At 67.7% G+C, this 56,397-nt stretch carries 53 protein-coding genes, 1 tRNA gene and 1 pseudogene (2 of these 55 running past the window's edge); 30 read left to right on the forward strand and 25 right to left on the reverse strand.

The genetic code is table 11. From position 1 onward, the window contains the following. Positions 1–487: the 3' end of an Obg family GTPase CgtA gene (gene cgtA, locus J2W68_RS15670; RefSeq protein WP_310237669.1), read on the forward strand. 554 nt of this gene lie to the left of the window's left edge; the window shows 487 of its 1,041 coding nt (coding positions 555–1,041); its start codon lies beyond the left edge, outside the window; the stop codon is at positions 485–487. Positions 488–1,065: 578 nt separating this feature from the next. Here cgtA and rpsT read toward each other — a convergent pair. Beyond that, positions 1,066–1,338: a 30S ribosomal protein S20 gene (rpsT, locus tag J2W68_RS15675; RefSeq protein ID WP_310237671.1), complete on the reverse strand. Its 273-nt coding sequence runs from the start codon at positions 1,336–1,338 to the stop codon at positions 1,066–1,068. A gap of 178 nt (positions 1,339–1,516) precedes the next feature. On the opposite strand from rpsT, the gene murJ reads away from it, so the two are divergent. From murJ to radA, 7 genes are all read left to right on the forward strand, one after another. After that, on the forward strand, positions 1,517–3,061 hold the full coding sequence (murJ, locus tag J2W68_RS15680) for a murein biosynthesis integral membrane protein MurJ (RefSeq protein WP_310237808.1): 1,545 nt from the start codon (positions 1,517–1,519) through the stop codon (positions 3,059–3,061). Positions 3,062–3,170: 109 nt separating this feature from the next. Further along, positions 3,171–4,142: a bifunctional riboflavin kinase/FAD synthetase gene (locus J2W68_RS15685; RefSeq protein ID WP_310237673.1), complete on the forward strand. Its 972-nt coding sequence runs from the start codon at positions 3,171–3,173 to the stop codon at positions 4,140–4,142. Between the two features lie 65 nt (positions 4,143–4,207). After that, a complete protein-coding gene (gene ileS, locus J2W68_RS15690) occupies positions 4,208–7,024 on the forward strand; it encodes an isoleucine--tRNA ligase (RefSeq protein ID WP_310237810.1) in 2,817 nt (938 codons plus the stop codon). Beyond that, entirely contained in the window at positions 7,024–7,512 is a 489-nt protein-coding gene (gene lspA, locus J2W68_RS15695; RefSeq protein ID WP_310237675.1) for a signal peptidase II, read from the forward strand. Before ileS ends, lspA begins: the two co-directional genes overlap by 1 nt. Before the next feature lie 314 nt (positions 7,513–7,826). After that, the gene (ispH, locus tag J2W68_RS15700; RefSeq protein WP_310237678.1) at positions 7,827–8,777 is read left to right on the forward strand and encodes a 4-hydroxy-3-methylbut-2-enyl diphosphate reductase; all 951 of its coding nucleotides are present in this window, start codon (positions 7,827–7,829) and stop codon (positions 8,775–8,777) included. Between the two features lie 36 nt (positions 8,778–8,813). Beyond that, a tRNA-Thr gene (locus tag J2W68_RS15705) sits at positions 8,814–8,889 on the forward strand. Positions 8,890–9,056: 167 nt separating this feature from the next. Continuing rightward, a complete protein-coding gene (radA, locus tag J2W68_RS15710) occupies positions 9,057–10,445 on the forward strand; it encodes a DNA repair protein RadA (RefSeq protein ID WP_232136102.1) in 1,389 nt (462 codons plus the stop codon). Between the two features lie 13 nt (positions 10,446–10,458). On the opposite strand, the gene J2W68_RS15715 is transcribed toward radA, so the two are convergent. Further along, positions 10,459–10,644 carry a hypothetical protein gene (locus tag J2W68_RS15715; protein WP_310237682.1) on the reverse strand — a complete coding sequence of 62 codons (186 nt, stop codon included), beginning with the start codon at positions 10,642–10,644 and terminating at the stop codon, positions 10,459–10,461. A gap of 111 nt (positions 10,645–10,755) precedes the next feature. Here J2W68_RS15715 and J2W68_RS15720 point away from each other — a divergent pair, with 111 nt between their 5' ends. Then, the gene (locus J2W68_RS15720; protein WP_310237685.1) at positions 10,756–11,040 is read left to right on the forward strand and encodes a hypothetical protein; all 285 of its coding nucleotides are present in this window, start codon (positions 10,756–10,758) and stop codon (positions 11,038–11,040) included. A gap of 267 nt (positions 11,041–11,307) precedes the next feature. Here the strand turns inward: J2W68_RS15720 and J2W68_RS15725 are convergent, their stop codons facing one another. From J2W68_RS15725 to J2W68_RS15750, 6 genes are all read right to left on the reverse strand, one after another. After that, positions 11,308–12,882: a DHA2 family efflux MFS transporter permease subunit gene (locus J2W68_RS15725; RefSeq protein ID WP_310237687.1), complete on the reverse strand. Its 1,575-nt coding sequence runs from the start codon at positions 12,880–12,882 to the stop codon at positions 11,308–11,310. Between the two features lie 80 nt (positions 12,883–12,962). After that, positions 12,963–14,159, reverse strand: a complete 1,197-nt coding sequence (locus J2W68_RS15730; RefSeq protein WP_310237690.1) for an efflux RND transporter periplasmic adaptor subunit — start codon at positions 14,157–14,159, stop codon at positions 12,963–12,965. Further along, positions 14,156–15,658 carry an efflux transporter outer membrane subunit gene (locus J2W68_RS15735; protein WP_310237692.1) on the reverse strand — a complete coding sequence of 501 codons (1,503 nt, stop codon included), beginning with the start codon at positions 15,656–15,658 and terminating at the stop codon, positions 14,156–14,158. The genes J2W68_RS15730 and J2W68_RS15735 overlap by 4 nt, the downstream gene beginning before the upstream one ends. Positions 15,659–15,660: 2 nt before the next feature. Then, the gene (locus J2W68_RS15740) at positions 15,661–16,119 is read right to left on the reverse strand and encodes a MarR family winged helix-turn-helix transcriptional regulator (protein ID WP_310154395.1); all 459 of its coding nucleotides are present in this window, start codon (positions 16,117–16,119) and stop codon (positions 15,661–15,663) included. A 107-nt stretch (positions 16,120–16,226) separates the two neighbouring features. Beyond that, the gene (locus J2W68_RS15745; protein ID WP_310237695.1) at positions 16,227–16,952 is read right to left on the reverse strand and encodes a hypothetical protein; all 726 of its coding nucleotides are present in this window, start codon (positions 16,950–16,952) and stop codon (positions 16,227–16,229) included. Positions 16,953–16,985: 33 nt separating this feature from the next. Continuing rightward, positions 16,986–17,774, reverse strand: a complete 789-nt coding sequence (locus tag J2W68_RS15750; RefSeq protein WP_310237698.1) for a cytochrome C assembly family protein — start codon at positions 17,772–17,774, stop codon at positions 16,986–16,988. Positions 17,775–17,900: 126 nt separating this feature from the next. Here J2W68_RS15750 and ffh point away from each other — a divergent pair, with 126 nt between their 5' ends. The 7 genes from ffh (at position 17,901) to rplS (ending at position 23,582) form a co-directional block, all read left to right on the forward strand. Further along, positions 17,901–19,277: a signal recognition particle protein gene (ffh, locus tag J2W68_RS15755; RefSeq protein ID WP_310237701.1), complete on the forward strand. Its 1,377-nt coding sequence runs from the start codon at positions 17,901–17,903 to the stop codon at positions 19,275–19,277. A 4-nt stretch (positions 19,278–19,281) separates the two neighbouring features. Continuing rightward, positions 19,282–20,352 (forward strand): NAD(P)H-dependent flavin oxidoreductase, encoded by a 1,071-nt coding sequence (locus J2W68_RS15760; protein WP_310237706.1) that lies wholly within the window; start codon positions 19,282–19,284, stop codon positions 20,350–20,352. After that, the gene (locus J2W68_RS15765) at positions 20,349–21,170 is read left to right on the forward strand and encodes an aminotransferase class IV (RefSeq protein WP_310237709.1); all 822 of its coding nucleotides are present in this window, start codon (positions 20,349–20,351) and stop codon (positions 21,168–21,170) included. Before J2W68_RS15760 ends, J2W68_RS15765 begins: the two co-directional genes overlap by 4 nt. Positions 21,171–21,263: 93 nt before the next feature. Further along, the gene (gene rpsP, locus J2W68_RS15770) at positions 21,264–21,536 is read left to right on the forward strand and encodes a 30S ribosomal protein S16 (RefSeq protein WP_159679338.1); all 273 of its coding nucleotides are present in this window, start codon (positions 21,264–21,266) and stop codon (positions 21,534–21,536) included. A gap of 38 nt (positions 21,537–21,574) precedes the next feature. Continuing rightward, positions 21,575–22,102: a ribosome maturation factor RimM gene (gene rimM, locus J2W68_RS15775; RefSeq protein WP_310237713.1), complete on the forward strand. Its 528-nt coding sequence runs from the start codon at positions 21,575–21,577 to the stop codon at positions 22,100–22,102. A gap of 120 nt (positions 22,103–22,222) precedes the next feature. Then, positions 22,223–22,990, forward strand: coding sequence for a tRNA (guanosine(37)-N1)-methyltransferase TrmD (trmD, locus tag J2W68_RS15780; RefSeq protein WP_310237814.1), 768 nt, complete (start codon positions 22,223–22,225; stop codon positions 22,988–22,990). Positions 22,991–23,138: 148 nt separating this feature from the next. Continuing rightward, on the forward strand, positions 23,139–23,582 hold the full coding sequence (gene rplS, locus J2W68_RS15785) for a 50S ribosomal protein L19 (protein WP_232136089.1): 444 nt from the start codon (positions 23,139–23,141) through the stop codon (positions 23,580–23,582). Between the two features lie 345 nt (positions 23,583–23,927). Here the strand turns inward: rplS and J2W68_RS15790 are convergent, their stop codons facing one another. Beyond that, positions 23,928–24,260 carry a PepSY domain-containing protein gene (locus tag J2W68_RS15790; protein WP_310237716.1) on the reverse strand — a complete coding sequence of 111 codons (333 nt, stop codon included), beginning with the start codon at positions 24,258–24,260 and terminating at the stop codon, positions 23,928–23,930. Positions 24,261–24,388: 128 nt separating this feature from the next. Here J2W68_RS15790 and J2W68_RS15795 point away from each other — a divergent pair, with 128 nt between their 5' ends. From J2W68_RS15795 to J2W68_RS15810, 4 genes are read left to right on the forward strand one after another with little or no spacing between them, the layout of a single operon-like run. Continuing rightward, a complete protein-coding gene (locus tag J2W68_RS15795) occupies positions 24,389–24,709 on the forward strand; it encodes a PepSY domain-containing protein (RefSeq protein ID WP_310237718.1) in 321 nt (106 codons plus the stop codon). Then, complete coding sequence (locus J2W68_RS15800; RefSeq protein ID WP_310237721.1) at positions 24,709–25,371, forward strand: response regulator transcription factor; 663 nt, start codon at positions 24,709–24,711, stop codon at positions 25,369–25,371. Before J2W68_RS15795 ends, J2W68_RS15800 begins: the two co-directional genes overlap by 1 nt. Continuing rightward, a complete protein-coding gene (locus J2W68_RS15805) occupies positions 25,368–26,708 on the forward strand; it encodes a sensor histidine kinase (protein ID WP_310237726.1) in 1,341 nt (446 codons plus the stop codon). The genes J2W68_RS15800 and J2W68_RS15805 overlap by 4 nt, the downstream gene beginning before the upstream one ends. Continuing rightward, positions 26,705–27,118, forward strand: a complete 414-nt coding sequence (locus J2W68_RS15810; RefSeq protein ID WP_310237729.1) for an RNA-binding S4 domain-containing protein — start codon at positions 26,705–26,707, stop codon at positions 27,116–27,118. The genes J2W68_RS15805 and J2W68_RS15810 overlap by 4 nt, the downstream gene beginning before the upstream one ends. 322 nt (positions 27,119–27,440) lie before the next feature. Here J2W68_RS15810 and J2W68_RS15815 read toward each other — a convergent pair whose 3' ends face one another. The 3 genes from J2W68_RS15815 to mutS form a co-directional block, all read right to left on the reverse strand. Next, positions 27,441–28,388 (reverse strand): SDR family NAD(P)-dependent oxidoreductase, encoded by a 948-nt coding sequence (locus J2W68_RS15815; protein ID WP_310237731.1) that lies wholly within the window; start codon positions 28,386–28,388, stop codon positions 27,441–27,443. 151 nt (positions 28,389–28,539) lie between these two features. Continuing rightward, positions 28,540–30,786, reverse strand: coding sequence for a catalase/peroxidase HPI (katG, locus tag J2W68_RS15820; protein WP_310237734.1), 2,247 nt, complete (start codon positions 30,784–30,786; stop codon positions 28,540–28,542). 405 nt (positions 30,787–31,191) lie between these two features. Then, positions 31,192–33,792 (reverse strand): DNA mismatch repair protein MutS, encoded by a 2,601-nt coding sequence (gene mutS / locus J2W68_RS15825; protein WP_310237738.1) that lies wholly within the window; start codon positions 33,790–33,792, stop codon positions 31,192–31,194. A 268-nt stretch (positions 33,793–34,060) separates the two neighbouring features. Between mutS and J2W68_RS15830 the strand changes: the two genes are divergently transcribed. The 3 genes from J2W68_RS15830 (at position 34,061) to J2W68_RS15840 (ending at position 38,953) form a co-directional block, all read left to right on the forward strand. Next, a complete protein-coding gene (locus tag J2W68_RS15830) occupies positions 34,061–36,616 on the forward strand; it encodes a TonB-dependent receptor (protein ID WP_310237741.1) in 2,556 nt (851 codons plus the stop codon). 142 nt (positions 36,617–36,758) lie between these two features. Further along, a complete protein-coding gene (locus tag J2W68_RS15835) occupies positions 36,759–37,265 on the forward strand; it encodes a CinA family protein (protein ID WP_310237744.1) in 507 nt (168 codons plus the stop codon). Then, positions 37,265–38,953 (forward strand): ABC1 kinase family protein, encoded by a 1,689-nt coding sequence (locus J2W68_RS15840; protein WP_310237747.1) that lies wholly within the window; start codon positions 37,265–37,267, stop codon positions 38,951–38,953. The genes J2W68_RS15835 and J2W68_RS15840 overlap by 1 nt, the downstream gene beginning before the upstream one ends. Before the next feature lie 34 nt (positions 38,954–38,987). Here J2W68_RS15840 and J2W68_RS15845 read toward each other — a convergent pair whose 3' ends face one another. Both J2W68_RS15845 and J2W68_RS15850 read right to left on the reverse strand, forming a co-directional pair. Beyond that, complete coding sequence (locus J2W68_RS15845) at positions 38,988–40,217, reverse strand: endonuclease/exonuclease/phosphatase family protein (RefSeq protein WP_310237750.1); 1,230 nt, start codon at positions 40,215–40,217, stop codon at positions 38,988–38,990. Beyond that, the gene (locus tag J2W68_RS15850; RefSeq protein ID WP_310237753.1) at positions 40,214–40,966 is read right to left on the reverse strand and encodes an arginyltransferase; all 753 of its coding nucleotides are present in this window, start codon (positions 40,964–40,966) and stop codon (positions 40,214–40,216) included. Before J2W68_RS15850 ends, J2W68_RS15845 begins: the two co-directional genes overlap by 4 nt. A gap of 148 nt (positions 40,967–41,114) precedes the next feature. On the opposite strand from J2W68_RS15850, the gene J2W68_RS15855 reads away from it, so the two are divergent. Continuing rightward, entirely contained in the window at positions 41,115–41,801 is a 687-nt protein-coding gene (locus tag J2W68_RS15855; protein WP_310237756.1) for an EF-hand domain-containing protein, read from the forward strand. Between the two features lie 188 nt (positions 41,802–41,989). Here the strand turns inward: J2W68_RS15855 and J2W68_RS15860 are convergent, their stop codons facing one another. The 4 genes from J2W68_RS15860 to J2W68_RS15875 all read right to left on the reverse strand — a co-directional run bounded on the left by J2W68_RS15860 (position 41,990) and on the right by J2W68_RS15875 (position 45,636). After that, on the reverse strand, positions 41,990–43,171 hold the full coding sequence (locus J2W68_RS15860) for an RNA polymerase sigma factor (protein ID WP_310237759.1): 1,182 nt from the start codon (positions 43,169–43,171) through the stop codon (positions 41,990–41,992). A gap of 97 nt (positions 43,172–43,268) precedes the next feature. Next, on the reverse strand, positions 43,269–44,087 hold the full coding sequence (locus J2W68_RS15865; protein ID WP_310237761.1) for a hypothetical protein: 819 nt from the start codon (positions 44,085–44,087) through the stop codon (positions 43,269–43,271). Next, positions 44,087–44,974 (reverse strand): acyl-CoA thioesterase II, encoded by an 888-nt coding sequence (gene tesB / locus J2W68_RS15870; RefSeq protein ID WP_310237763.1) that lies wholly within the window; start codon positions 44,972–44,974, stop codon positions 44,087–44,089. Before tesB ends, J2W68_RS15865 begins: the two co-directional genes overlap by 1 nt. 89 nt (positions 44,975–45,063) lie before the next feature. Continuing rightward, positions 45,064–45,636, reverse strand: a complete 573-nt coding sequence (locus tag J2W68_RS15875) for an N-acetylmuramoyl-L-alanine amidase (RefSeq protein WP_310237768.1) — start codon at positions 45,634–45,636, stop codon at positions 45,064–45,066. A gap of 23 nt (positions 45,637–45,659) precedes the next feature. On the opposite strand from J2W68_RS15875, the gene J2W68_RS15880 reads away from it, so the two are divergent. From J2W68_RS15880 to J2W68_RS15895, 4 genes are all read left to right on the forward strand, one after another. Further along, positions 45,660–46,160: an MOSC domain-containing protein gene (locus J2W68_RS15880; protein WP_310237770.1), complete on the forward strand. Its 501-nt coding sequence runs from the start codon at positions 45,660–45,662 to the stop codon at positions 46,158–46,160. After that, a complete protein-coding gene (locus J2W68_RS15885; RefSeq protein WP_310237773.1) occupies positions 46,157–46,687 on the forward strand; it encodes a hypothetical protein in 531 nt (176 codons plus the stop codon). The genes J2W68_RS15880 and J2W68_RS15885 overlap by 4 nt, the downstream gene beginning before the upstream one ends. A 207-nt stretch (positions 46,688–46,894) precedes the next feature. Then, positions 46,895–49,102: a bifunctional 23S rRNA (guanine(2069)-N(7))-methyltransferase RlmK/23S rRNA (guanine(2445)-N(2))-methyltransferase RlmL gene (rlmKL, locus tag J2W68_RS15890; protein WP_310237776.1), complete on the forward strand. Its 2,208-nt coding sequence runs from the start codon at positions 46,895–46,897 to the stop codon at positions 49,100–49,102. Between the two features lie 257 nt (positions 49,103–49,359). Continuing rightward, on the forward strand, positions 49,360–50,214 hold the full coding sequence (locus J2W68_RS15895; RefSeq protein ID WP_310237779.1) for a pirin family protein: 855 nt from the start codon (positions 49,360–49,362) through the stop codon (positions 50,212–50,214). Positions 50,215–50,503: 289 nt separating this feature from the next. Here J2W68_RS15895 and J2W68_RS15900 read toward each other — a convergent pair whose 3' ends face one another. The 6 genes and pseudogenes from J2W68_RS15900 to J2W68_RS15925 all read right to left on the reverse strand — a co-directional run bounded on the left by J2W68_RS15900 (position 50,504) and on the right by J2W68_RS15925 (position 54,626). Next, positions 50,504–50,956: a hypothetical protein gene (locus tag J2W68_RS15900; RefSeq protein ID WP_310237782.1), complete on the reverse strand. Its 453-nt coding sequence runs from the start codon at positions 50,954–50,956 to the stop codon at positions 50,504–50,506. 78 nt (positions 50,957–51,034) lie between these two features. Then, complete coding sequence (locus tag J2W68_RS15905; protein WP_310237785.1) at positions 51,035–51,895, reverse strand: pirin family protein; 861 nt, start codon at positions 51,893–51,895, stop codon at positions 51,035–51,037. Between the two features lie 279 nt (positions 51,896–52,174). Beyond that, positions 52,175–52,681, reverse strand: coding sequence for a DNA-deoxyinosine glycosylase (locus J2W68_RS15910; protein WP_310237788.1), 507 nt, complete (start codon positions 52,679–52,681; stop codon positions 52,175–52,177). Between the two features lie 700 nt (positions 52,682–53,381). Then, the gene (locus tag J2W68_RS15915) at positions 53,382–53,792 is read right to left on the reverse strand and encodes a hypothetical protein (RefSeq protein WP_310237790.1); all 411 of its coding nucleotides are present in this window, start codon (positions 53,790–53,792) and stop codon (positions 53,382–53,384) included. A gap of 113 nt (positions 53,793–53,905) precedes the next feature. After that, positions 53,906–54,124: pseudogene (locus J2W68_RS15920) on the reverse strand (IS5/IS1182 family transposase); the annotation flags it as partial. Positions 54,125–54,203: 79 nt separating this feature from the next. Continuing rightward, complete coding sequence (locus J2W68_RS15925) at positions 54,204–54,626, reverse strand: hypothetical protein (RefSeq protein ID WP_310237791.1); 423 nt, start codon at positions 54,624–54,626, stop codon at positions 54,204–54,206. Between J2W68_RS15925 and J2W68_RS15930 the strand changes: the two genes are divergently transcribed. Further along, positions 54,607–55,730 (forward strand): IS3 family transposase gene (locus J2W68_RS15930; protein ID WP_430539753.1). Its coding sequence is split into 2 segments (ribosomal slippage): positions 54,607–54,859 and positions 54,859–55,730, totalling 1,125 coding nucleotides; the frame shifts between segments, so codons are not numbered across the junction. The two genes, J2W68_RS15925 and J2W68_RS15930, sit on opposite strands and share 20 nt — an antisense overlap. Positions 55,731–55,743: 13 nt before the next feature. On the opposite strand, the gene J2W68_RS18035 is transcribed toward J2W68_RS15930, so the two are convergent. Then, entirely contained in the window at positions 55,744–56,082 is a 339-nt protein-coding gene (locus J2W68_RS18035) for a type II toxin-antitoxin system PemK/MazF family toxin (RefSeq protein WP_430539754.1), read from the reverse strand. Between the two features lie 132 nt (positions 56,083–56,214). Here J2W68_RS18035 and J2W68_RS15935 point away from each other — a divergent pair, with 132 nt between their 5' ends. Next, positions 56,215–56,397, forward strand: partial view of an IS110 family transposase gene (locus J2W68_RS15935; protein ID WP_430539756.1) — the beginning only. Its footprint extends 747 nt past the window's final position; the window shows 183 of its 930 coding nt (coding positions 1–183); it begins with the start codon at positions 56,215–56,217; its stop codon lies beyond the right edge, outside the window.

Genomic DNA, 56,397 nt, shown 5'->3' on the forward strand with positions numbered 1-56,397 from the left:
GGTCGCCGACTATCCGTTCACCACGCTGTATCCGAATCTCGGCGTCGTCAGCGTCGAGCCGGCGCGCAGCTTCGTGATCGCCGACATTCCGGGCCTGATCGAAGGCGCGGCCGACGGCGCCGGGCTGGGCGCGCTGTTCCTGCGCCACATCCAGCGTACGCGCCTGCTGTTGCACCTCGTGGAGATCGCCCCGCTCGATGGCACCGATGCCGTGGACCAGGTCCGCGCGATCGAGCGCGAGCTTGAGAAGTTCGATGCCGCCCTGCTCGACAAGCCGCGCTGGCTGCTGATCAACAAGGCCGACACGCTGATGCCGGAAGAGGCCGAAGACGAGGCTGCCCGCATCATCGACACCCTTGGCTGGACCGCGCCATGGTTCCTGATCTCGGGCCTCGCCCATGACGGCACCCGTGAGGTGATGCTGAAGGTGCAGTCCACCCTCGACGACATGGATCGCGAAGAGCGCGAGGCGGCGGACGCCGTCTGATGCGAGTGGGCGGCGGATATCCGCTGCCCCTTGGACACGGTCGACTGCCGCATCGGCCTGGTGGGGCGCCGGCGTGCATCGCAGACGCCCGCACTCAGATAACGCCCGCGAGAGCATGTTCGATTTTCCGGCGTTTTTGATGCCCGGCAATTCGGCTGCTCGCGATCGACAGGCTTCAGTGGTGCTCGCACATCCGGGGCAATGCCTGGTCCAGCGTTCTGTGCGCGACAGATGCGCACTCTGCAATGCGGCAACACGTATCGCACATATCCGCTGACGCGGCAGGCGAGGGCGCGTGCAAGCGGTGGGGGATCGCAAGCGTATCCGAGCGATCGGCGCAGAGAAGCCGCGCACCAATAGTTCGCGCACGACATAGATCCCGTCGCCCCTGGCGCACGCCGGGGCCTAGCGGCTTTCCTTGGATTGCTTTTGGGCGACACAGCGCACACCGGCCCGCAACACGCGAGACGGCTCCCGCGTTCCAAGCAACGCTGGATCGCCCAGGCACCCGGCCAACAAAAAACCCGGCCGAAGGCCGGGTTTTTCTCGCATCGACCGCCGAAGCGGCCGGTCAGGAATCAGGCAGCAGCCTTGATTGCCTTGATGCGTGCGGTCAGGCGGCTCTTGTGACGGGCTGCCTTGTTGCGGTGAATCAGACCGCGCGAGCTGAAACGGTCGAGGATCGGCTGGGCGACATTGAATGCCTCCTGCGCGCCGGTGGCGTCGTTGGCCTCGAGCGCCTTGAGGACTTTCTTGACAGCAGAGCGGAGCTGCGAGCGCTGTGCGGAGTTGCGCGCATTGCGCACAACGGTCTGCTTGGCGCGCTTCTTGGCGGACTTGATGTTTGCCACGATGGATTCCTGGAAGCTGGACGTGTGAAAATCCGGCGTCGCCGGATCAATGGAAATTTGAGCAGGAAATTATGGGTGTTTCAGATACTTGCGTCAACCGACCCGGCCTGAACGGCGCTTTCTGGTGACGGCCCCCGATCCGGCGGCCGCCAGCCCGGCCCCGAAGAAGCGCGGCGGGCTGCTGCGTTCGAGCGCGGTGTTCAGCGCGATGACCCTGCTGTCGAGGATTGCCGGCTTCGCCCGGGACATGCTGCAGGCCACGTTGTTCGGCACGGGCGGTGCGATGAGTGCGTTCATTGTCGCCTATCGCATCCCGAATTTCCTGCGGCGCGTGTTCGCCGAAGGCTCGATGGCGATGGCCTTCGTACCAGTGCTCAACGAGATCAAGGAACGCGGGGATCGCGCCGCACTGAAATCCTTCATCGATCACATGACCGGTGCGCTGTGTGCGGTCGTGCTGGTGGTCTGCGCGCTGGGCATGCTGCTGGCGCCGGTGATCGCACGTCTGTTTGCGCCGGGCTGGGCGGACCAGCCGGAACTGCTGGGGCAGACCGCGCAGATGCTGCGCATCACGTTCCCGTACCTGTTCTTCATCTCGTTGATGTCGCTGTCGGCCTCGATCCTCAACAGCCACGGCAGGTTCGCGCTTCCCGCCTTTACTCCGGTTCTCCACAACCTGACGATGATCGCGGCGATGCTGTGGCTGGCGCCGCGCTTCGAATTGCCGCCGCAGGGTCTGGCCTGGGGTGTGCTGATTGCCGGGTTCCTGCAGCTCGCGCTGCTGTGGCCGGCGCTCGGTCGCCTGGGATTGCGCCCGCGTTTCCGGCCTGGGTTCGCGCATCCGGAGGTGCGCAAGGTGGGCCGGCTGATGCTGCCGACGCTGTTTTCGTCCTCGGTTGCCCAGGTCAATCTGCTCGTCGGCACCGCGTTCGCATCGCTGCTGGCTGCGGGCAGCGTGGACTGGCTGTACTACTCCGACCGCCTGATCGAGTTTCCGCTGGGCCTGTTCGGCGTGGCGCTGGGCACGGTGATCCTGCCGCATCTGTCGCGGCGACATGCGGCCGAGGACGCGACGGGCTACAACCAGTCGCTGGACTGGGGGCTGCGCATGGCGTTGCTGGCCGGCGTGCCCGCGGGCCTGGGTCTGCTGCTGCTGGCCGAGCCGATCACCGCCACGGTCTACAACTACGGCGCATTCGGCGCCGATGACACGCGCATGGCAGCGATCAGCCTCACCGCGATGAGCCTCGGCGTGCCGGCCTTCATGCTCAGCAAGGTGTTGGCACCTGCGTTCTACGCGCGACAGGACACCAAGAGCCCGATGCGCGCCGCGATCTGGACGGTCGTGGCGAATGTGCTGCTGACCATCGCGTTGACCACGCCGTTGTGGCTCTACGACATCCCCGGCGCGCACGGCGGTATCGCCCTGGCCACGGCGCTGGCGGGTGTGGTCAATGCGGCGCTGCTGTGGCGGTATCTCCGCCAGCGCGGGATCTTCAGTCCCGAGCCCGGATGGGCGACCTACGGATTGCGCCTGGCCTGCGCCTGCGCGGCGATGGCGATCGTGGTGCTGGGTCTGCGGTTCTGGATCGGTGCGTGGACCGACATCCAGGGTGCGCTGCATCGCATCGGCTGGCTGGTGCTGGTGATCGGTGCGGGCGGAGTGACCTATGCAATGGCGATGATCGCGCTGGGCCTGCGGCCACGGCACCTGAGGTACTGAGCGAAGCCGGCGCGCGGCGCCGGGCCCGGGCCAGACCGGGTGGCGGCTATACTTGTCGGTCACTTTTTTCCGCGGGCGTGCACTGGTGCGCCCGCCGCAACGGACCCACATGAGCAGGCTGTTCCGCGACATCGCCGGCGGGCCCCTCTGTGCCGACGGCAGCGTGGTCTGCATCGGCGCGTTCGACGGGCTGCATCTGGGGCACCAGGCATTGGTGCGGCATGCGGTTGCGCGTGCGCATGTGCTGGGCGTCGACGCCGCCGCGCTGAGTTTCGAACCGCTGCCGCGCGAGTTCTTCGCCGCCGCCTCGCCGCCACCGCGTCTGGGGCCGGTGCGCGCGAAGTTCGAGGGCCTGCGTGGCCTTGGTGCCGACGTGGTCGGCCTGCTGCGCTTCGACGCGCGCATGGCGGCGATGTCGCCGGAGGCTTTCGTCGACGCGGTGCTGGTGCAGCGCTTGCGCGCGCGCGAAGTCTGGGTCGGCCCGGGGTTCCGCTTCGGCCACAAGCGCGCGGGTGATCTGGCGACGCTGCAGGCGCTGGGCCGCGAAGCAGGCTTCATTGCCGGCGAGATCGAGCCGCTGGTTGTCGATGGCGAGCGGGTGTCCAGCACCCATATCCGCACCGCGCTGGTCGCCGGTGATTTCGAACACGCCGCGCGCCTGCTCGGACGGCCGTACGCGGTGTCCGGTCGCGTGGTGCGCGGCAAGCAGCTCGGTCGCACGCTGGGCTATCCGACCGCGAACCTGCGCTTCGGCGGCAAGGTGCCGGCGCTGCGCGGCATCTACGCCACGCGCGTGCACGGCATCGGTGATGCCCCGAGGCCGTCGGTGTCGAGCTTCGGCACGCGGCCGACGGTCGGCGGCGTCGAGCCGCTGCTCGAAGCGCATCTGTTCGATTTCGACGGCGATCTCTACGGACGCCGCATCGAGGTCGAGTTCGTCGCGCGCCTGCGCGACGAGGAAAAGTTCGACGACCTGCCGAGTCTGGTCGCGCAGATGGATCTCGACGCCGCACAGGCCCGGGCCGTCCTCGCCGCGCCGCATTCCCTACGATTTGAAACGCAACGACAGGACTACGCGTGAGCGCAGACGCCAGCAATTCCAATCCCTACAAGTCGACGATCCACCTGCCGGCGACCGACTTCCCGATGCGCGGTGATCTGCCCAAGCGCGAGCCGGCGATGCTGGCGCGCTGGGAAGAAGAGGGCCTGTACGCGCAACTGCGTGCGCATGCGCGCGGACGGCCGCAGTTCGTGCTGCACGACGGCCCGCCGTATGCGAACGGCTCGATCCATCTGGGCCATGCGGTCAACAAGATCCTCAAGGACATCATCGTCAAGTCCAAGGGCATGGCGGGTTTCGATGCGCCCTACATCCCGGGCTGGGATTGCCACGGCCTGCCGATCGAGATCGCGATCGAGAAGAAGTGGGGCAAGGTCGGCGTCAAGCTCGATGCGGTCGAATTCCGGCAGAAATGCCGCGAATACGCCAACGAGCAGATCGACATCCAGCGCCGCGACTTCAAGCGCCTCGGCGTGCTCGGCGATTGGGACAACCCGTATCGCACGCTCGATTTCCGTTTCGAGGCAGACGAGATCCGCGCGCTGGCCAAGGTCGTCGACAACGGCCATCTGACCCGCGGCGTGAAGCCCGTGCACTGGTGTTTCGACTGCGGCTCGGCGTTGGCCGAAGCGGAAATCGAATACGCCGACAAGGTCTCGCCCGCGGTCGACGTCGCGTATCTCGCGCGTGATTCGGCCGCATTCGCGCATGCGTTCGGCGCGACGCTGCCGAGCGATGTCGACGTCGCGCTGCCGATCTGGACGACCACGCCGTGGACGTTGCCGGCGTCGCTGGCGATCTCGCTGGGCGCCGATCTCGAATACGCGCTGGTCGAAGGCCCGGTGGCGCAGGACGGCCGTCGTCGCTGGCTGGTGCTGGCCGATGCATTGGCCGAGCGCGCGCTGCATCGCTATGGCGTCGATGGCGATGTGGTCGTGCACGGTCGCGTGGCTGGCAGCGCGCTGGAGCATCTGCTGCTCACGCATCCGTTCTATGCCGAGCGCGACATCCCGGTGATCCTCGGCGACCACGTGTCGGCCGAAGATGGCACCGGCGCGGTGCACACCGCGCCCGGCCACGGCCAGGAAGACTACGTCGTCGGCAAGGCCTACGGCCTGCTCGATCGCTATACCGCGGCCCAGCTCAACCCGGTCGATGGTCGCGGCGTCTATCTGCCGTCGACCCCGCCGATCGGCGACACCGTGCTCGCCGGCCTGCACATCTGGAAGGCCAACGACGTCCTCGTCGACGCGCTGCGCGCGCAGGGCAGCCTGCTCGCGTTCGCCAAGCTCGAGCACAGCTATCCGCATTGCTGGCGCCACAAGACGCCGATCGCGTTCCGCGCCACGCCGCAGTGGTTCATCTCGATGTCGCAGGCCAATCTGCGGAGCGACGCGCTGGCCGCGATCAAGGACGTCACCTGGTATCCCGAGTGGGGCCAGGCGCGCATCGCCGGCATGGTCGAGGGGCGCCCGGACTGGACGATCTCGCGCCAGCGCACCTGGGGCGTGCCGATCGCGCTGTTCGTGCATCGCGAAACCGGCGAGCCGCATCCGCGCAGCACCGAGCTGATGCGCCTGGTTGCCGATCGTGTCGAACAGCACGGCGTGGACATCTGGTACACGCTCGACGCAAGCGAGTTGCTCGGCGACGAGGCCGCGGATTACGACAAGATCACCGACATCCTCGATGTCTGGTTCGATTCGGGCGTGACCCACGAGTGCGTGTTGCTGGCGCGTGGCTACCGGAAGCCGGCCGACCTCTACCTCGAAGGCTCGGACCAGCATCGCGGCTGGTTCCAGTCCTCGCTGCTGACCGGCGTGGCGATCGACAAGGCCGCGCCGTACCGGCAGTGCCTGACGCACGGTTTCACCGTCGACGAGCACGGCCGCAAGATGTCGAAGTCGCTCGGCAACGGCATCGAGCCGCAGGACATCATGAAGACGCTGGGCGCCGACATCCTGCGCCTGTGGATCGCCTCGGCCGACTACAGCAACGAGATGTCGCTGTCGCAGGAGATCCTCAAGCGCACCGCCGACGCCTACCGCCGCATCCGCAATACCGCGCGCTTCCTGCTCGGCAACCTGGCCGGCTTCGAGCCCGCGCGTGATCTCGTCGCGCCGCAGGACATGGTCGCGCTGGACCAGTGGATCGTGCATCGCGCGGCCCAGCTGCAGGCGCGCATCGAAGACGCCTATGCGCGCTACGATTTCGCCGAGATCGTGCAGGCGCTGTCGAACTTCTGCAGCGTCGATCTGGGTTCGCTGTACCTCGACGTCACCAAGGACCGGCTCTACACGATGCCCGAGCATTCGGTGGGCCGTCGCAGCGCGCAGACCGCGATGTATCACATCGCCGAAGCGTTCACGCGCTGGATCGCGCCGGTGCTGAGCTTCACCGCAGAAGAGTTGTGGAGTCATCTGCCGGCACCGGCGGAAGGCACCCGCGAAGCCAACGTGCAGTTCGCGACCTGGTACACCGGCTTGCGCGAACTCGAGAGCGATGCCGGCTGGTCGGCGCAGGATTTCGACCGCGTGCTGGAACTGCGCGAGCGCGTGTCCAAGGTGCTCGAGCCGATGCGCGCCAGTGGTGAGATCGGTGCGGCGCTGGATGCCGAGATCGAACTGCGTTGCGGCGTTTCCGACGCGAACTGGCTGTCGCCGGTGGTCGACGAACTGCGCTTTCTGCTGATCAGCGGCGACGTGACGATCGTCGATGACCCGGCCGCGACTGCGATCGGGGTCACCGCGCGCGTGACCGGCAAGCCCAAGTGCGTGCGCTGCTGGCAGCGCCGCAGCGATGTCGGCACGCATGCTGATCACGCGGAGTTGTGCGGCCGCTGCGTGACCAACATCGCGACCGATGGTCGCAACGGGCAGGGCGAGTTGCGGAGGTGGTTCTGATGACCCGGGTGACGCCCAACGCGCTGCCGTGGCTGGTGCTCTCGGCAGTGGTGATAGTGCTCGACCAGTTGACCAAGTACTGGGTGCTGACCGCGCTGCCCGAATACACCGCGATCCCGGTCATCGAGGGCTTCTGGAACTGGTACCGCACCTACAACACCGGCGCGGCGTTCAGTTTCCTTGCCGATGCGGGTGGCTGGCAGAAGTGGTTCTTCACCATCCTCGCGATCGTGATCTGCGGCACGCTCGGGTGGTGGCTGGCCAAGACCCCGCGCCGCGACTGGCGCACCGCGCTGCCGTTCGCGCTGGTGATCGGCGGCGCACTGGGCAACGTCATCGACCGCCAGATCCATGGCCACGTCGTCGATTTCATCCAGTGGCACTGGCAGGACTACTACTGGCCGGCGTTCAACCTTGCGGACGCGGCGATCGTCGGTGGCGCGATCGGGATCGCGCTGTTCGGGTTCTTTCCGGCGAAGAAGAAGTAAGGCGGCGCATGCTTCGCTCCTTCCCCCGCGTGCGGGAGAAGGTCGGGATGGGGGCGAACGATCCGATTTCGGATTGTCGCCGTAGGCGATGGCGAAGCGTTCAACGTTCTTCGCCTGATAAGGCGATCTCCTGTCCCAACGCTCTGCCCCCACCCAGCCCTCCCCGCGCGAGGGGAAGGGCTTTAAGCCGGTAGCCGATCGAGATATGAACCGTGCTGGCCGCCGGGCGGGGGGCTTGTGCGCGCAACCGCCGGACACGCCGTCCTGCCTCCATTCCGTTTCGCAACCGCGGCCTCCGGTAAACTGCGCATCTCATGGATATCGTCCTCGCCAATCCCCGTGGCTTCTGCGCCGGCGTCGACCGCGCGATCGAGATCGTCAAGCGTGCGATCGAGACGCTCGGCGCCCCGATCTATGTGCGCCATGAAGTCGTGCACAACCGCTTCGTCGTCGAAGATCTCAAACGCCGCGGCGCGATCTTCGTCGAGGAACTCGACGAGGTGCCGGATGGCGTGACCGTGATCTTCAGCGCGCACGGCGTCTCGCAGGCCGTCCGTGAGGAAGCCGCGCGTCGTGGACTCAAGGTGTTCGACGCAACCTGTCCGCTGGTGACCAAGGTCCATCTCGAAGTCGCGCGCCACTGCCGCGCCGGCCGCGACGTGGTGCTGATCGGCCACGAGGGCCATCCCGAAGTCGAAGGCACGATGGGCCAGTGGCGCGCCGAGGCGGGCACCGGTTCGATCTATCTCGTCGAGGACGAGGCCGACGTCGCCGAGCTGGTGGTCAACCAGCCCGAAAACCTGGCCTACACCACCCAGACCACCCTGTCGGTCGACGATACCCGCGGCGTCATCGCAGCGCTGCGCGAGAAGTTCCCGGTGCTGCAGGGGCCGAAGAACGACGACATCTGCTATGCCACGCAGAATCGCCAGGACGCCGTGCGCGACCTTGCGCGCGAATGCGATCTGGTGCTCGTCGTCGGCTCGCCGAACAGTTCGAATTCCAATCGTCTGCGCGAGCTGGCCGAGCGCGACGGCGTGGAGGCCTATCTGATCGACGGCGCCGAGGAGATCGAGCCGCGCTGGCTCGAAGGCCGCCGTCATATCGGTGTGACCGCCGGTGCATCGGCCCCGGACATCCTCGTGCAAGGCGTGCTCGACCGCCTGCGCGAACTCGGCGCCGACGGCATGCGCGAGCTCTCGGGCGAACCGGAGAACATGGTCTTCGCCCTGCCCAAGGAACTGCGCCTGCGGCTGGTCGATTGACCGCAGGCCCCGCGCTCCCTAGAATTCGCGTCCCAAGCCGGAATAGCTCAGTTGGTAGAGCGGCGCATTCGTAATGCGTAGGTCGTAGGTTCGATTCCTATTTCCGGCACCAGGTTCAAGAGAAAGGCGACCTCCGGGTCGCCTTTTTCATGCGCGGGCCTCGTGGTCCGGAGAAGTCTCCGAATCACGTCGGACACAGCCGCGACAGCCACGCAGGGTCTCCAATGCTGCGACGGTGCTCCGCTATGCTGCGGCGACTTCCGTTTCCGCAGGCACGCCGTGGCCAAGACCGCTTCCAAAGCCCGCACCGCCTTCGTCTGCAACGAGTGCGGCGCCGATTTCAACAAGTGGCAGGGGCAGTGCAGCGCCTGTGGCGCCTGGGATTCGATCTCCGAGATCGTGCTCGAAAGCGCGGCCGCGGCGAGTTCGCCCGCGTCGCGCCGTAGCGGCTGGGCCGGCAAGATCGATGCGCCCAAGGTCATGGCGCTCAAGGACGTGCAGCAGGGCGAGGACGTGCGCGTGTCCACCGGCATCGGCGAGTTCGATCGCGTGCTCGGCGGTGGTCTGGTCGAAGGCGCCGTCGTACTGGTCGGCGGCGATCCGGGCATCGGCAAGTCGACACTGCTGCTGCAGGCGCTGGCGCAGATGGCCGGCACGCTGCCCGGCCTGTATGTCACAGGCGAAGAATCATTGGCTCAGGTTGCGGGGCGCGCGGTGCGGCTCGGGCTGTCGCTCGACGGCCTGCACGCGCTGGCCGAGACCGGCATCGAGCGCATCCTGCAGCATGCCTCCGAGCTGCGTCCGAAGCTGATCATCGCCGACTCGATCCAGACCCTGTGGACCGAGTCGCTGACCGCCGCGCCCGGCTCGGTGAGCCAGGTGCGCGAATCCGCCGCGCGCCTCGTGCGCTATGCCAAGGAAACCGGCACCGCGGTGTTCCTTGTCGGCCACGTGACCAAGGAAGGCGGAATCGCCGGGCCGCGCGTGCTCGAGCACATGGTCGATGCGGTGCTGTATTTCGAAGGCGACAGCGGCAGCCGCTTCCGGGTCATGCGCGCGTTCAAGAACCGCTTCGGCGCGGTCAACGAACTTGGCGTGTTCGCGATGGGCGACAAGGGTCTCAAGGAAGTGCCAAACCCGTCGGCGATCTTCCTGTCGGGCGGCAGCACGCCGCAGCCTGGCAGCTGCGTGATGGTGACGCGCGAAGGCACGCGGCCGTTGCTGGTGGAAGTGCAGGCGCTGGTCGATGCCTCGCCGCTGTCGAATCCGCGCCGCGTCGCGGTGGGCATGGAAGGCAACCGGCTGGCGATGCTGCTGGCGGTGCTGCATCGCCACGGCGGCATCATGACCGGCGACCAGGACGTGTTCGTCAACGTCGTCGGCGGTATCCGCGTGCAGGAAACCGCCGCCGATCTGCCGGTGCTGCTGTCCGTGCTGTCGTCGCTGCGCGATGCGCCGCTGCCGGACAAGACCATCGCGTTCGGCGAAGTGGGCTTGAGCGGCGAGATCCGGCCGGTGCCCAATGGCGAGGAGCGTCTGCGCGAAGCGGCGACGCATGGTTTCAAGCGCGCGATCGTGGCGAAAGCGAATGCGCCCAAGACCGGCAGCTTCAAGGGTATGGAAGTCATCGGCGTCGAGCGCCTGGCCGAGGCGCTGGAACACATCTGACGCGGCGCGCCCGCTACCATCGGGCGATGGCCCGCACGTCCATCACGACGACCGCCGCGCGCGTCGTCTCCATCGTCCTGCATCCTATCCTTGTGCTGGCAGCGCTCGCGCTGCTGGCTGCGTGGCGCGTCGATCCGGCATCGCTGTCGCGCACCGCGCTCGGGATCGGCGTCGCCATCGCAATCGTGTCGGTCTTCATCTGGCAGCGCCGCCGTGGCGGGCACTGGCAGACCGTCGATGCGTCAAGGCGACAGGAGCGACCAATCCTCTACGCAATGGCGTTGCTGGTCGCGGTGCGTATTGGCTGTGGATGGGCGGCCGCGCGTCGGCGACCTCGAGCGGCGTGCTCGCCGCGGTCGCAATGCTGTGCGTCGCCGGCATCGCCAACCTCTGGATCAAGCTGTCGCTGCACATGGCGAGCCTGGCGTTTGCGGGCTTGGCCGCTTGGCCGTTGTGGCCGGCAGCGTCCATCATCGCATTGGCCACGTTGCCGCTGCTGGGCTGGGCACGGCTGAGGATGGCGCGGCACACGCTGCCGGAAGTACTTGGCGGTGCCACATTGGGACTGGTGACGGGCGCGACACTGCTCGTGTAGGAGCGCGCTGGCGCGCGAGGGCTTTCAGCGGAAATGGCGATCGCGCGAGCGCGGCCCTATAGGGCTTGAGTCTCGGTTCAACGCTGCCGTTGGCTTGGGCGCGGCGGCGAATGGCGCGGCGTACCGTGGCCAAAGTCGTCGGCGGTACTACTGCAGTGGGACTGGTAACGGGCGGGCACTGCTTTTGTAGGAGCGCGCTCGCGCGCGAGGGGGTTCACGCAAATGGCCATCGCGCGCGAGCGCGCTCCTACAGGGGCGAGACACGGCTCAATGGCCGCCGCTTGCACCGCCACCAAGCTTCGCCGCGAACGGCGGTTTCGCCATCCAGACGAAGGCGATCACCACCAGGAACAGGATCCCCAGCAGGTGGAAGATCTCGTTGAAGCCGATCTGTGTGGCCTGCTGGGCGATCATTTGCTCGAGCAGCATCGCGCCGCGTTGCAGGTCGCCACCACCGAGCGCGGTGACCGTCTGCTGCATCGTGGGGTCGTGCGCGGGGATATGTTCGGTCAACTGTGCATGGTGGAGCGTGCTGCGCTGGTTCCAGGCCCAGGTGGTCAGTGACGCGGCGAAACTGCCCCCCAGCGTGCGGCAGAACGTCGCCAGGCCCGAGCCCGCGGCGATCTCGTGCGGCTCCAGGTCCGACAGCAGGATGGTGAGCACCGGCATGAAGAACAGCGCGACGCCCAGACCCATCCACAGCTGCACCATCGCCACGTGCTGGAAATCGACGTCGAGATTGAAGCCCGAGCGCAGGAAGCTGGTGAATGCCATGACCATGAAGGCGAAACTGGCGAGGATGCGCAGGTCGAAGCGCGTCGCGTATTTGCCGACCAGCGGGGTCAGCAGCACCGGCAGGATGCCGATCGGTGCGGTCGCGAAGCCCGCCCAGATCGGGGTGTAGCCGAGGTTGCGCTGCAGCCACAGCGGGATCAGCAGGCCGACGGCGAAGAACGCCGAATAGCCGAGCACCATCGCGATCGTGCCGAACGCGAAGTTGCGATGCCGGAACAGGCGCAGATTGACGATCGGATCCTTCTCGGTGAGCTCCCAGATCAGGAACACCGCCAGGCCGATCACCGCGGTGATGCCGAGCCAGACGATCTTCGTCGACTCGAACCAGTCTTCCTCGTTGCCGAGATCGAGCAGCGTCTGCAGCGCGCCGACGCCGATGATCAAGGTGATCAGTCCGACGTAGTCCATCTTCGGCGTTTCGAGTTTTTCCGGCCGGCCGCGCAGCTGATTCGCGACGACGAGGCTGGCGAAGATGCCGATCGGCACGTTGATGAAGAAAATCCATTCCCAGCTGTAGTTGTCGGTGATCCAGCCGCCGAGGATCGGCCCGCAGATCGGCGCGACCACGGTCACCATCGCCAGCAAGGCGATGGCCTGTCCGCGTTTGGCGGGTGGGTAGATCGAGATCAGCAGCGCCTGGGTGACCGGATACATCGGGCCGGCGACGAAGCCCTGGATCGCGCGCGCGGCGACCAGAAACCCCATGCTCGATGCGAGGCCGCACAGCAGCGAGGCGACGACGAACGCGAACGTCGCCCAGACGAACAGCTTGCGCTCGCCGAAGCGCCGGGTCATGTAGCCGGTCAACGGCAGCGCGATCGCGTTGCTGACCGCGAACGAGGTGATCACCCACGTCGCCTGGTTGGAACTCGCGCCGAGATTGCCGGCGATCGTCGGCAGCGACACGTTGGCGATCGTGATGTCGAGCACCTGCATGAACGACGCCAGCGCGAGGCCGATCGTCGTCAGCGCGAGGTTCGGCGGACGGAACGCAGGTTGCGCGGCCGGGGCGAAAGCACCCCGTGCGTCGGCAGTGGTCGTGGACATGGGGGAATCCGGTGCCGTTGGGAAAGGCGCGGCGCTTGCACGCCGGCGTGCTGCGCGCGCGTCAGTGCGCCGTGCGGGGATCAGCGGCGCGCGAGCGCGCCTTGCGGCAGGTTCTGCGCGATCGTGCGTTCGATCAGCGCGTCGGCTTGCGCCAGCTGTTCGGCGTAGGCATCGGTCGAGAGCAGCGGCGTGTTGCGCGGCGCGTCGACCGAGGCGAGCACGGCGCCGTCCTGATTGCGGATGGCGACATCGACGTGCATCGACAGGCCGAGCCGCAAGGGATGGTCGACGACCTGCTTCGGATCGAGTTCGATCCGCACCGGCACGCGCTGCACGATCTTGATCCAGTTGCCGCTGGCGTTCTGCGCCGGCAGCAGCGAGAACGCACTGCCGGTGCCCATGCCGAGACTCGCGACGCGGCCGTCATAACGCACGTCGCTGCCGTAGAGATCGGCGTGCACTTCCACCGGCTGGCCGATACGCATTTTGGTCAGCTGGGTTTCCTTGAAGTTCGCTTCGATCCACACCTGTTCCAGCGGCACGATCGTCATCAGCGTATTGCCCGGCGCCACGCGCTGGCCGAGCTGCACCTCGCGCTTGGCGACATGGCCCGACACCGGCGCGACGATGGCCATGCGCTGCAGGTTGAGCCACGCCTGGCGCAGCTGGCCGGCCGCGGCCTGCACCTGCGGCTGGCTGGCGATTTCGGTCGCATCGACCAGCGCGCGGCTGCGCGACAGCTGGCCCTGCGAGCCCGACAGCGCCGCTTCCGCGCCGGCAAGGATGTCGCGCGCATGTGCGAGTTCCTCGCGCGAGACCGCGCCGCTGGCGACCAGGCCTTCGCGACGCTTCACGTCCTCGCGCGCCTGGCGCACGGCGACCTGGCGCGCGACCAGATCGGCCTGGCCGGATTCGACGCTGCTGTAGAGCCCGCGCACCTGGCGCACGGTTCCGGCGAGGTTGGCGACGGCCTGGTCATAGGCGACCTGCGCGTCGTTGGGATCCAGATGCACCAGTGCCTGGCCGGCTTCGACGCGCATACCTTCATCGGCATCGATCGAAACCACCGTGCCCATCGTCTGCGGCACGATGCTGACGACATTGCCCTGCACGTAGGCATCGTCGGTGTCCTGGTGCCAGCGCGCGACCAGCAGATACCACGCGGCCCAGCCGATGCCGGCGACGATGGCGACGGTGGCGAGGATCACGAGCGCGCGACGGCGCTTGCCGTTCGTCTGCGGCGCGGTCGCGATGGCGGAATTGGATTCGGAAGTCATGGCGTGATCGTCCCGGCGTGGGTCTGCATGGAAGAGGTGGGGGCGGTGGGCACGAGACCGCCGCCGAGCGCGCGGTCGAGATCGACCGCGGCGCCGAGTCGCTGCGCGCGCAGCGCGGCGAGCTGTTGTTCGAGCTGAAACAGTGGGCGTTGCGCAGCGAGCACATCGAGCTGGTTGCCGAGGCCCGCCTGGTAGCGCCTGTCGGCGAGTGCGAAGGCCTGGCGTGCGGATTCGGTGGCGTCACTGACGGTCGCGATCTGCGCATCGAGGGCGCGCGCCGACTGCAGCGCATCGGTCACTTCGCGCAGGCTCGTCACCAGTGTCTGGTTGTAGCTCGCGACGGCGAGGTCGTAATCGGCATCGCGTTGCGACAGGCCCGCGCGCAGGCGGCCACCATCGAAGATCGGCAGGCTGATCGCCGGACCTCCGAGGCCGAGCGCGGCGTCGCTGCCGAACAGGTCCGACAGATTGCCGGCAGCAAGACCGACCAGCGCACTGAGGTTGACGCTGGGCTTGAACGCGGCCTGCGCCGCATCCACGCCGCGCGCCGCAGCTTCGACCCGCCAGCGCGCGGCGACGACATCGGCGCGATGGCCCAGCAGTTCGCTCGGCAGCACCGCCGGCACGTTCGGCGCGGCGGCCTGCAGCACCTGCGGACGCGCGATGTCGAGACCGCGGTCCGGCCCCTTGCCCAGCAGTGCGGCCAGCGCATTGCGCAGCGCGTCGATCTGCTGCTGCGCGGCTTGTTCTTGCTGGCGCGCGATGCCGATCGAGGTGTCGGCGTTGCGCAGCTGCAACTGGTTGTCGAGACCAGCTTCGACGCGCTGCGCGGCGAGATCGCGCAGGCGGTTCGCGCGCGTCTGTTCGCGCGCGGCGACGTCCTGCGTGTCGAAGGACTGCGCCAGCGCGATATAGGTGCGCGCGACGTTCGCCGACAGGGTGAGTCGCGCGGCCTGCGCATCCACTTCAGCAGCGCGCGCCTGGCCGGCGGCGGCTTCGAACGTGGCACGCTGGCCGCCCCACAGATCGGGGGCCCACGCGAAGTTCAACATCAGCACGTTGCTGGCCTTGAAGTCGCCGCCCAGCGGTTCGGGCGCGATGGTCGCGGGCAACTGCAGGCCACTGACGCGCGCGCTGGCGCCGAGCGTCGGCTTGCGCTGCGCATCGGCGAGCCCGGCCTGCGCACGCGCGCTGCGGGCGCGGGCATCGGCCGCGGCCAGAGAAGGGCTGTCGCGCAGGGCTTCATCGATCAGCGCATCAAGCTGCGGATCGGCAAATGCGGTCCACCAGTCGGCCTGCGGAAAGTCGGCCGCGCTCAGCGAAGTGCCGCCGAGGCTGCGCGCGCTGGCGAGCGTATCGGCGTCGGTGGCGGTCAGTTGCGGTGCGAGTCCGTGGCTGCTGGCGCAGCCGGCAAGCAGCAGTGCGGCGGCAAGCCCGGCGAGGAGCGGAAACGGCGCGGCCTGCGCCCGTCTCGGGGCGCGCGTGGTGGAAGGAGACATGGTTACTGTCCGGGGAAGGAGAGGTTGTCGCGAACCTGTTCGAGGACGCGGATGAACTGCAGGCGCTGCGCCTCGTCCATGCCCGACATCGCGCGCTCGCGCACGCGGTTGCCGCACTGGTCGATATCGCGCCAGATCGACTGGCCCTGTGCGCTGAGCTGGATGCGCACCACGCGCCGGTCGCCGGGATCGGCATGCCGCTCGACCAGGCCGCGCTCGATCAGCTTGTCGATCAGCCGCGTCATCGCGCCGGGATTGAGCTCGGCCGCGCGCGCCAGCTCGGTCGCACCGGTGGTACCGAGGGCGAGCTTCTTCAGCGTGATGTACTGGCTGAAGCTCAGGTCGTGGCCGGCGTTCGACAGTTCATCGGCCATCCGCGCCCACATGGCATCGCGGACCTGCCGGAACAGCAGGCCCAGCGAAGAACCGCTGGCGGAAGCGCAGGGGCGGGTGGTGTCCATGGCGGCGCATATTCCTCGCCTCTGCAATTGTTGTCAAGGCAAGTATCAGGGTGTCGGCTCGAGTCTGGATGGGCGGTTTTTCATCCATTCAGATCATGAATTCCTGCTCAGTGACCGGGCAGCAGATCGTATGGCTGCCGCAGCTTGCGCTCGGGTTTTCCCGGGTCCGCGCCGATCCGGTACAGCCACGCGGCTTCCTCGCCGGCAGCGCGCAGGCGGGTCGCGGCCAGGCCTTCGGCGACTTCGGTCTCCACTGCGATCACCCGGCCGTCGGGGCCGAACGTCAGCACCCAGACGAAGCGTCCGCTGTAGTCCGCCGGCGCGATGTCGGCCAGATAGGGCGTGCGGCCGTTGACAAAGCTGCGGTCGCCGCGATGGAAGGCCGCGGTGGCGAGACTGGCGGCGACTTCGATCGTCTCCTGCGCGGCGATCCGCCCATCGAAACGCAGGACCACGCGCCGCATGCCCGGTGCCACCTTGAGCGCGGCCAGATCGATGTTGCGGCAACGCACGACATGCAACGGCGCACCGGTCTCGGTGCCGACCCACAACGGATGACGGCCATGCGCATCGTCGATCTCCAGTCGAACCTCGACCGCGCGCTGCGGAAACGCGGCGGATTTCCAGCAGGCGAGATGCGGGGCTTCAGGGCGCGTCAGCAGTCCCAGTGCGACCGGCCTCGCCTCGGAGTCGCGAGCAGGCGCTTCCCACAGGAATTCGATATGGCCGTGGATCGGTGAAGACCTAGCCTCGTCCTCGGCGGGGTGCGCCGGCAGCGAGGCTGACAGCCCGAACAGCGATGCGAGCGCAGCCGCAAACGTCCCTGTGTGCATGCGGATCCTCCTGACCCTGAAACAACGCGGCCTTCAGACGGTCCGCCGCAACACCAGTTCCAGCACGAACTTGCTGCCGAAGAAGGCCAGCACCAGCAGCGCCATGGCGGCCAGCGTCCAGCCCACAGCGCGGGCGCCGCGCCAGCCGTGGCGCCAGCGGCCGAACAGCAGGGCGCCGAAGGCCAGCCAAGACAGCACGCTGAGCACGGTCTTGTGCATCAGGTGCTGGGCGAAGAAATCGTCGACGAATACAACGCCGGTGACCAGCGTCGCGGTGAGCAGGGCGAAGCCGACCCAGATCGTGCGGAACAGCAGCGATTCGAGTTCGGTCAGCGGTGGCAGCGCGCGCAGCCAGCGGTGGAATTCGCGCCGACGCAGCGCGCGCTCCTGCGCCCACAGCAACATCGCGAGCAAGGCGGCGACTGCGAGCGCGGCGTAGGCGAGAAGCGCGAACCAGGCGTGCATCTGCAGGCGCCAGTCGAGCGTGTCCGATGACGGGTGCGCGGCCTGGCCGTAGCCGAGCAGGGTGAGCGCGGCGATCGGAAACACGATCACGCCCAGTGCCGCCATGCGCCCGCGCGCGTCGTAGAGCACCGTCAGTGCCGCCATGCCGAGGCCGACGAGGGAAAGCGCAGCGAAGAAATGCAGCTCCGCGCCGACATCGCGCCACACCAGCAGATGCGCCGTGACGTGCAGGGCAATGGCACCGAGCGCCGGTGCGGCCCACCACAGCTTGGCGGGCGCCGGCTCGCGCCCGACGCCGCGCACGAGCGCTGCGGCCGCCAGCAGATAGAGCAGGACTGCGATGAGAACGATTGTCATCGCGCGAGTGTCGCACGCCCGGCGCGTTCCGGGCAGCGTCGCGCGTTGCCGGGGGAGTCGAGAGCACAGGCCGCTCGGGGCCGCGGGCTATAATCGGCGGCCGTATTCCGCCGCATCGAGTTCCGTATGTTCGAGTCCCTGACCCAGCGCCTGTCCGGCACCATGGAGCGCCTGCGCGGCCGCGGTCGTCTGACCGAGGAGAACATCCGCGAGGCCACCCGCGAAGTGCGCATCGCGCTGCTCGAAGCCGACGTCGCGCTGCCGGTGGTACAGGCCTTGATCGAGCGCATCAAGGTGCGCGCGGTCGGCCAGGAAGTGCTGAAGTCGCTGACCCCCGGTCAGGCGCTGATCAAGGTCGTCCGCGACGAGCTGACCGCGGTGATGGGCGCGCAGGCGACCGAGCTCAACCTCAACGTGCCGGCGCCGGCGGTCATCCTGATGGCCGGCCTGCAGGGCGCGGGCAAGACCACGACGGTCGGCAAGCTGGCCAAGCTGCTCAAGGAAAAGCGCAAGAAGAAAGTTATGGTGGTCTCGGCCGACGTCTACCGCCCGGCGGCGATCGAGCAGCTCAGGACGCTGGCCGAGCAGGTCGACGTGCAGTTCTTCCCGTCCGACTCCTCGCAGCAGCCGGTCGACATCGTGCGCGCGGCGATCGCCGCGGCGAAGAAATCCTTCATCGACGTGTTGCTGGTCGACACCGCCGGCCGCCTCGCGATCGACGAAGCGATGATGGACGAGATCAAGGCGCTGCATGCCGCGGTCAATCCGGTGGAAACCCTGTTCGTCGTCGACTCGATGACCGGCCAGGATGCCGCCAATACCGCCAAGGCCTTTGGCGAAGCGCTGCCGCTGACCGGCGTGGTGCTGACCAAGACCGATGGCGACGCCCGTGGTGGCGCGGCGCTGTCGGTGCGCTACATCACCGGCAAGCCGATCAAGTTCGTCGGTACCGGCGAGAAGGTCGACGGGCTCGACGTGTTCCATCCCGAGCGTGTCGCCAGCCGCATCCTCGACATGGGCGACGTGCTGTCGCTAGTCGAGCAGGTCGAAGGCCAGGTCGACAAGGACAAGGCGCAGAAGCTCGCCGAGAAGGTCGCCAAGGGCAAGAAGTTCGATCTCAACGACATGCGCGACCAGCTCGAGCAGATGCAGAACATGGGCGGCATCGGCAGCCTGATGGACAAGCTGCCGGGCCTGGGCCAGGTGCCCGAGCATCTCAAGCAGCAGGTCAGCCAGGGCAAGGAAGTGCCGCGGATGATCGCGATCATCAACTCGATGACCAAGAAGGAACGGCGTAACCCGAACCTGCTCAACGGCTCGCGCCGCTCGCGCATCGCCGCAGGCGCCGGGACCACGCCGGCCGAGGTCAACAAGCTGATGAAGCAGTACATGCAGATGGAAAAGATGATGGGCAAGATGGCCCGCGGCGGCATGAAGGGCATGATGCGCGGCCTGCAGGGCATGATGGGCGGCATGGGCGGCGGCCGCATGCCGTTCCGTTGATGGCATGAGCTCCGCAGCCCGCCAGCGCAGCGACGCCTTCTGTTCGCGCTTCGGGCTGCGTCTGCCGGTGCTGTTGTCGCCGATGGCCGGCGCCTGCCCGGTCCCGCTGTCACGCGCGGTGATCGGAGCCGGTGGCATGGGCGCCATGGGCGCGGTGCTGTCCCAGCCCGATGACATCGGCGCGTGGATGCACGATCTGCGCGCGGCGGGTGGCGGACCCGCCCAGATCAATCTCTGGATTCCCGATCCCACGCCGGTGCGCGATACCGCGGCCGAAGCCGCGACACGCGCGTTTCTCGCGCACTGGGGGCCGGCCGTGCCTGCGGAGGCAGGTGATGCGACGCCAGCCGATTTCGATGCGCAGTGCGATGCGCTCCTCGCCGCGAAGCCAGCGGTGGCCTCGTCGATCATGGGCGTGTTTCCGGCGTCGTTCGTCGCCCGGTTGAAAGATGCAGGCATCGCCTGGTTCGCGTGTGCGACGACGCTCGAAGAAGCGCTCGCCGCCGAAGCCGCCGGCGCCGACGCGGTGGTTGCGCAGGGTTTTGAAGCCGGCGGACATCGCGGTGCATTCGATGCGGCGAAGGCCGACACACAGCTGGTCGGCCTGTTTTCGCTGGTACCGCGACTGGCCGACGCACTGCGCGTGCCGGTGATCGCCGCGGGCGGCATCGCCGATGGCCGCGGCATCGCCGCCGCGCTGACGCTCGGCGCGAGCGCAGTGCAGATCGGCACCGCCTTCCTGCGCACGCCGGAGGCCGGCATTGCACCGGCCTGGGCCGAGGCGCTGGCTTCGGCGGCACCCGAACAGACTTGGCCGACACGCGCCTTCAGCGGTCGGCTCGGTCGCGCGCTGGCGACGTCTTACGTGCGTGCGGCGGCAGCCACAGACGCACCGCCGCCGCAGCCCTATCCCGTGCAGCGCGCATTGACGGCGCCGATGCGCGCGACCGCAGTGCGTGACGGCCGGATCGATGCGATGCAGGCCTGGGCCGGCCAATCCGCTGCGTCTGCGCAGGTGCGTCCTGCGGCTGAGCTGGTCGCAGATTGGTGGCGCACGGCTGACGCGCTGCTGTGAATCGCATCGTGTCGGTCACCAGTTTCTGGATCGAAGGCCGGCCTGCCGATGCGGCCACGCTGTCTGCGTTGCAGACCAACTACGGCCATCTGTCGACGATGCAGGTGCGCGGCGGCGCGGTGCAGGGATTCGGGCGTCATCTGGCGCGCCTGCAATCGGCCAACACCGAACTCTTCGGCGGCGCGCTGCCGGCCGCACGCATCCGAAGCGAGCTCGCATCGGCGCTACGGGCCGCGGAGATCGACGACGCCACGCTGCGGGTTTCGGTCGGCGCACTGGATGTTGCCGCGGTGGAGCGGGGCGATGCCGCCGAGGTGGTGCTGCTGGTCGCGCTGTCCCCGCCGCGCACCGCGGCCAGGGCGCCGCAGCGTCTACAGAGCAGCCGGCACCGGCGACCACTGGCGCATCTCAAGCACCTCGCCACGCTGCCACTGCTGCATGCCCGCCGCACCGCGCGCACAGCGGGTTTCGACGATGCGCTACTGGTCGATGACGCGGGCTACGTGCTCGAAGGTGCCTTGTGGAACATCGGCTTCGTGGATGCCGAAGGTGGCGTCATCTGGCCGGATGGCGATGCGCTGCGGGGCGTGACCGAAGGTCTGCTGCGGACCGGGCTGGAGGCCGCAGGCATGTCCCAGCGGATCGAGCGGATTCGACTCGTGGACTGCGCAGGTGTCGGCGCGGCGTTCGCCTGCAACAGCAGCGGCCTGTGGCCACTGGGCTCGATCGACGGGCGGCCATTCACAGGTGAACCGCGCGTGCCGGGGGCGCTTGAAGCCATTCTGGCGGCCGTGCCGTGGGACCCGCTGTGGCCCTGAGCGGCCCCGGCTTGCCGAGCAGGCGGGGGTTTCCGCTATAATCGCCGGCTTACCTCGCCACCCTGGCGACTGGGCAACACAGGAAGCAAAGCAATGGTCAAGATCCGTCTGACGCGCGGCGGCGCCAAGAAGCGTCCGTTCTACCACATCATCGTGACCGACTCGCGCAGTGCGCGCGACGGCCGCAACATCGAGCGCGTGGGTTACTACAACCCGGTCGCCACCGGTGGCGAGCAGCGCATCGTCCTCGACACCGCGCGCGTCGACCATTGGGTGTCCAAGGGTGCGCAGATGACCGACAAGGTCCGCGCGCTGTACAAGGATGCCGGCAAGGTCGCTGCTGCGACCGCGACCGCCGCTGCCTGATTGACGGGCCGCGCCCTCCGGGCGCGGCCGCTTTCGACATGAACGACCCGACGCGCCAGCCTCCCCGCCGGATGATTCAGGTGGGCAAGGTCCATGGCGCGTTCGGCGTGCGTGGCGAAGTGAAACTCGAATCCTTCACCGTGCCGCGCAGCGCGATCTTCCGCTACCAGCCCTGGGTGCTGCGCGACGCGCGCGGCATCGAGCGCGAATGCGAAGGCGCGAAGGGCCGCGAAACGCCCAAGGGCGTCGTCGCGACGCTGCCGGGTGTCGAGGATCGCGATGGCGCGGAAGCGACACGCGGGCTCGAAGTCTTCGTGCCGCGCGAAGCGCTGCCGCCGCCGAAACCCGGCGAGTACTACTGGGTCGACCTTGAAGGCCTGCGCGTGCGCAACGTCGAAGGCGTCGATTTTGGCGTCGTCTCGCACCTGTTCTCGACCGGCGCCAACGACGTGCTCGTCGCGCAGGGCGACCGCGAGCGCATGATTCCCTTCGTACTGCCGGACTACATCGTGTCGATCGATTTCGATACGTCGCTGGTGACGGTGGACTGGGATCCGGAGTTCTGAAAAGCCGGTATTCGGGAATTGGGATGACCGGACGTTCGTCCGTTGAAAACCGGGATTTGGAGAGCAGTCATGACAGCCGACACGGCCCCTAATCCCGAATCCCCAGTCCACAATCCCGTCATCCGCATCGACGTCGTCAGCCTGTTTCCCGACTTCATCGACCAGGCCGCAGCCGTCGGTGTCGTCGGCCGTGCGCGCGAGCGCGGGCTGCTGACGATGCAGGGCTGGAATCCGCGCGATTACGCGGAAGGCAACTATCGCCGTGTGGACGACCGCCCCTTCGGCGGCGGTCCGGGCATGGTGATGCTGATCGAGCCCCTGCGTGCCGCGCTGGCCGCTGCCCGCGCAGCGGACCCGGGGCCGGCGCGCGTGATCTACATGAGCCCGCAGGGACGACCGCTGACCCAGGCCAAGGTGCGCGAGCTCGCGGCCCTGCCACGCCTGCTGCTGCTGTGTGGCCGCTACGAGGGCGTCGACGAACGCCTGCTGGAGGCAGAGATCGACGAAGAACTGTCGATCGGTGACTACGTGCTGTCGGGGGGTGAACTGGCCGCGGCGGTTGTGGTGGACGCCGTCGCGCGGTTGCAGGACGGCGCGCTGGGCGATGCGGAGTCCGCGGTGCAGGACAGCTTCGAAGGCGATGGCCTGCTCGACTGCCCGCACTACACCCGCCCGGTCACGCATGCGCTGGGACAGGTGCCGGACGTGCTGCTGTCGGGCAACCATGCCGAGATCGCCAAGTGGCGACGCCAGCAGTCGCTGGTCCGCACGCTGGAACGGCGTCCGGACCTGATCGACGAGGCCGCGCTGGGCAAGGCCGATCGGCGCCTGCTGGCGGCCTGGCGTGCGGCGCAGGGCGCGGATGTGTCCGGTGGCTCTGACGGCTGATCACGTCCGCCCCGGTGCTGGCATTCGTCCCGCGACTCCGTCTATAATGCGCGGCTAACCCGTTTCACCAGAGCCCAAGAGCTCGCCGAAAAGCCAGAGCGTGCGTCCACGTGCACCACGCCAATAACGACACCAACAGGCCAAGACCATGACCAACAAGCCCTCCCTGCACACCCTGCTGCAGAACTTCGAAAGCGCCCAGACCACCCGCGAACTCCCCGAGTTTGGCCCGGGCGACACCGTTGTCGTCAACGTGAAGGTCAAGGAAGGCAACCGCGAGCGTCTGCAGGCGTACGAAGGTGTGGTTATCGGCAAGAAGAACGCCGGCCTGAATTCCGCGTTCACCGTCCGCAAGATCTCGCACGGCTTCGGCGTCGAGCGCGTGTTCCAGACCCACAGCTCGATCATCGACTCGCTGGAAGTGAAGCGCCGTGGCGCCGTGCGCGCCGGCAAGCTGTACTACCTGCGTGGCCTGGAAGGCAAGAAGGCGCGCATCAAGGAAGACCTGTCCGCTTCGGCGAAGGCAAAGAACGAGAAGGCGCGCGCCGACAAGGCCGCAGCCGCTGCAGCACCGGCTGCCGCCGCCGAGTAATCGGAACGCTCCGAGTCGCACGACGGCCGCCGCAGGGCGGCCGTTTGCGTTTGGGGGCTTGCCAGCTTTCTGCTCTCGCTCGCTTGAGTCGGAGCGCGAGCAAACCGACACCTCTCCCTCCGGGAGAGAGCCAGCCCCGGACCTGATCCGGGGTCGACGCGCCGCGCGCGTCGGGTGAGGGTCGAGGCTTCACCGCGTGTGACCCAAAAGATTTTGCATCCTGATCGGGAGGATCGTGATCTGATCCGTGGGCACTCGCAGACACAAAAGTTCATGCAAACGCATTGAAAAAAGGGCGCTGGATAAACTCCAGCGCCCTCGTTCAGACACTCTGTCGTCGATCGATCAGTCGTAATCGACCTCGAGCAGGCGGCCATTGCGCGCCGAATATTCCAGCTCGACGATGCGGCCATCGTCCTGGCGGATGTCGATGTCGTACTCGCCATCGTCGTAGGACACGTCGATGACGCGGCCCGGATGACGACGCTGCGCATCGGCAAGGATGCTGTCGAGCGAGGCGCTGTTGGCGCGGAAGCTTGGGTCGGCTTTGGCGGCGGCCGCGGCGTGCACGCGGTCATCGTCGCCGCGGCGGTCGTCGCGTTCCTGGGCGAACGCGAGCGGTGCAGCGACGGCGAACGCGGCGGCGGTGATCAGGCTGGCAATGGCGGTACGGGTCATGGCGATTCCTCGGTATGGATGGGGAGCACCGGTCTGCAACCGGTTGACGCCAGTCTCCCGATCGCACTTAACGCGGCCTTGATCGAGCCGTTCACGGTTTCGTTAATCCGCGTCGCCACACTTGCGCCATGCGTACTCTCCTTGCTCCGCTCGCACTCGCCACTCTCCTGTTCGCTGCGCCGCTTGCGGTGCCGCTGCACGCCGATGCGCAGGATCCGCAGGGCACCGCTGACTACGCCCGCGACGGCGTGCGCAGCGGCGAGTTCGTGCGGCTCGAACACCTGCTCGCCGATGCCGAACGCCGCTATCCGGGGCGCGTCATCGAGGTGGAACTCGACCAGGACGATGACGAGTACGAGATCGAGATCCTGATGCGAGACGGGCGTGTGGTGGAGCTGAAGTACGATGCGCGCTCCGGGCGCCTGCTCAAGGTCGAGATCGACGACTGATGCGCATCCTGCTGGCCGAAGACGACGTCGAGCTCGCGGCGCGCGTCGCCGCGGCGCTCGGCGCCGCGGGTTTCGCGGTCGATCGTGCGGAGGACGGCGCGGACGCCGAGTTCCGCGGCCAGACCGAAGCCTACGACGCGGTCGTGCTCGATCTCGGCCTGCCGACTCTCGACGGCGTCTCGGTGCTGCATCGCTGGCGCGAGGCGGGCCTGACCTCGCCGGTGCTGATGCTCACCGCGCGCAGCCGCTGGCACGACAAGCTGGCCGGTTTCAACGCAGGCGCCGACGATTACCTGACCAAGCCGTTCCAGATCGAGGAGCTGGTGCTGCGACTGCAGGCCTTGATCCGCCGCAGCGCCGGTCACGCGTCGCCGCGTCTGCGTTGCGGACCGCTCGAGTTCGATGCGAATGCGGGCCGCTTCGTGCTCGACGGCGATCCGCTCGCGTTGACCGCGCAGGAACACCGCATCCTCGCGTATCTGATCCATCACGCCGGTCGTGTGGTCAGCCGCGGCGAACTCGGCGAGCACGTCTACGACAACGGCTTCGATCCCGATTCCAATGCGCTCGACGTGTTGATCGGGCGCATCCGCCGCAAGCTGGGCGTCGCGCTGATACACACCGTGCGCGGGCAGGGCTTCCGGCTGTCGGAGACGCCATGAGCGCACGTCGCGTGCTCTCGTTGCGCTGGCGATTGTGGCTGGCAGGCGCGCTGGGTGTTGCGATCTCGGCGGTGATCGCAGGTGGCCTGCTTGGCGCGATGTTCGAACGCTCCGGACAACGCGCGCTCGACAGTCGTCTCGACGACGATTTCGCGACGCTCGCCGGTCTGCTCGAAGCGCGTGCGGATGGCGGCTGGCAATTGCGCAGGCAGCCCGCCGACGAACGCTGGGCGCGGGTGTTTTCCGGCTGGTACTGGCGCATCGGCGATGGTGAGACGGCGGTGCGCTCGCGCTCGCTGTGGGATGACGAACTCGTTGCGCACGATGTGCCCGGCAATGCGGCGGTGTGGTCGGTCGTCGAAGGCCCGCGCGGCCAGCAGCTGCGCATGCGTGCGCAGTTGCTGCGGCTGCCGGGTGTCGCCGAACCCATTCCGGTGCACGTGGCCGGGGACCGCGGCGATGTCATCGCCGAGACGCGCGGCTTCCGGCAGGCGGCGATGCTGGCCTTCGCCGGCGCGGCGGCCGCGCTGCTGGCGCTGCTGGCCTGGCAGATCGAGTGGGGCCTGCGTCCACTGCGGCGCATGCGCGGCATCCTGCAGCGGGTGCGCAACGGCGACGACGTGCGTTTCGGTGCCGAGCGCTGGCCGGCCGAGGCGGCGCCGCTGGCGGAGCAGATCGACGATCTGCTCGACGAACATGCACGCCGCGTCGCCCGCGCGCGTCATGCCGCCGAGGATCTCGCCCATGCACTGAAGACGCCGCTCGCCGTGCTGTCGGCGGAAGCGCAGCGTCCAGGGGACGACATCGCCGGTGTCGTGTCCACCCAGGTGCAGCGTATGCGCGGTGAGGTGGAGCGCAGACTCGCGGGCGGCTTCGCGGTGGATGCGCGCCAGCGCACGCCGATCGCCCCGGTGGCCGATGCGCTGTGCGGGCTGTTCGCGCAGACCGCCGGCGATCGCGTGACGCTGCACTGCGAGGTCGCGCCGGATCTGGTGTTCGCCGGGGCGCGCGAGGATCTGGAAGAGATGCTCGGCAACCTCGTCGACAACGCGGTGAAGTGGGCGCGCGCGCAGGTGCGCATCCACGCGAGCGTCTATGGCGGACGCGTGCGGATCGCGGTCGACGACGACGGCCCCGGCATGCAGGCGGAGGCGATGGCGCAGGCACTGCAGCGCGGCGTGCGCCTCGACAGCCGGATGCCGGGGCATGGCCTGGGACTGTCGATCGTCGACGGGGTCGCGGTGTCCTATGACGGCACACTGGTGCTCGAGAACCTGCAGGGCGGATTCCGCGCGCTGCTTGATTTGCCGGCCGGCGCACCGATATCGGGCGCATGAGCGAAGCCCAGGTTCCCAACGCCGCCGACAGCGTCCGACTCGACCTCTGGCTCTGGGCGGCGCGTTTCTTCAAGACCCGCGCGCTGGCCAAACAGGCGATCGAGACCGGCAAGGTCGATGTCGGTGGGCAGCGCGCGAAGCCCGCGCGCGCGGTCCGCATCGGCGATGCGCTGCGGGTGGCTCGCGGCGAGGAAGTGTTCGACATCGCGGTTGCGGGACTGTCGGACACGCGTGGCCCGGCGAGCGTCGCGCAGACGCTGTACAGCGAAACCGACGCCTCGCGTGAAGCGCGCATGGCGCGGCTGGCCGAGGCGCGCGCCGCGCGAGCGGGGTACCAGGCGCCTGAGCACAAGCCCGACAAGCGCGCGCGGAAACTGATCCGCGCGCTCGGCGACATCGACGCGCTCTGAGCCGCGCCTGTTCAAGTCGCGGCCGGTGCGTTGCGGCATGCTGGCGCCACGACCCAGGGATTGGCAGGTGCACGATGCGGCTTCGGCGGGCGATGGTATTGGCGGGCGTAATCGGGATTTCGGGATGTGCCAGCCAGGACGAGATGCGGGCGGACGCCGGATCGCGCTATCCCGCTTGGTGCGCCGACGCCGCGCGGCAGTTGCGCGAGGCGCAGTTGCCGGGGTCTCCCGCACCGAGCGCTGAATCGCTGCCCCGGGAATGCCGGGAGGCCGCGCCTGGGATCAGGATCGGCGGCAGACCGTAGCCCGTGAAGCCACGTCGTCAGCCCGGCATCCAGTCGCCGACGAGGGCTTCGGAGACGGTCCACAGTCGCGCCGCCATCGCCGCATCACGCTGCATGTCGCTCTGCGGTGCCGGCGCGAAATCGCGGTAGAACGCGCCGGTGATGCCGGATGCTGCGGACGAGGCGGCCAGCCAGCACGGCGTGGCTGCGCCCTGTTGCACGCTGCGCGCGTCATCGCGGTAGCGGTTGCCGACATTGCGCAGGATGTTGCTGCGCGTGTGGCCGGGCGAAACGCAGTTGGATGTCGCGCGGGTGTCCGCCAGGTACCGCGACAGTTCCAGTGAGAACAGGCCATTCGCGAGCTTGGAATGCGCGTAGCGCGCATCCCAGCTCGCGCCGGAAAGGTCGTCGAACTGGATGCCGCCCGGCGGTGCGTTGCGTTCGTCGCCACTGCCCAGCACGACGACCCGGCCCTGCGGCGCGGCGACCACGCGATCGAGCAGACGCCGCACCAGCAGGTAATGGCCGAGATGGTTGACGACGAAGGTCTTCTCGATGCCACGCACCTGCTCGAGATCGTCGAGCACGACGCCGGCATTGCAGACCAGTGCGTCGATCGGCACGTCGAGCGCGCGGATCGTGTCGCTCGCCGCGGCGACCGAATCGAAGTCGGCGAGATCGAGCACCACGGGCGTCGCACGCCCGTCGACCGCGGCGCAGGCGGCGTCACCGCTCGCCCGCGACCGCGCGGTGCCGATCACGTGCGCGCCGCGCAGCGCGAGCACGCGCATGGTTTCCTGGCCGATGCCGGACGTGCAGCCGGTGACGACGATGGTCCGGCCGCGCAGATCGAGGCCCGCGGTCGCGTCCTCGGCGGTGGACGTCGCGTCGAGATCCTGGGTGCGTGCGAAGCCGGGCAGGGCCGTCGCCAGTGTGGCCAGCGCACCGGCCTGCAGCAGGCGGCGCCTGCGGTGATCGAAATGCATCGGTGTTCGGGTCCGTGACGGCTCGGGTTGTCGAGTGTAGGACGACCGCGCGACGACCTCACGACGGTGCGATACCCGCAAACGCGAACGCCGATGCATCAAGCATCGGCGTCCGGTCACGCCGTCGCCCGAGGGCGACGTCCTGCTGCGATCAACGCAGGTCGTAACGGTCCAGGTCCATGACCTTCGTCCATGCCGCGACGAAATCGCGCACGAACTTCTCCTGCGCGTCATCGCTGGCATAGACCTCGGCCAGTGCACGCAGGACCGCGTTCGAACCGAAGACGAGATCGACGCGCGTGCCACTCCATCGCTTGGTGCCGGTGCCGCGTATCCGACCCTCGAACGTGGTCCGGCCCGACGGCGCCCACTCGGTGCCCATATCGAGCAGATTGCGGAAGAAATCGTTGGACAGCACGCCCGGGCGATCGGTCAGCACGCCGTGCTGCCCCCCGTCGTGGTTCGCGCCGAGCACGCGCAGGCCACCGACCAGCACGGTGGTCTCCGGCGCGGTCAACGTCAGCAACTGCGCGCGGTCGATCAGCAGGTGTTCCAGCGGCACCTCCGAATGGCCCTTCGCGTAATTCCGGAAGCCGTCTGCCCAGGGTTCCAGTGCATCGAAGGATTCGACATCCGTCTGGTCCTGCGAGGCATCGCCGCGGCCCGGCGAGAACGGCACGGTGACCGACACGCCGGCGTCCTGCGCGGCCTTCTCGACCGCGGCCGCGCCACCGAGCACGATCAGATCGGCCAGCGAGACCTGCTTGCCGCCGTTGTCCTTTCCGTTGAAATCGGCCTGCACCTGTTCCAGCGCGGCGAGCACCTTCGCCAGCTGCGGCGGATTGTTGACCGCCCAGTCCTTCTGCGGGGCGAGCCGGATGCGCGCACCGTTCGCACCGCCGCGCTTGTCGCCGCCGCGGAACGTCGAGGCCGACGCCCATGCGGTCGAGACCAGTTCGGAGACCGACAGGCCGCTGGCGAGAATCGCCTGCTTCAGTGAGGCGACATCGGCATCGTCGATCAGCGCGTGTTCGACTGCAGGCACCGGGTCCTGCCAGATCAGCGCTTCCTCCGGCACCTCGGGTCCGAGATAGCGCGCGCGCGGGCCCATGTCGCGGTGGGTGAGCTTGAACCACGCTCGCGCGAACGCGTCGGCGAACTGGTCCGGGTTTTCGAGGAAGCGCCGCGAGATCTTCTCGTAGGCCGGATCGAAGCGCAGCGCGAGGTCGGTCGTGAGCATCGTCGGCACCAGCTTCTTCGATGCGTCGTAGGCGTGCGGAATCGTCGCCTCCGCATTCTTTGCCACCCACTGCTGCGCACCGGCCGGGCTCTTCGACAGTTCCCATTCGAAACCGAACAGGTGTTCGAAAAAGTCATTGCTCCATTGCGCCGGCGTCTTCGTCCACGTGACTTCGAGGCCGCTGGTGATCGTGTCGGCGCCCTTGCCGCTGCCGAAACTGTTGTGCCAGCCGAAGCCCTGCGCTTCGAGTGTGTGCGCCTCGGGCTCCTCGCCGACGTGTTCGGACGGCGCCGCGCCATGGGTCTTGCCGAAGCTGTGGCCACCGGCGATCAACGCGACGGTTTCCTCGTCGTCCATCGCCATGCGGCCGAAGGTGTCACGGATGTCCGCTGCTGCGAGCAGCGGATCGGGATTGCCGTCCGGGCCTTCGGGGTTCACGTAGATCAGGCCCATCTGCACCGCGGCCAGCGGGTTTTCGAGCTTGCGCGAATGCACGTCGCCGTCGGCGTTGTCATCGGAGACCAGCACGCCGTCGTCGCCACCCTTCGGCACGCCGTGCGAGCCGTGCGCGTAACGCACGTCGCCGCCGAGCCACGTGGTCTCGCGGCCCCAGTACACGTCGAGGTCCGGCTCCCAGGTGTCGTCACGGCCGCCGGCGAAGCCGAAGGTCTTGAAGCCCATGGTTTCCAGCGCGACGTTGCCGGTGAGGATCATCAGGTCCGCCCAGGAAATGGCGCGGCCGTATTTCTGCTTGATCGGCCACAGCAGGCGTCGTGCCTTGTCGAGGCTGACGTTGTCGGGCCAGCTGTTGAGCGGGGCGAAGCGCTGCTGGCCGCGACCGCCGCCGCCGCGTCCGTCACCGATGCGATAGGTGCCGGCGCTGTGCCAGGCCATGCGCACGAACAGGCCGCCGTAGTGGCCGAAATCGGCCGGCCACCAGTCCTGCGAATCGGTCATCAGCGCGGCGAGATCGCGCTTGAGGCCGTCGTAGTCGAGCTTGGCGAATTCGGCGGCGTAGTCGAAATCCGCGCCCATCGGATCGGATTTCGACGAATGCTGGTTGAGCAGATCCAGACGCAGCTGCTGCGGCCACCAGTCACGATTGCTGGTGCCGCCGCCGGCGGTCTGGTGGAACGGACATTTGGCTTCGGTCGACATGGCTGGAATTCTCCCGGGTGATCGAGCGGCGATGGCGCGCCAGAGAGCGGCCATCGGGACAGGTATACGGAACGCAGGTGACGGTCGATCTGCCGGTGGCGGATCGACGCGAAGCGCGGGTCAGCCCGCGGATTGAGCGACAGGTGCGGGACGGCGAGATCGGGCTCGGTAGCGATCGATGTGCTGGCGCATGGCTGGCGACCTCCCGTATTGGACGTTCAGGGTAGGCCCTGTCATTGCCGGGAGGGAAATCGATTGTTCGCGTCTATTCGATAGGTGTGGGCTATCGGGCGTTGCGCGCTCTGCCCATTCGATCCACCCGTGTGCGTGCGTGCAGGGATCCTTGAGACGCGCGGAAACGAAGGTCGGACGCGTGGAAGCGTGGTCGGCCGAGCCGCGCGCTCGTCAGAGCAACGCCCGCAGCCGGTACAGCGCTTCCAGCGCCTGCTTCGGCGTGAGTTCGTCGGGATCAAGTCCGGCCAGCGCTTCCATGGCCGCGGACGGGGGTGCGAACAGCCCGATTTGCTGCGGACTGTCGAGCGTGCCCGCCGACATCGGTGCGGCCGCAGGCGTGTCGTGGCGACGCTGTTCGAGTTCGGCCAGGCGCGCGCGGGCGTCGCGGACGACGGCCTTGGGCAGACCCGCCAGCGCGGCGACCTGCAGGCCGAAGCTGCGGTCGGCCGGGCCGGCCTTGACCGCGTGCATGAACACCAGCGTCTCGCCGCCCTGCTTGTCGCGATGCTCGACCGCATCCAGATGCACGTTGGCAATGCCGCTGCCCGGCTGCGCCAGCGCGGTGAGTTCGAAGTAGTGCGTCGCGAACAGCGTGTAACTGCGGTTCGCCGCTGCAAGATGCCGCGCGCAGGCGTCGGCCAGCGCAAGGCCGTCGTAGGTCGAGGTGCCGCGTCCGATCTCGTCCATCAGCACCAGCGACTGGTCGGTGGCGTGATGCAGGATGTAGCTGGTTTCGGCCATCTCGACCATGAAGGTCGACTGGCCCTTGGCCAGATCGTCGCCGGCGCCGATGCGGGTCAGGATGCGGTCGATCGGTCCGATCACCGCGCGCGACGCCGGCACGAAGCTGCCGATGTGCGCGAGCAGCACGATCAGCGCGTTCTGGCGCATGTAGGTGCTCTTGCCGCCCATGTTCGGGCCGGTGATGACCAGCATGCGGCGCGCATCGAATGCATCGCCGTCGCCGAGCACCAGATCGTTGGGCTCGAAAGGTTCGCGGCGTACCGCTTCGACCACCGGATGGCGACCGCGTTCGATGCGGATGCCGGGCGCATCGTCGAGCTGCGGGCGTGACCAGTCCAGCGCCTGTCCGCGTTCGGCGAAGCAGGCCAGCACGTCGAGTTCGCTGAGCGCACCGGCGCAGTGCTTGAGCGCTTCGATGCGGTCGTTGAGCGCGTCGAGCAGCTGTTCGTACAGCAGCCGTTCGCGGGCCAGCGAACGCTCGCGCGCCGACAGCACCTTGTCCTCGAAGGTCTTGAGTTCCTCGGTGATGTAGCGCTCGGCGTTGGTCAAGGTCTGCCGGCGCGTGTAGTGCGCAGGCGCCTTCGCCGAATGCGCCTTGGAGACTTCGATGTAATAGCCGTGGACGCGGTTGTAGCCGACCTTCAGCGTCGGGATGCCGCTGGCCGCGCGCTCGCGCGCTTCCAGATCCACGAGGAACTGGTCGGCGTGCGTGCTCAGGCGTCGCAGCTCGGCGAGTTCGGCGTCATGACCATCGGCGAACACACCACCGTCGCGTGCGAGCACTGGCGGCTGCTCGACCAGCGCGGTGGCCAGCAGATGCGCTTCGCCTGCGTGCTCGCCGAGGCTGTCATGCAGGGCGCGCAGACGCGGCGAATCGAGCGCGCCGAGAATGCCGCGCAGGTCCGGGAGCATGGCGAGGCCATCGCGCAGCGTGGACAGGTCGCGAGGGCGCGCCGAACGCAATGCGATGCGCGTGAGCACGCGTTCCATGTCGCCGAGCGCGCGGAAGCGCTCGCGCAAGGTGTCATCGCCGCCCGAATCGATCAGCGTCTGCACCGCATGCAGGCGCTCGCCGAGCACGACGCGGTCGCGCAGCGGCCGGTGCAGCCAGCGCCGCAGCAGACGTCCGCCCATCGGCGTGACGGTGGAATCGAGCACGCCGAGCAGGGTGTTGCGGGTGTCGCCATCGACGCGGGTGTCGAGTTCGAGGTGTCGGCGGGTCGCGGCGTTCATCGCAATCGCGCCGTCGCCGCTTTCCACCGAGATGGACGTCAGATGCGGCAGCCGCTGCTTCTGGGTTTCCTCGACATAGCCGAGCAGCGCGCCGGCTGATGCCACGGCCAGCGGCTTGTCGTCGATGCCGAAACCGGTGAGATCGTGCAGGCCGAAGAACTGCAGCAGTTGGCGGCGGCCGGAGTCGGCATCGAACAGCCACGGCGGGCGACGACGCGCACCGGTGCGCTCGGACAGGAAGCCCGGCCAGCCGTCTTCGTCGGGCACCAGCAGTTCGGCCGGGTCGAGCCGCGCGATTTCGGCTTCGAGCATGTCTTCGGTCGCGCATTCGCAGACCAGAAAACGGCCGCCGGCGAGATCGGCCCAGGCGAGGCCGTAATGCCCGGCGCGGTTGCGCGCGACCGCCATCAACAGCGTGTCTCGCCGTTCCTGCAGCAGCGCCTCGTCGGTCACCGTGCCCGGCGTGACGATGCGCACGACCTTGCGTTCGACCAGGCCCTTGCTCGCCGCGGGGTCGCCGATCTGTTCGCAGATCGCCACCGACTCGCCCAGCGCGACCAGTCGCGCCAGATAGCCTTCGGCCGCGTGATGCGGCACGCCGGCCATCGGGATCGGCGCGCCGGCCGAATTGCCGCGCTGGGTCAGGGTGATGTCGAGCAGCCGCGCCGCCTTGCGGGCGTCGTCGTAGAACAGTTCGTAGAAATCGCCCATGCGGAAGAACAGCAGCACATCGGGGTGATCGGCCTTTGCGGCGAAGAACTGCTGCATCAATGGCGTGTGCTGGGGCGAAGACATCCAATCGCTCGTTTGGCCGGCCGCATAGTCTGCCCGAAACCGCCGTTTTCCGCGGTCCGCAGTGGTCTCCCGGACGGCCACAAAAAGACCCTCGAGCTCCATGCGCACGCGTGTGGAAGGTGTGTTAGGTTTCCGTTCACGGCAGGCGACTGCCGGACGTTCCGGTCTGTCCCCCACGATGACCGGAGCGGCGGGGAATCCCGATGGCGCAATGCCGTCGGGCGTCGGTTTTTCGAAAAGAACCACACCACGTCACTCGGGGGACAACATGGATTCACGTCAGTTGCAGCGCAGCCTGCTCAGTCACGCCGTCGTCGTCGCATTGGCCGCCACGGTCGCTGCGCCCGCGCTGGCACAGTCGACCACCACGGACACCGAAACACCGACCACGCTGTCGGCGATCACCGTCACCGCGCAGAAGCGCGAGGAAGCATTGCAGGACGTGCCGATCGTCATCAACGTGTTGCCTGAGCAGTTGCTGCAGGACACCGGCGTGCGTGACATCAAGGACATGCAGGTCCTAGTGCCCGGCCTCACCGTCACCAGCACCCAGTCCGCCGCGCAGACCACCGCGCGTATTCGCGGCATCGGCACGGTCGGCGACAACCCGGGTCTGGAATCCTCGGTCGGCATCGTCATCGACGGTGTCTACCGCGCGCGCAACAGTGTGGGCTTCGGCGATCTCGGCGAGATGGAGCGCATCGAGGTGCTCAAGGGCCCGCAGGGCACGGTGTTCGGCAAGAACACCTCAGCCGGCGTCATCAACGTCATCACCCGGCGGCCGAGCTACACGCAGGCGCTCGAGGGCGAGGTCACGGTGGGCAACTACGGCATGCTCGGTGTGTCGGGTTCGTACAACGACGCGCTCAGCGACAACGCCGCGTTCCGCATTTTCGCCACCAAGCGCAAGCGCGACGGCGTCGACAATGTGGATACCGGTGGCGGTCCGCGCCAGGAGACCGACGACGGCGACCAGAACTACCACTCGCTACGCGGCCAACTGCTGCTTGAACCGACATCGAACCTCAACATCAATTTCATCGCCGACTACACCAGCCGGGAAGAGAACTGCTGCGTGTCGATGACCACGTTCCGTGGTCCGACTGCGGCGATCATCGACGCGCTCACGCCCGGTGGGGAGGGCATCATTCCGGTCGTCGATCTCGATCGCCGTCTCGCCTACGCCAACCGCACGACCGAGCAGGACCTCAAGGACAAGGGCATCTCCGCCGAGGTCAACTGGACCACGCCGTGGGCCAACGACGCGGTGCTGACCTCGATCACCGCCTTCCGCGACTGGGAGGCGATCACTAGCATCGACTTCGACTACAGCGGCGCGGACATCCTCTATCGCCCGCCGAATCCGGACGGCTCGCTGGTGAAGTTCGAGAACTTCAGCCAGGAATTCCGCCTGACCGGCGCGACCGACCGCCTCGACTGGATGGTCGGCTTCTTCTATTCAGACGAGGACCTGGGGCGCAACGACTCGTACTTCTTCGGCCCGGCCTACGAGCCCTACCTGTCGACAGCCGTCGCCTCGCAGGTGCTGCCTGCGCTCGCCGCGCAGCTGGCCCCGCTCGGGCTGACCGTCAACACTGCAAATCCGGCGACGTTCCTGTCGCAGGTCAGCGGCCGTCCGTTCGGCACCAACTTCACCGGCCAGGGCGCGCTGGACCGTTACGAGCAGAACGCCAAGAGCGCTGCGCTGTTCACCAACAACACCTTCCGCGTCACCGACGCGCTCGACATCACCCTGGGCCTGCGCTACACCCGCGAGAAGAAAACGCTGCAGTCGGATTTCGCCAATCCCAACGGCGCACAGGGCTGCGCGGCGACGCTGGCCAACCCTGCCGCGCGCGTGGGCGGTGCACTGGCGCAGCGCATCAACGGCTTCGCCAGCCTGCCGCCCGCACTGCAGCAGCAGCTGCTGGCCGGTCTGGTGCCGGCGATCGCGCCGCAGGTTGCCGGCTTCATGTGCCTGCCGTGGGCGAACATCGCGCACAACGGCCGCAGCACGTTCCAGGAGCGCACCGAGAAAGAGTGGTCGGGCACGCTGAAGGTCGCCTACGACTGGTCGGATGAGGTGATGACGTATGTGTCGGCCTCGCGCGGGTACAAGGCCGGCGGCTTCAATCTCGACCGCGTGCAGGTGGGTATCACGCCCGTGGACGACACCGCCTTCGACGGCGAGTTCGTCGACAGCTACGAGCTGGGCCTGAAGACCAGCTGGGCCGGGGGCAACCTGGTGTTCAACGGGGCGCTGTTCCACCAGACCTACGAGGACTTCCAGCTCAACAGCTTCCTCGGCACCGCGTTCGTCGTCCGCTCGATCCCTGAGGTGACCTCGATGGGTATCGACGCCGAAGTGCTGTGGCAGACCCGCATGCCCGGCCTGATGCTGCAGGGCGGCGTGACCTATGCGGAGACCGAGTACGGCAACGACATCGTGCCGGACCTGCCGCTGCTGCCCGGCAACCAGATGAGCTTCGCGCCGAAATGGTCGGGCAATGCGTCGGCCACCTATTCCTGGGATATCGGTTCGACGCTGCAGGGCCGCTTCAACATTGGTGCCAAGTACATGTCCGAGTACAACACCGGCTCGGACCTCAAGCCGGAGAAGATGCAGGACGCCTACACGGTGCTCAATGCACGCGTCGGTTTCGGGCGCCAGGACCAGCGCTGGATGCTGGAGTTCTGGGGCCAGAACCTGACCGACGAGACCTACAAGCAGGTCGGCATCGATGCGCCGATCCAGACGGGCTCGTTCAACGCCTTCCTCGGTGCCCCGCGCACCTACGGCATGACGTTGCGCATGCGCTACTGATCCATCGTGTCGACGCGACGGCCGGCCCGCGAGGGTCGGCCGTTCGCGTTTCAGCGCCTTTGAAATGCAGCATCACCGTGGCGCGGGGCGACGCGCGCACCGCGATGCGGTACAACGGCCGCTTCCCCCACCGGGCCGATCCATGCACGACACCCACACCGATGCCGCGCTGCACGCACTCGCCGACGCGACCGGCGCGCTGCTGCGGACCCATCACCATCGGCTCGTCACCGCCGAGAGCTGCACCGGCGGCTGGATCGCCAAGGCCGTGACCGACATCGCAGGCTGCTCCGACTGGTTCGATTGCGGCATGGCCGCCTACAGCTACGAGGCCAAGCAGGCGCTGCTGGGCGTGAATCCTCACACGCTGGAAACGCACGGCGCGGTCAGCCGCGAGACCGTGATCGAAATGGTCTCCGGTGCGCTGGTGAACTCAGGCGCCAGCGTCGCGGTTGCGGTGACCGGTATCGCCGGCCCCGGCGGCGGCAGCGAGGACAAGCCGGTCGGCGCGGTATGGATCGGCTGGAAACGTCGTGGTGGCTATGCGCGCGCGGAACTGTTCCAGTTCGACGGCGACCGTGATGCCGTGCGTCGCCAGACCGTGGTGGCCGCGCTGCAGGGACTGGTCGAGACCGTGGGCGAGCGCTGATGTGGGAGACGCTGGCCACCGTCCGTGATCTTGGGCGGGTGCAGGAAATCGGCGCGGTGCTGGTGCGCTACGGTTTCGGCGATCTGGTCCAGCGCATCGGCATGGCCGGCGCCCTGGAACGTGCGGGACGCCTGCTGCACATCGGGCGCGGCGGCGAGGATTCCGTGCTGCGGCTGTCGCCACCCGAACGCGTGCGTCATGCCTTGCAGGATCTCGGGCCGACGTTCGTCAAGCTCGGCCAGGTGCTGGCCACCCGCGTCGACCTGCTGCCACCGGAGTGGATCGACGAACTCGGTCGCCTGCAGAGCCATGTGCCGGCGGTGCCGATCGAGGCGCTGCGCGCACAGCTGGAGGAAGACCTCGGCGATGCGCCCGAACGCGTGTTCGCACGCTTCGAGGACGTGCCGATGGCCGCGGCCTCACTGGCGCAGGCGCATCGCGCGTGGCTGCACGACGGCACGCCGGTGGTGCTGAAGATCCGCCGCCCCGGCATCCGCGAAGTCGTCGAGGCGGATCTGCGCCTGCTCGTGCGGTTGGCCGAGATCGTGCAGTCGCAGGCGCCCGACCTGCGCCGCTACCGCCCGGTCGAGGTGGTGCGCCAATTCGACGCGTCACTGCGGCGGGAACTGGATTTCGCCCGCGAATGCCGCAATGCCGAACGCATCGCCGGCAATTTCGCCGAGGACGCACGCGTACTGATTCCGCGCGTGTACTGGGAGTGGACCAGCGAACGGCTCAACGTGCAGGCACTGGTCGACGGCATTCCGGCCGGTGATCTCGCCGCGATCGACGCCGCCGGCCTCGATCGCCACGCGCTGGCGATGACCGGCGCCGACATCGTCATGCAGATGGTGTTCGAAGACGGTCTGTTCCACGCCGATCCACATCCCGGCAACCTGTTCTTCATGCGCGACGGGCGCGTGGCGCTGATCGACTTCGGCATGGTCGGGCGCGTCTCGCCGACGCTGCGCGAGCAGATCGCCCGACTGCTCTACGGCCTGGTGTTCCAGCAGCCGCAGACGGTGTGCGACGTGCTGCTGGACTGGACAGAAGGCGCCGAGGTCGACGAGGCGCGGCTGCAGTCGGAGATCGACGCCTTCGTCGACCAGTACCGCGGCGTGCTGCTGAAGGATCTGCGCATGGGCGCGATGCTCGGCGACGTCACCGGACTGCTGCGCCGCCACGGTTTGATGCTGCCGCCGGATCTCGCATTGCTGATCAAGGCGCTGCTGACGCTCGAAGGCCTGGGCCGGCAGCTCGACCCGGATTTCGACATGACCGGCGCCGCCCAGCCCTGGTTGCAGCGGCTGATGTGGCAGCGCCATTCGCCGCGCGCGCTGGCGCTGCGGGGCCAGCAGTCGCTGTCGGGCGCGCTGGACCTGCTGGCGGACCTGCCGCGCGACCTGCGCCGGCTGGTGCAGAGCGCACGTCGCGGACGGTTGCGCGGGCAGATCGAGGTGACCTCGCTCAAGGCCTTCGGCGACCAGGTCAACAGCGCAGCCAACCGGATGACGATGGGCGTGGTTGTGGCCGCGCTGATCATCGGCTCATCGATCGTGATGAACGCGGTCAGCGCCGGGTCCGGCAACCGCTGGCTGATGGCGCTGGGCGTCGTCGGCTTCGTCGGCGCCGCGCTGGGTGGGGTGTGGATCCTGTTGTCGATCTGGCGATCGGGCCGACACCGCTGAGCCGCGGCGCCGATGCGGCGGCCGTGGTGCGGCGTCAGTCGACGCGCACGTCCACCCAGACCAGGCGATGGTCGGTACCGTCGACGATGTCGGCATGCGCGGCGTCGCTGCGCGGCCATAACACCCCGTTTCCGACAAACGCATGTCCTACCGAGGGCAGCACGTAATCCAGGCGCAGGTTGCCAACACGCGGGCCGAAGCTGCCGGTGTCGTGCGCGGCCGAGCCGCGGTGCTGCGCGTTCGCGCCGCCGTCGGCGTCGGCGGCCTCGATCGCCCCTTCGCTTTTCGGCGTGGCCATGCGCAGCACGCGTGGATGTTCGAGCAGTTCGACAATCGCAGTGTGGTCGCCGGCGCCATCGACGGGATCGTTGTTGAGATCGCCGAGGATCACGAAGCGTGCGTCGGGTGCGAGCCCACCGCAGCGGCCTGCGTCGTCGCACAGCCACTCGTGCGTGCCCGGCGACAGGTATTCGGTCCAGAAGCGGATCTCGTCGTGATTGCGCGCCACGTTGCGCTTCTCCGGTCCGTCGAACGCGGGCGGCGTGGGATGCGCAGCCAGCACGTGAATCACGCCGCCGGGCGCGCGCACCTGCACATCCCAGTGCGATTTCGACGACAGCCGCAACTGCGACCACGTGCTGTCGGGATGAAAGGGGCGGCCATCGGGATGGCGCGGACGCCGCGCATCCGGCATCGCCTCCCACTTCAGCAGCTGGAAGGTGCGCGCGGTCGCCGCATCGATCGGATAGCGCGACAGCAGCAACATGCCGTACTGGCCCGGGTGCAGACCGTAGCCCCAGGCATCGTTGCCGCGGTCGCGGCCGTCGCCGCCTATGGTGCCGTTGTTGTCGAGATCCAGGCCGCTCTGCACGCCGGTGTTGACCGGCGCGAGATAGCGGTAGGGATAGTGCAGCGCTTCGCCACCACCCGGCTGCGCGCGTTCGAGCCAACGCTGCTGGAACAGATCGGCGGCGCTGCCGTCGGCGACGTAGTCGAACTCGTTGAGCAACACGATGTCCGGACGCACCTGCTGCAGCACGGCGGCGACCTTGCGCGCGCCTGCGTCGTCGCCGCGCAGGCGCTCGAGCAGGCCACCGGCTTCGTCGCTGTTGAGCGAGGTGTTGTAGGTCGCGATGCGCAGCGTGCCGGTCGAGCCCGCATCAGCGGCGCGCGGCGATTGGTCGTGCGTGTTGACGCGTACGCAGGCGGCGAGCAGCGCGACGACGGCGCAGGCGAGCAGGGCGACCAGCCACGTGCGGCTCATGGCGTTGCGTCCGTCAGCGGTCGCCACTGGCGTCCATCGAAGGCTTCGAGCGGTCGGAAATTGCGTTTGTAAGCCATCTTGCGGTGTCCATCGATCCAGTAGCCGAGATAGAGATAGCGCCGGCGGTCGCGCTGCGCCCAGGCGATCTGTCGCAGGATCGCCAGTGTGCCGAGTCCGCGTGACACGACGTCGGGGTCGTAGAAAGTGTAGACGGCCGACAGCGCATCCTCGATGAGATCGGTCACCGCCACCGCCACCAGTTGCCCGTGCAGGCGCAGTTCCAGCAGCCGGCCCTCGTTCCAGCTGCCGATCAGGAACTGGTCGAATTCACTGGCGCCGTGGTCGTCCATGCCGCCGGCCGGATGTCGCGACACCAGGTACTTCCGATACAAGGCGAGCCGCTCGTCGTTACGCTCGGCCGCCACCACGCGCGCATCGACATCCGTATTGCGTGCGAGCGTGCGACGCTGACTGCGGTTGGGCACGAAGGCATCGACCGGAATGCGCACCGCCGTGCACGCGCGGCAGTCGCCGCAATGCGGGCGATAGACGATGTCGCCCGAGCGGCGGAAGCCCCAGCGCAGCGCCTGCGGATAGACATCACCCAAGCGTGGGTCGCGCGGATCGAGCACCAGGTCGCGCGCTTCGCGGTCCGGCCAGTAGCCGCAGGCATGCGGCGCGGTGTGGAACAGGCGCAATTCGCCTGTGCCGGCGTCCGGTTCTGGGGCAGGGCGCGAGGGGGTCTGCATGCCGGCAGGATACGCACCGGCGTCGCAGACGACGCGATCGGTTCGCCGACCGCAGGCTGAACCGGCCCGCGGAGCGGTCAACGCCGCACTCGGTACAGGCGTTGATCCCTGCACAGCGGCACGGTGCCGCGGCAACGGGAACACACCCATGAAGACGAGGCTCATCACCACCGCGCTGCTGGCGGCGCTGTCCATCACCACGATCGGCGCGGCAGCAGCGCAGGCACCCGCCGCCGGCACGCAGGCGGCCAAGCCCGACGGCGAACGTCATCGCGGCCACGGTCCGCGCGGTCAGGGCGGCGATCGCGTCGACGCGATGGCGCGGCTCGACACCGACAACGACGGCCGCATCAGCCGTACCGAAGCGCAGGCCGCGCAGCAGGCGATGCAGGCACGTCGCGATGCCCATCGCGCCGAACGCGCCGCACGTGGTGAGGGCCCGCGTACCGACGGCCCGCGCCGTGAAGGTACGCGCAGCGCCGATGCACGTGGCGAGCGTCCGCAGCGGGGACCGGGCGGTCCGCGTTCGCACAAGGGCGGCGGTTTCGATCTGGTCGCGAACTTCGATGCGATCGACACCAACCGCGACGGCTACCTCACCCGCGGCGAACTGCGCACCTGGCACACGGCAAAGTCCGCCGAGCGCCGGGCCGAGGGTGAGCGTCGCTTCGCCACGAAGTTCAGCGAGGCCGACCTCAACAAGGACGGCAAGCTGAGCCGGGTCGAAGTGTCGGAGAAGATGCCGCGCCTTGCCGAGCGCTTCGCATGGCTCGACGAGAACCGCGACGGCTTCCTCAGCCGCGAGGAGCTGCGTCCGGCGCGTCCGCAGCGCTGAGTCGCGGGCGTCACCTCAAAGAAAAAGGCCGCGCATTGCGCGGCCTTTTTCGTTCTCTCGGGGCAACCGGTCATCCGCGGGACGTGTCGGGCAACTCGATATCAGGGCGACGGTCTTGCGCTGCAGGACAGATCCGCAACGTCGCTAGGCGCGCAGAAAGCCTCGGCACACACGCCGTGACACGGCGATCAGGCGGTCCTGAGCCAGACGATCAGCAGTACGCCCAGCAGACCGACGTTGGTAATGATCAGACCGCTGGATCCGAACATCAGTCGATAACCGAGCGCGCGTCGGGCGCCGCCCACGGGATCGCGCGCGATGTCACGCGCGATCAGCGGATTCATCAGCCGGGGCATGCTGGTCAGCAGCGGATAGTTGTAAAGCGACAGCGCGATTACGGCCGCCACCGTGAACCATCCAGCCGGCGTCTCGTGGCTGCCGGCCATGAAGCCGATGCCGGCGCCCATGAGGCCACCCAGGAGCCCGCCCCAGACGAACCACAGGTCGTAGAGCTTGAGGATCGCGCGGCGTTCCGCATCGGTGTCCGCGTAGCGCGCGACCATCTTCCGGCACAACCACACGGTCAGCCCGCCGAACACCAGCGACACACCTGCAGCGCCGAGTGCGCCCGCGCTGCCCAGCGCCGCCTTGCCGGCCGCACTGGCGCCGAATGCGCCGCCTGCCGCGACGCCCGCGACCGTGCCCGCTGCTGCGGGCTTCGCGAATGTCGCCAGCCCGGCCGTCACCAGCAGCGTGAATGCTGTTCCCGGTGCGGAGCTCGCGGCGAACTCCTGGAAGCGCGCCATCAGGTCCTCGCGCAGGCTGCGGCGCGCGCGCGACAGACGCTTGCGCACGGCGGCATCGGACAGGCCGAGCAGGGCGGCGACCTGTTTCGAGTTGCCGCCTTCGCGGTAATAGAGCAACAGCACTTCGCGGCTTTCGTCGGGCAGATCGGAGATCAGGTCTGCGGCGACGCGGCCGGTTTCGTCGTCGATGATCTGCTGCATCGGGCAGCCATCGGGATCGGCCGCCTGGGCGATGGCGATGTCCGCCGCTTCGCCCGCCACCGTGCGTTCGCGGCGCGCGCGCAGGTAATCGCGGGCGAGGTTGCGGGTGATCTGGCGTAGCCACGGCAGGAAACTCGTGGTGTTCTGCAGTCTGCCCAGCTGCTGCCAGGCCTTGAGATAGGCCTCCTGCGCGATGTCCTGGCTGGCCTGCACATCGCGGGTGATTGCCAGTGCAATCGCGGTAGTCGCGTTCTGGCTCATCTTCACGATGCGGCCGTAGGCGGCCTGGTCGCCGCCGCGCGCGGCGGGCAGTTCCAGATGGATCCGGTCTTCGAGGCCGAGGTCGGCGGCAATGGCGGTCATGGCGATCCTTGCAGGTCAGGTCGCTTTCAAGGACGCGGCCCGGGCGCCGGATGTGACCGGCGCCGTCGATGATGCCTGCAAGTGTGCCTGTCGGCGATCAGTCGGCCGCGTCGAACTGCCAGTCAGGGCCGTCGCGGCGGACATCCAGCGTGCGCGTGGTCGGGGTCTGCTCAGCGTTGCGGTCCCGGCTGATGACATCCACCGTGCCTTGCCCGGAACCGTCGGTGCGGTAATTGGTGACGTCGAGCGATACGGCCTGTCCATCATCGCCACTGCAGGCCGAGGACGGACGCACCTCGGGATAGCCGGCTTCGAGTTCGGCCAGCAGCGGCGCGGCCGGCGCATCCCCGTCGATCGCCACACAGACCGGGCCGGTCTGCGGAGCCAGCGCGTCGGCCAGCACGGCCGTCGCCAGCGCCCTCGGCACCGGTGCGCGGTACTCGCTCGCTTCGACGGTCGGCGGCACCATGTCGAGCACCGGTTCGGGTACGGCAGCGACAGAGGCCTCGGCAGGCGCTTCGTTCGAGGGCCGGTTCCACCACGACAGCGCGATCACCAGCACCGCGCCGCCGATCAGCGTGTAGCGCACCTTCGCTGCGCGCGTCATGCCCTGGCGCACTTCGGCCGCGGGCGCGAACACCACATCGGCCTGTGGCAGATAGCCGCGCGCAGAGGGCTGGCCCTGCAGCAGGCCGGCCTCGCGCAGCAGCTCGCGTGCACGCGGCTGCTCGTCGGAGCGGGTCACCCAGACGGCCGGCTTTGGGCCGCCGGCATCCTCGCGATAGCTAAAGTTGGCGCGGCGGTTGCCCTTGTAGGAGCGGCCGTTGAGGATCTGAACCTCGATGCCGGCATCGCGCAGCAGAGCGGCGACGCGCTCGACGTTTTCGAGACGGGGACTGGAGAAGACCTGACGCATCAGCCGGCCTTCGGCGCGGTATCGCCGCCGGGCAGCACGCGGATCATGCCTTCCTGCGCGGTGCTGGCGACAAGACGCCCGGCGCGGTCGAAGATCTGCCCCCGTGCGAGACCACGCGCGCCCTGCGCGCTGGGACTGTCGAGCGAATACAGCAGCCAGTCGTCGACCCGGAACGGGCGGTGGAACCACAGCGCGTGATCGAGCGAGGCCATCTGCACGTTCGGCTGGTAGTAGCTGATGCCGTGCGGGAACGTGGCCGTGCCGAGCAGCTGGAAATCGGACGCGTAGGCCAGCAGCGCGCGATGCAGCGCGGGCGCATCGCCCACCGGGCCGGTCAAACGGAACCACATCTGCTGGAACGGCGGCCGTTTCGGCGGTTTGAGTTCGTCGCGCGGATAGACATGCCGGAACTCGAACGGGCCGCTGCGATCGAGCCAGCGCTGCACCTTGACCGGAAGTTTCGCGAGCACCTCGGCCGGCAGCGGATCCTGCGGCTCGAGATCCTCGGGCGCCGGCACTTCAGGCATCGTCAGCTGGTGTTCGGCGCCGGCTTCCTCTTCCTGGAACGAGGCCGCGCAGAAGAAGATCACCTTGCCGTGCTGGATCGCGGTCACACGGCGCACCGAGAAGCTGCCGCCGTCGCGGGTGCGGTCGACGTCGTAGACGATCGGCGCATCCACATCGCCCGCGCGCAGGAAATACGCATGCAGCGAATGGGCGGGACGCGGGCTGGTCATCGTGGCCTGCGCGGCCGAGAGCGCCTGGCCCAGCACCTGGCCACCAAACACGTACTTCGTGCCGATGTCGCGGCTCTGGCCGCGGAACAGGTTGTCTTCGAGGCGCTCGAGGCTGAGCAGGTCGATCAGTTCGGAAACGGGCGGGGTCATCGCGGGGGCCGTGCGTGGGGGCGGCGACGCGGGGCGCGTGCCGGCCGACGATTATAGGTGGCGCCGGTCCGGGGCCCTGACGCGGGCGTTCAGACGCCGATGCGGGTCAGCGGCACGCGCGCCAGCACATCGGGCCACGGAAACAGCGGGCCGGGATCGCGCTTGCGCGCCACGGTCAAGGCAGGATCGTCGCTGGCGGCGACGCGATCGGTGTCCAGATCTTCGTGCCCGGCGATCTCGCGCAGGTTGGGCAGCGTTGCGCGTAGATGCGCGAGCAACTGGCAGAGCGCCTCGATCTGCGCGGGCGTATAGGCCTCGTCCATCGTCTGGCGGCGGCTGTCGTACCAGTCCGGGAAGCGCCCGGTGTTGACCAGTTCGATGCCGACCGACTGTGTGTTGTGACCGCGTACGTGATGGGCTGTTCGAGTGGCCGGCACGTACTCGGCGATGCTGCCGTCGCGGTCGATGTACCAGTGACCGCTGGCGCCGGTGCCGTCGTCGTAGAGCGCGCGCTCGCCGTAGATGCGCGCGGTGGCGAGATCCGGCAGCTCGGTGCAGTGGATGACGACGAGGGTGATGTCGGACGCGTCGCGCGGCGCCAGCAGGTCCACGTAGGACAATGGCTGCGGCGCGATCCGGAGCGCGGACGTGGGGTCGGACATGGCCCGGATGCTAGCATTCACGCATGAGAAATCCGCCGCCAGACTCCGACCTGCACGCCCTGATGACGCAGTTTCCGCGCGCCGGGCGGGTCGAGTGGATCGGCCTGCGACCGGCCCGCGAAACCCCGATCCGTCCCGTGGACGCCGCGGTCGCGGTGACCGGTGTCGGCCTTGAGGGGGACCGCTACACCGGCGGCAGCGGCAAGCGCGGCGTGACCCTGATCCAGGCCGAGCATCTGCCGGCGATCGCGGCGCTCAGCGGCCATGACGTGGTGTCGCCGGTCACGCTGCGCCGCAATCTCGTGGTGTCGGGCATTCCGTTGATCGCACTCAAGGGACGACGCTTCCGTGTCGGCGAGGTCGTGCTGGAAGGCACGGCCCCGTGCGATCCCTGTTCGAAGATGGAAGCCGCGCTCGGCGCCGGTGGCTACAACGCGCTTCGCGGCATGGGCGGCCTGTGCGCGCGGGTGATCGAGGGCGGTCCGCTGAAGATCGGCGATGCGGTCGAATGGGTGGACGCATGAGCGCGCGCGGTCACTGCATCCTCTCGCATGGCTTCGAGAGCGGACCGGATGCGACCAAGGTCACCGCGCTGGCCGAGGCCGCGGAGCGCCTGGGCTGGAGCCACGAGCGCCCCGACTTCACCGATCTCGACGGCAAGCGCGACGTCAGCCCGCTCGGCGATGTCGCCGCGCGCATCGAGCGTCTGCTGCGGCGCACGCTCGACGCCGCCGCGCGTGGCCCGGTGGTGCTGGCCGGTTCCAGCCTCGGTGCATGGATCGCAGGCCATGTGTCGACGCAGGTGCCGGTCGCCGGCCTGTTCCTGATGGCGCCGCCGGTGCGGCTCGATGCGGCGCATCCGCTGCAGGCCGCCGAGGTGCCGCTGTCGGTCGTACACGGCTGGGACGACGAACTGATTCCTGCCGCCGATGTCGTCGGCTGGACCTGCGCGCGCCGCGGACGGCTGCTGCTGGTCGACGACAATCACCGTCTGAGTGCGCACGTGGAGACGTCGGCGGATGCATTCGCGGCGTTGCTGCGTTCGCTTTGACGGGCGAATCCTTGGTGTTCGCATCCACTCCCAGACATTCATACGTCACTCCCGCGTAGGCGGGAGTCCAGCGCCTTCGCTCGACACGCGCCTCCCGTCCACGGTACGACGTCACTCGTTGAGCCGCCCGTCGGCTCGAAGCCCCGCATGCGCGGGAATCACCGTGAAACACGGCGCGAACATCTTTTACGTATCACCCGGATCCCCATGAAATTTTTCGCCAGCTGCCCCAAGGGCCTCGAATATCTGCTCGTCGACGAGCTGCTCGCACTCGGTTGCGCGCATGCCACCGCGACCACCGCCGGCGCCAATGTCGAAGGCACCCTGCACGACGCGCAACGCGCGGTGCTGTGGTCGCGCCTGGCCAGCCGCGTGCTGTGGCCGATCGCCGACTACGCCTGCGAGGACGAGGACGCGCTGTACGCCGGTGCGCGTGCGGTTGACTGGACCGCGCATCTCGACGCGTCCATGACGCTGGCGATCGATCCGCACGTCTCGGGCAGCGCGATCACCCACGCGCGTTACGCCGCGCAGCGGGTCAAGGATGCGATCGTTGATAGCCTGCGCGAAGCGACGGGCGCGCGCCCGGATGTCGATGTCGAATCGCCGGATCTGCGCCTGAGTCTGGTAGTGCGCAAGGGCCGCGCGATCCTCTCGGTCGATCTGGGCGGCGGCCCGCTGCATCGCCGCGGCTGGCGTCGTGCGCAGGGCGAGGCGCCATTGAAGGAAAATCTCGCGGCCGCAGTGCTGATGCGCGGCGGTTGGTCGGCGCTCTACGCCGAAGGTGGCGCGCTGCTGGATCCGATGTGCGGCAGCGGCACGCTGCTGATCGAAGGCGCGCTCATGGCGGCCGATGTCGCGCCCGGTCTGGCGCGCGATGGCGGCGCGGCGACGGCGGGGCGTGCGCCCAGCCGCTGGCGCGGGTTCGATGTCGCGCACTGGCAGACGCTGTGCGAAGAGGCACTCGCACGCGAGCGCACCGGACGTCAGCGCTTGCGCGCCGTGTTCTTCGGCCGCGATCTCGACCCGCATGCCATCCACGCCGCGCGCGAGAACGCGACCGCCGCCGGTCTGCGCGAGGCGATCGACTGGCAGATCGGCGACATCTCCACGCTGCAGACACCGGTGCCGCCGGCATCGCAGGAAGACGTCGCGCTGGCGGAATCGGTGAAGCGTGGTCTCGCGGTCTGCAATCCGCCCTACGACGCGCGCCTCGCCGCCGACCCGGCGCTGTATCGCACGCTGGGCAACGCGCTCGGACGCGCGGTGCCGGAATGGCGGGCGAGCCTGCTGTGCGGTGACGCGGAACTCGCGCATGCGACCGGCCTGCGCGCGAAGAAGAAGTACCAGGTGTTCAACGGCGCCATCGAGTGCAGCCTGATCGTCTGCGATCCCGTGCGGCCGCCGAAGCGCGCCGTCAGCGACGCGCCGGAAGACTTAAGCGAAGGCGCGACGATGGTCGCCAATCGCCTGCGCAAGAACCTGCGCAAGTTCAAGACCTGGCGCGAGCGCGAGGGCGTGAGCTGCTACCGCGTCTACGACGCCGATTTGCCCGAGTACGCGGCCGCGATCGACGTCTACATCCAGTCCGAGGCCGACGTGAACGTCGAGGGCATGCCGCTGTGGCTGCACATCCAGGAATACGCCGCGCCTGCCGAGATTCCCGAAGACGTGACCCGGCGCCGTTTCGGCGACGTGCTGAGTGCGGCGCGCGACGTGTTCCGCATTCCACGCGAGCGCATCGCGATCAAGACACGTTCGAAGGGCAAGGGCGGCAGCAAGTACGGCCGCTTCGACGCGCGGCACGAGTTCCTGCTGGTCGACGAAGGCCGCGTGCACCTGCGTGTGAACCTGTTCGACTATCTCGACACCGGCCTGTTCCTCGATCACCGCCCGATGCGCCTGCGCATCGCCGACGAGGCCGCCGACACGCGCTTCCTCAACCTGTTCGGCTACACCGGCGCGGCGACCGTGCACGCAGCCGGCGGCGGCGCGCGCACCACGACCACCGTCGATCTGTCGGGCACCTACCTGCAGTGGTGCGCCGACAACCTCGCCGCGAACGGCTACAGCGGCGCCAAGCACCGCCTGGTGCAGGCCGATGCCCTGAAGTGGCTGGAAGCCGAGAGCGCGCAGTTCGACCTCATCTTCTGCGATCCGCCCACGTTCTCGAACTCCGCGCGCGCCAAGGATTTCGACATCCAGCGCGAGCATGTGCGTCTGCTGGAAGCGGCAGTCGCGCGCCTTGCGCCGGGCGGCGTGCTGTATTTCTCCAACAACTTCCGCCGCTTCAAGCTCGACACCGAGGCCCTCGCCGTGTTCGCGCACGTCGAGGACATCAGCCCCGCGACGATCCCGCCGGATTTCGAGCGCAACCCGCGCATCCACCGCGCGTGGCGGATCACCGCGCGCTGAGGCGCCGACGCGGGTGCAGTCGGATCCATGCGCGCCTGGTCGCGTGCCGGTCCGCCTGCCACCTCACCCGCGGGCACCCGAACGCCGCTGCACTTCATGTAGGAGCGCGCTTGCGCGCGATCGGGCATTCGCGGGAACGCCCCATCGCGCGGAAGCGCGCTCCTACACGTCCCCGCAGAAACCTCCGTTCCACACGTGCACATGCAATCTGGCCGTTCTGCCCGCATCGTCTTGTGCACCCTAAGAGGAGCCGACCGATGAGTGCCACCCCCGAAGCTGCCCGCATCATCCGTACCGTGCGCGGCATGCCCGCCAGCGACGGCGCCGGGGTGAAGCTCACCCGCGTGATCGGCAGCCCGCAGTTGCCCGATTTCGATCCATTTCTGATGCTCGACGAATTCGGCACCGACAAGCCTGAGGATTACCTCGCCGGCTTCCCCGAGCATCCGCATCGTGGCTTCGAAACCGTGACCTACATGCTCGACGGCCGCATGCGCCACAAGGACAACCACGGCAACGAAGGACTGCTGGTGCCCGGCAGCGTGCAGTGGATGACCGCCGGTCGCGGTCTCGTGCATTCGGAACTGCCCGAGCAGGAAGCCGGCCGCATGCGCGGTTTCCAGCTGTGGGTGAACCTGCCGGCGAAGGACAAGATGACCGCGCCGAAGTACCAGGAATTCGCGCCCGAGCGCATTCCGGTCGTGCGCCCGGGCGAGGGCGTGTCGGTGAAGGTGATCGCCGGGGTCGTGGATGGGATTGCCGGCCCGATTTCCCAGCCCGCCACCGAGCCGCTGTATCTGGACATCACGTTCGCGCCTGGCGCGAGGTGGCGGTACACGCTTCCCGACGGCCACAACGCGTTCGCGTATGCATTCGAAGGCGGCGTCCGCGTAGGCGAGGGCGATGATGTGCGGCCGCTGTCGGCACAGGAGCTCGCCGTACTCGGCGGCGGCGCGCATTTGATCCTGGACGCCGGCGACGAAGGCGCGCGTTTGATCCTTGTCGCAGGACGCCCGTTGCGCGAGCCGGTCGCGCGCCACGGCCCGTTCGTCATGAACACCCGCGAAGAGCTGATGCAGGCTTTCGTCGATTTCCAGCAGGGCCGGTTCTGATGCGGCTCTGCTAAAACGACGTTCGAAGTCCAGTGCATCTCTACGAATCCGTCATCCCGGCCAAAGCCGGAAGTGCTTCACAACAGCGCGCAGCGCTGGTCATCCAGTGTCGTGAACTGCCGGTGTGGGCGACAGCCTGAGAGTCGCTTTGCTCCTGGGCAAAGTCGCTGGACGGCGTCACGCCTTTTTATGCCGCACGTCTGGCCTACTAGGCATGCGTCCGTTGAACGCCACCGCGACGACGACACAGGTCGCGCCGCGGACACGTCGCAGGCGAACAGGTGACTCTCTACTTGCTGCCGAACCGCACGTCCGAAAAATGCAGCGCCTCGGCATCGCGCAGCGAGCGCGTCAGTGCTGCGTCGTCACGCGCACGCACGATGATGTGCGCGTAATCGCCGGACGGAAGTTCAAGCAGCGTTTCGCGCACCATCGTCCCGGCCAGCAGTTCGTTGTCCGGTGCATGCCACCACGTGGGGGTGCCGTCGATGGTGACGCGGTCGCCGACGCGGTCGGTGCGGCGCGGCTTGAAGGTCGCGCTGCGGCCTACGGTCACCGCGAAGGCCTGCTGCCCGTCGGCGATCTCCATCGCGCGACAGAACACGAAGTCAGGACCGGGCTGTACTTCCCAGCGCACGGTCGCCCCGGGGGGCAGTTGCGGACATTCGGCGGCGGTCTGGGCCTGCGCCGTGCCGGCACAGAGCAGCGCGCCCAACAGCGCGAGCGGTCGGATCGGAAGCATTTTGGTGGTCCCCTGTGACGCAGACTCAGACCATACGCCTGCATTCGTGCTGCGTCGCGGCAGGGATTGTGACAGGCGTCACCGTTCGGGAAGCGGAATGAATTCCGGATCGCCCGGCACGGTGCCGAAGCGGCCCGCGCGCCAGTCGTCCTTGGCCTGCTCGATACGGTCCTTGGACGACGACACGAAGTTCCACCACAGGTGACGCGGCCCGTCGAGCGGCTCGCCTCCGAACAGCATCGCCTTGAGCGGCGTTTTCGCACGCAGCCTGGCGACCGCGCCGGCATCCAGCACGGCGAGGTGGCGCGGCGGAATGTCGGCGCCGTCGAGCTGCGCCTCGCCTTCGAGTACGTAAAGCGCGCGCTCGGCATGCGAGGGCGGGATCGACAGCTCGGCGTCCGGATCGAGATCCAGCGCGACGTTGAGCGTGTCGGCGAACACACGCACCGGCGATTCCTCGCCGAAACCGCGGCCGGCGATCACCCGCACCCACGCGCCATCGCGGCGGAACTGCGGCAGCGTTGCCGCGGCGTGGTGATGGAACTCGGGCGCCGTTTCCTCATGCGCTTTCGGCAGTGCGACCCAGGTCTGCATGCCGTGCAACGGATGTTCGCCTTCGCGCAGCGACAGCGGCGTGCGTTCGGCATGCGCGATACCACGACCGGCGGTCATCCAGTTGACGTCGCCCGCCGTAATGTCCTGCGAATAGCCCAACGTATCGGCGTGATGGATCGTGCCCGACCACAGGAACGTCACCGTCGCCAGGCCGATGTGCGGATGCGGACGGACATCAATGCCCGCACCTTTCTCGAAGATCGCCGGTCCCATGTGATCGACGAACACGAACGGCCCCACGCTGCGCGCCTGCAGCGTCGGCACCGCGCGACGTACTTCGAAACCACCGAGGTCGTGGGTCCGGGGATTGATCAGCAAGGTCATGGCAGCGGCTCCAGCGGCGGCGAGGGCAGGGGGTCAGCATGCCAGTGGCACTGCCTGTCCGGCCCTTGATCGACGGGACGATCCGTTGCGGCCGGATATGCTCGCGAGCAGAAAGAGGAAGGGACAACACTACAGTGCGTTCGGATCCAGTCTGCGTCAGGGGTGAGTGGGACAAGCACCTTTCCCTTTGGGAGCGAGCCTGCCCCGGACTTGATCAGGGGTCGACGCGCGTAGCGTGTCGGGTGAGGGCAGCTCGCGCGCGTCCGAACGCAACACCGCTCAAATGCCAGCCAACCCCGCCCGCCACGCCGCCAGCTTGGCCTCAAACCCTAACGCCGCATGCGCCGGACTGGTCGACGGCAGCCGCAGCAGATCGGGGACGACATCGAGCGTCGGCGACACATGCCGCCGGAACATGGTGTCCGCCGCCGCGCCATTGAACCGGATCTGTGTAATGCCGGGGTAACGCGCAAGCAGCTCGCCGATATCGTTCGGCACCACACTGCCCGATTCGATACGGGCATCAAGACTGCCCGGTCGCACGCACTCCCCGGCCACGTCCCACAACGCGACACCGCGGGCCGTCAGCCGCGCGAGACGTGCGTCATAGGGTAGCGAAGGATCGAACCCGAACAGCGCCCCGACGATCGGCCAGAACAGATTCCGCGGATGCGCGTAATAGCGATGCGCGTCGAGCGACGCGACCCCCGGCATGCTGCCGAGCACGAGCACACGGGCGCCGTCACCGACGATGGGCGCAAAGCTCCGGATGCGCAGATCCGTCACCGGCGTCTCCGCCCGGGACGCTGACAGCAGCACATCGCCAGGGCAGGACGATTGACTCCGTGACTCCGCAGCACGCGCGCCTCCTGGCAACCGAAAGCGCGCATGGTAGCGGTGGCCCAAGCGCCGCCGTGTCGAGACGTATGCCGTCGCGCCACGGATCGATGTCTCAGTCGCGCCTCGCCAAGCAGATCCCGGCCGCACGCAGTGCCCAGATCGCAGCCCCTGTTCCGCAGTTCACGACATCACGGGGCATGTCGGCATCAAGGCAGGCGCCGGATGCATGCAGAACACCTCGCCCCGACAGACGCGATATGCGAACGACAGACTTGCGACCGCCGGAACCGGAATCGTCGCGACGTGCAGACCCTCGCCGGATGCAGACACCAACTGGATCCGCACACCGGTTTCCCCTGTAACGCCGCCCAGCGTGTCGATCGAAAGGATCGAGCGATCTCCCAGCAGCAGCCAGGCTGCGTTGCCGGGCCAGTATGTGTGGAGCGAACTCGAGCGCCGGTGACGCGTCTTGAACCACTGAATCCGTGAATTGCACGCGCTCGGCAATCGCCGCGGTGGCGTCAAATGCTGCCAGGAGTAGCACCGAAACCAGAATGGCCCGCATGCCCAACTCCCTGTTGCGATCGCTTGAACACCTGTAGCCGCTGCGTTTCCAGTCGCGTCTCGCGCATCTGCACCCGGGCAACTAGTTGGCGATTGTGAACCCGGCCGGCGCATGTCGCGGCGCCGGTGCATCACAGTGATACATGTCGAGGAACAGGTCGGTCGTCGTGTCCGGGCATCTCACGCTGTAGTGGTCGACCATGTGATGGTCGGTCTGGCCGGCTTCGAGCGGGGTGCGCTCCGCCGCCTGGCTTATGAAACGGATTGCAGCGCCCTCTGGCATGTCCGGCGGAAAATCGTGTCGCGGCCCGACGTTGCCAAGTCGCTCGAACGTCGGATGCGAGTTGTCCGCGCAGACAAGGCGCGCGAGATAGGCGCGCTGCCCCTGCGGATTACACACCTCGATCGCATGCGTTTTCACCCGTCCGAACGACGGGTCCGTTGTCTGTTGGGCCGACGCACCGCCGGCTGCCAGGAGCGCGACGATCGCCATAGCAGTCGCGAGTGCTGCGTGAGTCCTTCTCATGAATCCTCCATGTTGAAACGTGGGTAGCCAATCGGAAATGCCGGGTACGCGATTGCGGGGGGGGGGGGGGGGGGGCGTCGGTCCGACAACGCGTACCACTGCTGCAGAAAGTGGATGCGCAGCATCGTCGAAAGGACGTAAGGTTGCCCGCCAGACCGGCCCATCTTCGGGTAGTGCGGCTCGATCAGCGCCAGTAGCGCCGGCCACGGGACAACTTGCTCCATCTCCGCAAGGAACACCTCACGCCGGGTGCGCTTGCGCTGGCCCAGATCCTCGGCATCACCAAATGAAAGCTGCATCGAACGCATCCCCGACGTGGAGTCGAATTGCTGCCCAACATGGCGGAGCTGTTCAGAGCTTCCTTAGCAGGTGACGGGATCAGCGCCCCTCCTCCACAAAAACGCCGCACAGATCGATCACGAAGCGCGCAGGTTGCGCTTCTCCTGCGGCTATGACGATGAGCGCCGAATGCTTGGCGTTTCGCCCATTAACGCGCTGCATGTACAGCGTAAGATTTCCTTGCTTGTACGCGGGAGTGTCACCTAGAAAACCCATATGTTTTCTTGCTCCAGGAATCATGCTTACCAGCATATCTGCCTGCTGTTCACCCAGCTCCCATAAATACTGAACCTGCTGGTTGTCGAAGAGTACTGATCCGAAGTCGGGCGTATCCAATATTGAGCTGAAAACGTAGAAATCGTTTTGACCTCCTCCCGTTAATTCGGACCAGCCAGAAGTAGAGGATTCGGCGACACTCCGGCCCGAGGAGGGCCCCGTCGCCATGAAGAAGTCAAAGTTCACCGAAGAGCAGATCGCGTTCGCGCTGAAGCAGGCCGAGAGTGGTACATCCGTCGAGGAGGTCTGTCGCAAGCTGGGCATCAGTCAGGCGACCTTCTATACCTGGCGCAAGAAGTTCGGCGGCTTGGGCGTGTCCGAATTGCGTCGTCTGCGCCAGCTCGAGGAAGAGAACCGCAAGCTCAAGCAGTTGGTCGCGGATTTGAGTCTCGACAAGGTGATGCTGCAGGACGTGCTCTCAAAAAAGCTCTGAGGCCCGCGCAGCGCAAGACGCTCGTGGGCCACCTGATGGATCGCTACCGCATCGGCGTGCGTCGTGCCTGCAACGTGGTTAAGCAGAGCCGCTCGGCGTGGTACTACCAACCCAGGGAGAATGATGATGCCCCACTGCTTCGGCGGATCGAGGAGATCGCCGCTGCTCGTGTCCGTTATGGCTTCTGGCGGATCTTCGTGCTGCTGCGTCGGGAAGGCTGGAAGGCCAACCACAAACGCGTGTATCGCCTGTACTGCCAGGCCGGGCTCAATCTGCGCCGGAAGCGGCCACGGCGTCGCAAGGCCGCCGCCCATCGTCTCGAGCGGCCGGTACTGACGGCGCCGAATCAGTGCTGGAGCATGGATTTCGTGGCCGATGCGCTGTTTGACGGCCGACGTTTTCGCGCGTTGACCATCGTCGACAATTTCACCAAGGAGAGCTTGGCAATCGAGGTGGACCAGCAGCTCAAGGGCGAGGACGTAGTTGCGGTGATGGAGCGGCTACGCCATCAGCGCGACCTGCCACAACGCATCCAGACCGACAACGGCAGCGAGTTCATTTCGCTCGCCATGGATCGCTGGGCATACGACCACGGCGTCACCATGGACTACTCCCGCCCCGGCAAGCCAACCGACAATCCGTTCATCGAGTCTTTCAACGGCAGCTTTCGGGACGAGTGCCTCAACACGCACTGGTTCCTGTCGCTGGATGATGCCCGCCAAAAGATCGAGAACTGGAGGGTCGATTACAATCATTTCCGGACGCATTCGTCGATCGGAGATATCCCGCCGGCAGAGTTCGCGGCCACTTTCATTCCCCAACCCAATGCCGAATTTTCCAGTTCCGGTCGGGCCTAACGCGGGGAGGAGGTCACAGAAGGACAACGCCGGGTTCAGCGGCCCGCTTGAGGTTGGAGCTCAGCGAACAGACCACAACGGTGGCGATCCTTGAATGGTTGAAGACGTCGCCTTGGACCACGAGGTGTGGGTGTGGCGATCCCGAGATGGCACCAATGGACTCGTTCGCAGCAACCCAGAAGATATCTCCGTAATTGATCAGTGGCGCTGCTCCGTGCGGCTGAGTTTTTGCTTCTCGATCCGTTGCGACAAAGTTCCGGCTGCGGCCTAACGCCTTATGTCTTCCAGTTTCCCTACTGTAGGTGCCGAGAGCCCGGCGTGTGCGCCCGATAACGCCTCGGTGTAGCAGCACCGTAATTCAGCAGGGGCCACACGCCGGATCTCGCGCCCTGCGCCCGGACAGTTGCACGACGCAACTCTCGTACCGATAAGCGTGGGCCCGGGCGCGATGCTCTCGACAGGCCAACTCTATCGGAGAATCGACATGACGGCAGTGGGGATCGACGTGGGCAAGACGGCGCTGGATGTCGCAATCGAGGACGTGGCGGGCGTGACCCGCTTCGCGAACACGCAGCCTGGCATCCGCAAGCTCCTGCGACGTCTAACCGACGTGGCGGATGCGCGCGTCGTGGTCGAGGCGACAGGCGGATACGAAGATGCCGTGCTT

This window comes from Luteimonas terrae, assembly GCF_031457535.1.
Taxonomy (GTDB): domain Bacteria; phylum Pseudomonadota; class Gammaproteobacteria; order Xanthomonadales; family Xanthomonadaceae; genus Luteimonas; species Luteimonas terrae_A.

Coding starts and splice junctions, on each gene's coding strand:
- J2W68_RS15685 (WP_310237673.1), top strand. CDS start 3,171: ATGAGCAGGCTGTTCCGCGACATCGCCGGCGGGCCCCTCTGTGCCGAC.
- ileS (WP_310237810.1), top strand. CDS start 4,208: ATGCGCGGTGATCTGCCCAAGCGCGAGCCGGCGATGCTGGCGCGCTGG.
- lspA (WP_310237675.1), top strand. CDS start 7,024: ATGACCCGGGTGACGCCCAACGCGCTGCCGTGGCTGGTGCTCTCGGCA.
- ispH (WP_310237678.1), top strand. CDS start 7,827: ATGGATATCGTCCTCGCCAATCCCCGTGGCTTCTGCGCCGGCGTCGAC.
- J2W68_RS15715 (WP_310237682.1), bottom strand. CDS start 10,644: ATGAAGACCGACACGATTGCGATGGCGACGCCGATCCCGAGCGCGGTG.
- J2W68_RS15720 (WP_310237685.1), top strand. CDS start 10,756: ATGGGCGGCCGCGCGTCGGCGACCTCGAGCGGCGTGCTCGCCGCGGTC.
- J2W68_RS15725 (WP_310237687.1), bottom strand. CDS start 12,882: ATGTCCACGACCACTGCCGACGCACGGGGTGCTTTCGCCCCGGCCGCG.
- J2W68_RS15730 (WP_310237690.1), bottom strand. CDS start 14,159: ATGACTTCCGAATCCAATTCCGCCATCGCGACCGCGCCGCAGACGAAC.
- J2W68_RS15735 (WP_310237692.1), bottom strand. CDS start 15,658: ATGTCTCCTTCCACCACGCGCGCCCCGAGACGGGCGCAGGCCGCGCCG.
- J2W68_RS15740 (WP_310154395.1), bottom strand. CDS start 16,119: ATGGACACCACCCGCCCCTGCGCTTCCGCCAGCGGTTCTTCGCTGGGC.
- J2W68_RS15745 (WP_310237695.1), bottom strand. CDS start 16,952: ATGCACACAGGGACGTTTGCGGCTGCGCTCGCATCGCTGTTCGGGCTG.
- J2W68_RS15750 (WP_310237698.1), bottom strand. CDS start 17,774: ATGACAATCGTTCTCATCGCAGTCCTGCTCTATCTGCTGGCGGCCGCA.
- ffh (WP_310237701.1), top strand. CDS start 17,901: ATGTTCGAGTCCCTGACCCAGCGCCTGTCCGGCACCATGGAGCGCCTG.
- J2W68_RS15760 (WP_310237706.1), top strand. CDS start 19,282: ATGAGCTCCGCAGCCCGCCAGCGCAGCGACGCCTTCTGTTCGCGCTTC.
- rpsP (WP_159679338.1), top strand. CDS start 21,264: ATGGTCAAGATCCGTCTGACGCGCGGCGGCGCCAAGAAGCGTCCGTTC.
- rimM (WP_310237713.1), top strand. CDS start 21,575: ATGAACGACCCGACGCGCCAGCCTCCCCGCCGGATGATTCAGGTGGGC.
- rplS (WP_232136089.1), top strand. CDS start 23,139: ATGACCAACAAGCCCTCCCTGCACACCCTGCTGCAGAACTTCGAAAGC.
- J2W68_RS15790 (WP_310237716.1), bottom strand. CDS start 24,260: ATGACCCGTACCGCCATTGCCAGCCTGATCACCGCCGCCGCGTTCGCC.
- J2W68_RS15795 (WP_310237718.1), top strand. CDS start 24,389: ATGCGTACTCTCCTTGCTCCGCTCGCACTCGCCACTCTCCTGTTCGCT.
- J2W68_RS15800 (WP_310237721.1), top strand. CDS start 24,709: ATGCGCATCCTGCTGGCCGAAGACGACGTCGAGCTCGCGGCGCGCGTC.
- J2W68_RS15805 (WP_310237726.1), top strand. CDS start 25,368: ATGAGCGCACGTCGCGTGCTCTCGTTGCGCTGGCGATTGTGGCTGGCA.
- J2W68_RS15810 (WP_310237729.1), top strand. CDS start 26,705: ATGAGCGAAGCCCAGGTTCCCAACGCCGCCGACAGCGTCCGACTCGAC.
- J2W68_RS15815 (WP_310237731.1), bottom strand. CDS start 28,388: ATGCATTTCGATCACCGCAGGCGCCGCCTGCTGCAGGCCGGTGCGCTG.
- katG (WP_310237734.1), bottom strand. CDS start 30,786: ATGTCGACCGAAGCCAAATGTCCGTTCCACCAGACCGCCGGCGGCGGC.
- mutS (WP_310237738.1), bottom strand. CDS start 33,792: ATGTCTTCGCCCCAGCACACGCCATTGATGCAGCAGTTCTTCGCCGCA.
- J2W68_RS15830 (WP_310237741.1), top strand. CDS start 34,061: ATGGATTCACGTCAGTTGCAGCGCAGCCTGCTCAGTCACGCCGTCGTC.
- J2W68_RS15835 (WP_310237744.1), top strand. CDS start 36,759: ATGCACGACACCCACACCGATGCCGCGCTGCACGCACTCGCCGACGCG.
- J2W68_RS15840 (WP_310237747.1), top strand. CDS start 37,265: ATGTGGGAGACGCTGGCCACCGTCCGTGATCTTGGGCGGGTGCAGGAA.
- J2W68_RS15845 (WP_310237750.1), bottom strand. CDS start 40,217: ATGAGCCGCACGTGGCTGGTCGCCCTGCTCGCCTGCGCCGTCGTCGCG.
- J2W68_RS15850 (WP_310237753.1), bottom strand. CDS start 40,966: ATGCAGACCCCCTCGCGCCCTGCCCCAGAACCGGACGCCGGCACAGGC.
- J2W68_RS15855 (WP_310237756.1), top strand. CDS start 41,115: ATGAAGACGAGGCTCATCACCACCGCGCTGCTGGCGGCGCTGTCCATC.
- J2W68_RS15860 (WP_310237759.1), bottom strand. CDS start 43,171: ATGACCGCCATTGCCGCCGACCTCGGCCTCGAAGACCGGATCCATCTG.
- J2W68_RS15865 (WP_310237761.1), bottom strand. CDS start 44,087: ATGCGTCAGGTCTTCTCCAGTCCCCGTCTCGAAAACGTCGAGCGCGTC.
- tesB (WP_310237763.1), bottom strand. CDS start 44,974: ATGACCCCGCCCGTTTCCGAACTGATCGACCTGCTCAGCCTCGAGCGC.
- J2W68_RS15875 (WP_310237768.1), bottom strand. CDS start 45,636: ATGTCCGACCCCACGTCCGCGCTCCGGATCGCGCCGCAGCCATTGTCC.
- J2W68_RS15880 (WP_310237770.1), top strand. CDS start 45,660: ATGAGAAATCCGCCGCCAGACTCCGACCTGCACGCCCTGATGACGCAG.
- J2W68_RS15885 (WP_310237773.1), top strand. CDS start 46,157: ATGAGCGCGCGCGGTCACTGCATCCTCTCGCATGGCTTCGAGAGCGGA.
- rlmKL (WP_310237776.1), top strand. CDS start 46,895: ATGAAATTTTTCGCCAGCTGCCCCAAGGGCCTCGAATATCTGCTCGTC.
- J2W68_RS15895 (WP_310237779.1), top strand. CDS start 49,360: ATGAGTGCCACCCCCGAAGCTGCCCGCATCATCCGTACCGTGCGCGGC.
- J2W68_RS15900 (WP_310237782.1), bottom strand. CDS start 50,956: ATGCTTCCGATCCGACCGCTCGCGCTGTTGGGCGCGCTGCTCTGTGCC.
- J2W68_RS15905 (WP_310237785.1), bottom strand. CDS start 51,895: ATGACCTTGCTGATCAATCCCCGGACCCACGACCTCGGTGGTTTCGAA.
- J2W68_RS15915 (WP_310237790.1), bottom strand. CDS start 53,792: ATGGCGATCGTCGCGCTCCTGGCAGCCGGCGGTGCGTCGGCCCAACAG.